Origin of the sequence: Micromonospora sp. NPDC005298, from assembly GCF_040607375.1 — a bacterium.
GTDB lineage: Bacteria > Actinomycetota > Actinomycetes > Mycobacteriales > Micromonosporaceae > Micromonospora.
Window position 1 is genome coordinate 57,354 of the sequence record NZ_JBEXGP010000011.1, and the last position, 57,671, is coordinate 115,024.

The following is a 57,671-nucleotide window of genomic DNA, read 5'->3' on the forward strand; positions in this document are numbered from 1 at the left end:
CACCTGATGCCGGCCCCGCTGCGCGAACGGGTGGTGGCCGCCGCCCACGCCGCCGGAACCGACCTCATCGTCGACGAGTCCTTCGTCGACCTGCCGCTCGACGGCACCGAAATGCCACCGCCGATGGCCACCTTCGACCGGCACTCCCGGGTCGTCAGCATCGGCGGGATGAGCAAGGTGCACTGGGGTGGCCTGCGAATCGGCTGGGTCCGCGCCTCCGCGCCGCAGGTGCAGCGGCTGGCCGCCGTCCGGGTCGGCGTGGACATGGCCAGCCCGGTGCTGGACCAACTGGTCGCGGTGCGCCTGCTCGCCGACGCGCCAGCCATCGTCGCCGACCGGCGGATCCAACTCGCCGGGCAGCGCGACGCCCTGCTCGGCGCGCTGGCGCACCGGCTGCCGGACTGGCGCGTCACCGTGCCACGCGGCGGTGTGACGCTCTGGGCCGAGTTGGACGGCCCGGTCTCCAGCGCGCTGGCCCGCGCCGCCGAGGAGGTCGGCGTCCGGCTCGCCCCCGGCCCCCGGTTCGGCCTCGACGGCACCCTGGAGCGGTTCCTGCGGCTGCCGTTCACCCTGCCCGCCGCCGACCTGGTGGAGGCGGTCGAGCGGATCGCAGGCGTCCGCTACGACCTGGACCGGACCGGCCGGCAGCGGTGGCGGGAGCCGGCCGTCATCGCCTGAGCCCGCAGCGGCGGCGTGGTCGGGCACCGTCGACCCGTCTGCTCGGAACGCGCCTCCGCCCCGCTCACGACTGCCACAATCCCCTGGTGGGCGAGGACGTGGGGGCGCGCGGGGTGCAGCGGAGCGCTCCGGGCTCCAGGGCGACCCGCCTCGAGCTCTTCTACGACCTGATCTTCGTCTTCGCCTTCCTGAACGTCACCACCGCCACCGCCGCCGACCGGACCGCCCGCGGCCTGGTCCAGTGCCTGGTGGTGCTGGCGCTGCTCTGGTGGTGCTGGTCGGGTTTCGCCCTGCTGGGCAACCTGATCCGCACCGACCAGGGCATCGTCCCGCTTGTCGGATTCGTCACCATGGCCGCCGCCTTCGTACTGGCGTTGAGCCTGCCCAAGGCGTTCATCGACCGTCCCGGCGGGCTGCCCGGCCCGCTGGTCTTCGCGGCCGGATACTTCCTGGTCCGGGTCGCCGAGTCGTCGATCTTCGTGTGGCTGGGCCGCCGGGAGCGGGACGTGCGTCGGCGTCTCCGGATCCTCGCCGTGCCGGTGCTGCTGGCCACGTCACTCATCGTGGTGGCCGCCGTGGTGCCGCAGCGACTCTTCGACGGTACCGCCGAGGGGGTGCTCCGGCTGGCGCTCTGGGTCGCGGCCCTGGCCGTCGAGTACGGGGCCGGGTTGGCGCTGCGCGGCACCGGGTGGACGTTGCTCTCCGCCGGGCACTGGGCCGAGCGGCACGGCCAGATCGTCCTGGTCGCCCTCGGTGAGGCCATCATCGCGCTCGGGCTCGCCCCCGGCGGCAACGCCGTCCTGCCGCTGACCTGGCCGGTGCTGATCGCCGCGGTGCTCGGCGTCACGGTGGCCGCGTCGCTGTGGTGGGCGTACTTCGACACGTTGGCACTCGGCATGGAACAGGCGCTGCACCGCACCCGCGACCCGGACGCGCGCGCCGCCCTGGCCCGGGACGCCTACACCTACCTGCACCTGCCGGTCATCATCGGCGTCATCCTGTTCGCGCTCGGCCTCAAGGGGCTCATCCACGAGGGCGCCGACCCCAACACGCCGAGCTGGGGTGTGCCGCTGCCGGGGTTCGACCTGCTGTCGCTCTACGGCGGGGTCGCGCTCTATCTGTTCGCGCTCATCGTGCTCGGCCGGTGGCTGCTGGCCGCACCCCGCTGGCCCACGATCGGCGGGATCGTGCTGCTGCTCGCACTGGTGCCGCTGGTCAGTGCGCTGCCCGAGATGTTCGCGTTGACGCTGCTGGCCCTCGCCACGGCACTGGCCGTGGGCGCGCAGACGATCGTGGACACCCGACGCCGGCGGGGGGTCCGGCAGACGGCGCTGGAGGAGCAGCTCGCCGTGGAGGAGGAACAGACCCGGTGGCGGGGTCACCACCTGTGAGGGCCCCGTGCCGGCGGGGGCGCCGGACACGGGACCCTCGGCGGGTCACAGCTCGGCGAGGGTGCCGGAGTACATGTTGTCGATCTCGGAGGCGAAGTTGCTCTCCACCCCGCGCCGCTTGATCTTCAGCGAGGGGGTGATCTCGCCGTGCTCGATGGTCAGGTCGCGCGGCAGGATGGCCACCTTCTTGATCGTCTCCCACCGGTTGAGCTTGGCGTTGAGCTGGGCGACGTACTCCTCGACCATCGTCTGGGCCTCCGGCGACGCGACGATCTCGGCGTAGCCGCGCCCCTCCAACGGGCCGCCGGCCACCCAACCCTTGATCGCGTCCGGGTCGAGCGTGACGAGCATCGTGCAGTAGTTGCGGGCCTGACCGATGACGATCGCCTGCGAGGTGTACGGGCAGAGCGCCTTGAACATCCCCTCGATGTGCGACGGCGCGATGTACTTGCCGCCCGAGGTCTTGACCAGGTCCTTCTTGCGGTCGGTGATCCGCAGGTAGCCCTGGTCGTCGAGGGTGCCGATGTCACCGGTGCGGAAGAAGCCGTCCTCGGTGAACGCGGCGGCGGTGTCCTGCGGCAGGTTGTGGTAGCCGCGCATCACCGGCCGCCCACGGACCAGGATCTCCCCGTCGGTGTCGATGCGGCACTCCAGGTCGCCCATCGCCCGGCCCACCGTGCCGATCCGCAGCCCGGACGGCGGGTTGACGAAGTTGCCGGCGCTGGTCTCGGTGAGGCCGTAGCCCTCGGAGATCGGCAGGTTCGCGGCGGCGAAGAAGGTGGCGATCTCCGGGCTGAGCGGGGCGGCACCGGACACCAGCACCCGCATCCGGCCGCCCAGTCGGGCCTGGAGCTTGCTGAACACCAGCTTCTCGGCCAGCGCGTAGCGCAGCTTCAGCCCCGCCGGCACCGGCTTGCCGGCCTGCTCCAGCGCCACCTTCTCCTTGCCGACCCCGACGGCCCAGGCGAAGATCTTCGCCTTCGCGCCACCGGCGTCCTGCGCGGTGGTCACCGCCCGGTTGTAGACCTTCTCGAACACGCGGGGAGCGCCGCACATCAGCGTCGGCCGGATCACCGAGAGCAGGTCGACAAGCTTGTCCACCCGGCCGTCGACGTAGGTGGGCAGGCCGACGTGGGTGGCGCCGCAGAGCAGGGTCTTGCCGAACGAGTGCGACAGCGGCAGCCACAGGTACTGGAGGTCGTCGTTGCGCAGCAGCCCCACCTCGGCCTGTGCCACGGCCTCCCAGCACCAACCGCCGTGCAGCAGCTCGACGCCCTTCGGGCGGCCGGTGGTGCCGGAGGTGTAGATCAGGGTGGCCAGGTGGTCCGGACCGATCCCGGCCACGATCATGTCGATCAGGTCGGGCTCGGCGGCCAGCGCGCGGGCGCCGCGTTCCTCCAGCTCGGCGAGGGTGAGCTGGGGTACGGCGGCGGACGCGTCGGCGGCGCCGTCGATGAGCACGACGTGGGTGAGCGCGGGCAGGTCGGCTCCGGCGATCTTGGCGGCCTGGGCCTGGTTCTCCGCGAACAGGACCCGGGAGGCGGAGTCGGCGATGATGTACGTCGCGTCCGCCGGTTCGGTCGTCGGGTAGACGGTGGTGGTCGCCCCGCCCGCGCACATGATGCCGAAGTCGGCGATCACCCAGTCCAGGCGGGTGTTGGCGATGATCGCGACCGGATCCTCCAGGCCGATGCCCAGGCTGTGCAGGCCGGCGGCGACAGCCTTGGCGCGCTGGCCGACCTGCGCCCAGGTGAGCCAGACGGGACCCGAGTCGTCGGAGTTCGGGGACGCGAACGCGTGCTGGTCGGGGCTTGCCGCCACACGCTTGAGGAACATGTCCGGGATGGAACGGTACGGTACATCGAGAGCCATCGCTGTAGCCGCCTTCGGGGGTGGTGGCGTGACGGGGGTCACGTCGTAGGTGGTTACCGAAGAGTATTGCCTGTCACCGGGCATCGGCTAGCCCTGGTGATCGTTTGGACGTCCGCCGCCGCCGACCGGTGCGGCCGGATCAGGCGTACCGGTCGGCCGCGACTGACCAGTCGTAGGTGGCGCGGACCCAGTTACGGCGGGTCGCCACGGCCGGACCGAGCCCGTCGTCGCTGCCGGCCAGCAGCGCCTCCTCCACCGTCAGGTACGTCGCGAGCCCCTGGTTGAACCGGTCCGCCGCCGCCTGCAACGCATCCGCCTCGCCCGTGCCGCTCTCCTGCGCGAGCACCGTCACCAGGTTCTGCGCGTCCGGGTCCGCCTGGCTCTCCTTGCCGTACGAGAACAGGTCGTTGCACCAGCAGACGAGGTCCACCGCCAGCAGGTCCAGGGTGAGCAGCGAGGGGTCGACGCGTTGGGTCGGCCCGGGTGGCCGCGGCGACGCCAGGTCGGTCAGGGTGAGGCAGGGGTGCACGCCGCCGATGTGCCGGCGCAGTTGGACGTACTCCGACACCTCCGGCACGCGCCGGCGCTCCCGGTTGGTCGCCTCCCAGAGCAGCGCCAACAGGTACTCCCGGACCTGGCTGACGAACCGCAGCAGCAGTGCCGCGTGGCCGTGGAGCCGGATTCGCCGGCACAGATCGTGCAACGCGTCACCGAGCGGACCGACGGCGGGTGGTACGACGTCCGGGTCGCCACACCGGTCCAGCACGTCGAGCAGGGTGCTGATCGCCGGGCCGAGCCGGACCGGGTCGGCGCCCAGACCATCCTCGTCGCAGGCGTCGTCCATCACGAAGAGCCAACTGATCAGGTCAGTGAGCAGGCGTAAGCCGTCCACCGACCCGTCCGGGCAGGCGCGACCGGCCAGTCCGGCGGCGTCGGCCTGTTGCAGCCGGTGCACACGATGGCCGGAATCGACCAGCCCGAAAGCGCGTGCCCACTCGACGCTCTCGCTCGCCACCTGCTCCGTCGCTCCGTGGCGCCCCGTGGCGAACGGGGGCTCCCGCAGCGCTGAAATCGCGAAACTTCGCACAGTGCGCCCCCCACTTCGTGCCGCCCGGCGCGGAGCGGCGCGGTGAAGCGTACGGGAGCAGGCATCAGCGTACTTCGCTGGGTGTGCTGAATCCACACTGGACGTGTGACCGTTTAGGCTCAGAGGGTCACATGCCCAGGCTGGCGGCTCGCAGTCGGCTGGCGGCCTCGGTCGGGCCGTCGATCTGGACCCTCGCCACCCGCTGTCGGCCGGAGAGGAACAGCGCCAGCTCGGCCGGCGCGCCGACCAGCCGCAGCCGCTCGCCGCCACGGCCGACGGAGATCTCGCCGTGCCCGGGCGCCTGCACGTACAGGTCCGCGGGGAAGCGGCGCAGCGCGAGCCGGGCCATCGGCGCGGCACGCTTCCACAGGGCCGCCTGGAGGCCGGGCGCCAGGTCGCGGGGCTGCCAGCCGGGGCCGGCCCGCCGTACGTCCTCGTGGTGGATGAAGAACTCCATGGTGTTGGCCAGCTCGTCGGTCAGCGGGTTGCTGACCGGGCTCCACACCGGTGGACGGCGCACCTGCGCCACCAGTTCGTCGAACGGGCGGGCGGCGAGCTGGCGACGCACCCGTTCGGCGTACCCGCGCAGGGGCGGCAGCAGGATCCCGCCGGCCGCGTCCGGTCGGCGCTCGCGCAGCACCAGGTGCGCGGCGAGATCACGGGTGGCCCACCCCTCGTTGATCGTCGGCGCGTCGGGCCCGAGGGCCAGGAAGAGATCGGCGAGCGCCTGGCGTTCGGATCGGGCATACCGCGACATGGCCCGATCGTAGGCCCGCCCGCCCGCCGCCGCTCGCCGGCAGGGCGCGGCTCACCTCGCCGACCGCCCCCGCCGGCACGTGACTGTCGACATATCCACGCCGGCTCGGCGGTGCTGACCCGCAGCGGTAAGGATGAGGGAGATAATTGCGGCTTACGGCGGGGGAGAGCGTGGCGAGCAGGACAAGTCGGGACGTGCTGGTCCGAGGGCTACGGGTTCTCGGGCGGGCGGTCCGGGAACAGCCACGGATCTTCGCGGTGGCGGTGGTCGGCAGTGTGCTGTTCGGCGGAATGGTCATCGCCAGCGCGTACGTCGTCGGCGGTGTCGTCGGCGAGGTGGTGGTGCCGTCCATCGCCCGCGGCCAGGTGGGCGTCGGCACCCTGGCGCTGGCCGCGGCCGCGCTGTTCGGGATCAGCGTGCTGCGCGTGGTGGGCATCTTCGGTCGCCGGCTCGGCGCCGGCTACATGCAGTACCGCCTCCAGGCGGCCTACCGCCGCCGGGTCACCCGCCGCTACCTGGACCTGCCGGTGGCCTGGCACCAGCGCAACTCCACCGGCACGTTGCTGTCGAACGCCAACTCCGACGTGGAGGCGGCCTGGCAACCGATCGCGACGCTGCCGTTCGCCGTCGGCACCCTGGTCATGCTCGTCGGCGCGATCGTCTCGCTGTTCGCCACCGACTGGGCCCTCGCCATGGTCGGCCTCGCGGTGTTCCCGGCCCTGTTCGCGCTCAACGTGGTCTACTCCCGCCGGATGGCGCCCCGGCAGGCCCGGGCGCAGCGGCTGCGCGGCGAGGTCAGCGGCATCGCCCACGAGAGCTTCGACGGCGCCCTGGTGGTCAAGACGATGGGCCGCGAGGCGCAGGAGACGGCCCGGTTCGCCAGCCGGGCCGGCGAGCTGCGCGACTCACTGATCGCGGTCGGCCGGTTGCGCGGTGTCTTCGACCCGCTGCTGGAGGCGCTGCCCAGCCTCGGCACCCTCGCCGTGCTCGTGGTCGGGGCGTTCCGGCTGCGCCAGGGCGCGATCAGCGTCGCCGAGCTGGTGAGCGTGGCCTTCCTCTTCACCGTGCTGGCCTTCCCGGTGCGGGCCATCGGCTGGGTCCTGGCCGAGCTGCCGCGCAGCGTCGCCGGCTGGGACCGGGTGCGCCGCGTGCTCGACGCCACCGGCGAGATGCCGTACGGGCAGCGGGTGCTCGACCCGGCCGCCTCCGGCCCGGCCACCCTCACCTTCACCGACGTGCACTTCTCGTACCCGCCGGCCGAGGCGCACCAACCCGGCGCGCAGGTGCTCGGCGAGGTCGGCTTCACCGTGCCGGCCGGGCGGACGGTGGCCCTGGTCGGCCCGACCGGCGCCGGTAAGTCCACCATCGCCTCGCTGGCGGTACGCCTCGTCGACCCGGACTCCGGCACCGTCGAGCTGGACGGGGTGGACGTGCGGGAGCTGACCGCCGCGTCGCTGACCGGCACGGCGGCCCTCGTCGCGCAGGTGCCGTTCGTCTTCGACGACACGGTGCGCGCCAACATCGCCCTGGACCGGCCGGGCGTCGGCGACGAGGACGTCTGGGCGGCGCTGCGGCTGGCCGAGGCGGACGGGTTCGTCGCGGCCCTGCCCGACGGGCTGGACACCATGGTCGGCGAACGGGGCACCTCGCTCTCCGGCGGGCAGCGCCAGCGGCTCACCCTGGCCCGCGCGCTGGCCGGCCGACCGCGACTGCTGGTGCTGGACGACGCGACGAGCGCGGTCGACCCCCGGGTGGAGGCGGCCATCCTGGCCGGGCTGCGCTCGTCGGCTGGCGAACCGGGGGTGCCGGCCGCGTCGATCCTGGTCGTCGCGTACCGCCGGGCCACAATCGCGCTGGCTGACGAGGTCATCTACGTCGAGCACGGGCGGGTGGTGGCCCGGGGGACGCACACCGAGCTGCTGGCCACCGTGCCCGGCTACGCCGACCTGGTCACCGCGTACGAGCAGGCCGAGGTGGACCGCACGCAGGAACGCCCGTACGACGACGAGGTCGCGCCACTGCCGTCCGGCCTGGAACTCGAGGTGGACCGGTGAGCGCGAGGAGCGCGGCGGCGCGGAACCCCCGCAGCCGCGAACGAGAGGCCGGACCGGTGAGCACGAGCGTCAGGAACGACGAGCGGGACGAGCGCGAAGAGACGACCTGGCAGACCCTGCGCCGAGGCCTGGCGCTCTCGCCGGAGCTGCGGACCGGGCTGGCCGCCACGCTCGCCCTCGCGCTCGTCTACATGGTCGGCCGGGTGGCCGTACCGGTCGCCGTGCAGCAGGGCATCGACCGCGGCATCGTCGGCGGGCTGAACCTGGACGTGGTGTGGTCGGTGGTGGCGATCACCGCGGTGATCCTCACGGTCACCACGATCTGCGGCTACCTGATGATGCGCCGGCTGTTCACGGTCAGCGAGACGGCGCTGGCGAACGTGCGCACCCGGGCGTTCCGGCACGTGCACGACCTGTCGATGCTGCACCAGCAGTCGGAGCGGCGCGGATCGCTGGTCTCCCGGGTCACCAGCGACGTCGACCAGATCACCCAGTTCCTCCAGTGGGGCGGGGTGATCCTGGTGGTCAACATCGGTCAGCTGGTGGTCACCACCGCCGTCATGCTGGCGTACTCCTGGCAGTTGACTCTCGTGGTGCTGGCCGCGTTCCTGCCCGCGGTGCTCATCATCCGGCGGTTGCAACGCCGCCTCGGCGCGGCGTACGCGACGGTGCGTCAGCGCACCGGCACGCTGCTCGGCGCGATCGGTGAGAGTGTGGTCGCCGCGCCGGTCATCCGGGCGTACGGCATCGCGGGGCGCACCGCGCGGCGGTTGGACGACGCCATCGACAGTCAGCGGCTGGCGCAGCAGCGGGCGATCCGGGTCAGCATCCTGGGCAGTTCGGTCGGTGAGCTGGCCGCCGGGTTGGCGCTGGCCGGCGTGGTGGTGCTCGGTGTGACGCTCGGCGCGGACGGCACGTTGTCGATCGGCCAGCTGACCGCGTTCCTCTTCCTGGTGACGCTCTTCATCCAGCCGGTGCAGATCGCCACCGAGGTGCTCAACGAGGCGCAGAACGCGATCGCGGGCTGGCGTCGGGTGCTTGACGTGCTCGACGTCGCCCCGGACGTGGCCGACCCGGGGGAGCAGGGACGGGACCTGCCGGGCGGACCGCTCGACATCCGCTTCGCGGGGGTGCGGTTCGCGTACCCCGGTGGCCCGCCGGTGCTGCACGACATCGACCTGGAGATCCCGGCGAAGAGCCGGGTGGCGGTGGTCGGCGAGACCGGCAGCGGCAAGACCACGTTCGCCAAGCTGCTCACCCGACTGATGGACCCGTCGGCCGGGGCGGTGCTGCTGTCCGGGGTGCCGCTGTCGGAGGTCCGCTTCGACTCGCTGCGCTCCCGGGTGGTGATGGTGCCGCAGGACGGCTTCCTCTTCGACGCGACGGTGGGGGACAATGTCCGTTTCGCCCGGCCGGAGCTGACCGACGAGCAGCTCGCCGCCGCCTTCACCGAGCTGGGTCTGTCGGACTGGCTGGAGAGTCTCCCGGCGGGTCTGGACACGCCGGTCGGCGAGCGGGGTGAGGCGCTCAGCGTCGGGGAGCGGCAGCTCGTCGCGTTGGCGCGGGCGTACGTCGCCGACCCGGACCTGCTGGTCCTGGACGAGGCGACGAGCGCGGTGGACCCGGCGACGGAGGTGCGTCTGCAACGCACCCTGGACGCGGTCACCCGGGGCCGGACGACGCTCGCCATCGCGCACCGGCTCTCCACGGCGCAGGCCGCCGACGAGGTGATCGTGGTGGACCGGGGGCGGGTGGTGCAGCGCGGGCCGCACGACGAGCTGGTCCGTGAGGCGGACTCGGTCTACGGCCTGCTCTACGCCTCCTGGCTGGAGCAGACCCGGTAAACGATCGTCTCGATGTGGTGGACGTCTCCGGTCAGGTGCTCTAGGCTCCGGATTAGGTAAGCCTAACCTCAGAAGGAGTCGCGCCATGCGGCCCAACCCCGCCGAGATCGTTCGTACCCTCGTCGCCGGCCGCCTGCCCGGTCTCGTCCACCTCGCCCACCGGCCCGGCCCGCACCACGCCCGACACGTGACCGACCCGGACGGGCGGGTGCTGCTGCTGGTGCCGGTCGCCAGCCACCTGGCCGCCGCGCTGCAACCGCCGGCCGGCGGCAGCGACATCGCGGTGGTCCTCGACGTGCTCGACCTGCCGCCCGCCGCCGGAGCGCCCGCCCTGGGCCGGGCCTGGGTCTCCGGCTGGGCCGCCGAGCTGCGCGGCGACGAGGCCCGACGCGCGGCTGTCGACTTCGCCGCCGTCGACCCGACCGGTGACCTGCTCGACCTGGGCACCCGGTTCCGGCTGTACCGCTTCGAGGTGGTCGAGGTCCGCTGGGAACGCGCCGGCGCCGTGCGGCGGATCGACCCCGGGGAGTACGCCGAGGCGGAACCCGACCCGGTGCACCCGGTCGAGGCGCGCCTGCTGGCCGACCTCGCCGAACGCGACGCCCCCGAGATGACCGACTACCTGCGTCGGCAGCTCGGCCTGACCGGGCAGACGCCGGACGGGCCACCCCGGGTGGTGCGCATCGACAGGTACGGGCTGGTGGTGGCACTCGGCCGCGCCGGCGCCCGGCGTCGGGTCCGGCTCGCCTTCCCGTGCCCCGTGACCGATCCCGACGAGCTGGCCGGCCTGCTGCCGCCGCTGCGCCGCCTGACCGGGGCGCGACCGCCCTCCTGAGCCCTCACCGGCACCGGGCGGCCCGCCGTACGCGCCGTCAGCGGGACCGGTCGCGGGTCGCGCTCAGCGCCCACGCGACGAGCGCCGGCTGACCGAGCAGGCGCAGCGCCCGCTTGCGGTCGGTGTCCAGCCCGAAGCCGTCGCGGCGCTCGACGTACTGGGCGATGTTGCCGGGAAAGACCCCGACGAAGAAGCCGGCGACCGCCGTGCCGAGCAGCCGGCGGGCGGGCTGGCGCCACGTCGCCAGCAGCGCCGACCCCAGCACGATCTCGGCGACACCGGACACGACGACGACCTTGTCGACGTCGACCGGCAGCCAGGAGGGCACCTGTGCCCGGAACTCGCGCCGCTTCGTCGTCAGGTGACCTACGCCGGTGCTCAGCAGCACCGCGCCGAGGGACGCCTGCCCGATGGCCCGCAGCACGGGTTTCGGCGATTGGCTCATGGTGATGCTCCTGGGCTGTGTCGAGGACGGACCCCCCTACGATCTCCAACTCGGCGGCGTTCAACCCCGCGAACCGGCGAGCCGGCCCGTCCCGGGGCCGCCGCGCCTGCGGGCTAGGTCGACAGGGGGCCGGTGAGGTAGCGCTGCACGGTCGGGCCGACGGCCGCGACGAGCGTCTCCGCGTCCGCGGAGGCGACCGGCTCCAGCCGTACCACGTGCCGCATTATGGCAAGCCCGATCATCTGGGTGGCCACCAGCGAGCCGCGCAGCGGCAGCTGGGCCGGCTCGACGTCCAGCTGTTCGAGCACCCGGCGCAGCACCTGCGTCGTGACGAACTCGCGCAGCAGCCGCGCGGTCCACTCGTTGCTCACCGCCGAGCGCAGCAGCGCCACCCCGGCGCTGCCGGCCGGGGAGTCCCACACGCCGAGGAAGATGCGCACCATGCGCTCGCCGACGCCGTCCCGGTCGCCGGCGAGCACCTTCGGCACCAGCTGACCGGGGTCGGCCGGGAAGTTCATCGCGGCCAGGAAGAGCTGGTCCTTGCTGCCGAAGTAGTGGTGCACCAGCGCCGGATCGACCCCGGCCGTGCCGGCGATGGCGCGGATCGACGCGGCGTCGAAGCCACGCTCGGCGAACGTCGTCCGCGCCGCGTCGAGGATCGACTCCCGGGTGTCCGGGTTGCCGGGTCTCCGGCCCGTCCGCCGCGTCATCGCCGCCCTTCGTTCGTCCCGCCGAGGTCGCCGGTCAGCCGCTGCGCCGACGCAGGGTGGCCGCCGCGAGCACGAGCGCCAGCACCGCGGCGCCGAACACCACAGTCACGTCCCGCCACATCCGGCCGGTCGGCTCGGCGTTGGCGCCGACCTCCTGCAACGCCTCGACGGCGTACGACAGGGGGAAGGCGTCACTGAGCGCCTGGAGCCAGCCGGCCATCTGGTCGCGGGCCACGAACAGCCCGCACAGCAGCAGTTGGGGGATCACCACGACCGGCAGGAACTGTACTGCCTGGAACTCGGTGCGGGCGAAGGCGCTGCAGAACAACCCGAGGGCCACACCGAGCACCGCGTCGAGGACCGCGATCCCGATCACCAGAGCGCTGCTGCCGGCGGTGTCCAGGTCGAAGACCCAGTACGCGACCGCTGCGGCGACCGCCGCCTGCACCGCGGCGGCCAGCCCGAACGCGATGCCGTAGCCGAACAGCAGGTCCAGCTTGCCCAGCGGGGTCGTGAGCAGCCGCTCCAGGGTGCCGGAGGTGCGCTCCCGGAGCATGGCGATGCTGGTCACCAGGAACATGATCACGAAGGGGAAGATGCCGAGCATCACCAACGCGACCCGGTCGAACGTCGACGGCGCGCCCGGTGGGGTCGGCTGGTCGGCGTACATGAAGTAGACCAGGGTGAGCAGGACGGCGGGCACCGCCACGAGCAGCGCGATGGTGCGCCGGTCGTGCCGGAGCTGGCGCAGGATGCGCGAGGTGGTGGCGGCCAGGATGCGGGCGTTCACGAGGCACCTCCGGCGCGTGCCGCCCCGGCCCGGATCAGCCGCAGGAACGCCTCGTCGAGGTCGTCCACACCGGCGGCGGCGCGGATCGCGGCCGGGCTGTCGTCGGCGATCAGCCGGCCCTCCCGGATCAGCAGCAGGCGGTCGCAGCGGGCCGCCTCGTCCATCACGTGGCTGGACACCAGCAGGGTGGTGCCGGCCGCCGCCATGGCGTGGAACCGGGCCCACAGGTCGGCCCGCAGCACCGGGTCCTGACCGACGGTCGGCTCGTCGAGGATGACCAGCTCCGGGTCGCCGACCAGCGCGCAGGCCAGGGAGGCCCGGCTGCGCTGGCCGCCGGACAGGGTGGCGACCAGTTGGCCGGCCGCTCCGGCCAGCCCCACGTCGCTGACCGCCCGGTCGGCCTCGGCGCGCCCGCGCCCGTGCAGGGCCGCGAAGTAGCGGGCGTTCTCCCGCACGGTCAGGTCGGCGTAGACGCTCGGCGCCTGGGTCAGGTAACCCACCCGGTGCCGCAGGGCGGGGGCGCCGGCCGGCTGGTCCAGGACGGTGATCGTGCCGCCGGTGACCACCTGCACCCCGACGACCGCCCGCAGGAAGGTCGTCTTACCGCTGCCGCTGGGGCCGAGCAGCCCGGTGACGGCGCCCCGGGTGACCGTGCAGGTGATGCCGTCCAGCACCCGCCGCCCGCCCCGGTCGACGACCAGGTCACGGACGGCTATCGCGTCGCCCATCACGCACCTCCGGAAACTCAACGACTGATGAACTCAACGCTAGATGAGATTCCGCCTCCGGCGCAACTGTCGATGACCCGGAGACCTGGACGTCCCGTGGCGGTGAGTGCTACAACGGGCAACAGCCTCCGGACCGGACAGCAGGTCCGGCATCGGGCATTGCGCGCCGATCGGGCGTACGGCACGATGGCGCGGTGGGTCACGCTCCGTTACCGAACAGCGGTTTTCTCGAAGACTGGGCCGCGCGGCTGCGGCAGGCCGCCGAGCGCCCGGTCGTCGGCATCCTCCTGCGCGGCAGTCACGCCCGCCGGACAGCCACCGCACACAGCGATGTCGACCTCGACGTGCTGGTCGGCGGCGCCCCGTACGCCGCCCGACGCGCGTACCTGGCCGAATCCGCCGGCCGGCTGACCCACGTGTCGGTGGCCGCCCGGGACGTCCGCTCCTGGGTGCACCGGCTCGGCGAGCCCGCGGACTGGGCGTTCGGGCTGCCGGTCACCGCGCCGGCGCGGCTGCTCTGGGCCGACCCGCACTGGCGGCCCCGGATCGACCTGCCGGTGCTCTGCCAGCCGGCCGAACCGCCCCGGCTGGAGGAGATGATCGCCGCGCTGGGCAAGGCCGCCGCCGCGCGGGCCGCCGACGACCGGCTCGGCGTCCGACTCGCCGTCGCCGACCTGGCCCGGCTCTGCCCGTCGGTGCTGCGCCCGGCCAACCCGTCGGTGCGGGTGTTCTCCCGCCGGGCGGCCTTCGCGGCCGCCCTGGAACTGCCGGTCGCCCCGCCCGGCTACCGCGAGGACATGCTGCTCTGCCTCGGGCTGCGCCCCGGCTCGACCGGGCAGCTCTGGGCCGCCGCCGTGCGGCTGGTCACCGGCACGCTGCCGCTGGTCCGCCCGTACGCCGAGGAGATCGCCGAGACCGCCGGCACCGACCTGGCCGACGCCCTGGTCGACGGGCGGCTGGAGCGCTACGTCGCCCAACTGGCCCGGCCCGCCGGCCCCCGGCGGGAGCGGTCGCCGGTCCCCGCCCCGCGTGCGGGACAATGGGTCACTGTGCCCGTACCTGACTCGCCGGTAACCGGCGTCCCCAGCGATCCGAGCGGCCCGGACGCGTCCTCGCCGGCCCGTCCCTCCCGGCTCGACCCGGCCATCGCGGCCCGGCTGCGTCGCACCGCCGACGGCCTGGTCGCCGCCGTGGTCCGCGCGCACGACTCCGGTGAGGTGCTGATGGTCGCCTGGATGGACGACGAGGCGCTGCACCGCACCCTCACCACCGGCCGGGCCACCTACTGGTCGCGCAGCCGCCGCGAGTACTGGGTCAAGGGCGCCACCTCCGGGCACCACCAGTACGTCCGCTCGGTCGCCCTGGACTGCGACGGCGACGCGCTGCTGGTCAGCGTGGACCAGGTCGGCGCCGCCTGCCACACCGGGCACCGGACGTGCTTCTTCACCGAGCTGCCGGTGACGGGGACGGGGGCCGACACATGACGGACGGCGCGGTGAGCCCCGACCTGGCCACCTTCACCGAGCTGGCCGCCCGCTGGCGGGTGGTGCCGGTCACCCGGCGGTTGCTGGCCGACGCGGAGACCCCGGTGGGGGTGTACCGCAAGCTGGCCGGCGGGCCCGGCACGTTCCTGCTGGAGTCGGCCGAACAGGGCGTCGGCTCGGCCGGCATGGCCTGGTCGCGGTACTCGTTCATCGGCGTGCGCAGCAGCGCCACGCTCGTCGAGCGCGGCGGTGTGGCGTCGTGGCTCGGTCAGCCGCCGGCGGGGCTGCCCACCGAAGGCGACCCGGTGCGGATGCTCCGGGAGACCGTCGCGGCGCTCGCCGGCCCGGTCGCCGACCCCGCCGACGGGCTGCCGCCGCTGACCGGGGGCATGGTCGGCTACCTCGGCTACGACCTGGTGCGCCGCTTCGAGCGGCTGCCCGAGCTGGTCGAGGACGACCTGGGTGTACCGGAGCTGGGCATGATGCTCGCCACCGACCTGGTGGTGCTCGACCACTACGACGGCTCGGCGATCCTGGTCGCCAACGCGCTGCTGCCGCCGCTGGACGCCCCGGACCGCGAGGCGCAGGTCACCGCCGCGTACCACCACGCGGTGGGCCGGCTCGACGCGATGACCACCGCGCTGTCCCGGCCCATCCCGCCGATGATCTCCACGGTCGAGCGTCCGCCGGCCGGCGAGGTGTCCTGCCGTACGCCCGACGGTGGCTACCCGAAGGCGGTGGAGGCGGCCAAGGAGGCGATCCGGGCCGGCGAGTGCTTCCAGATCGTGCTGTCGCAGCGTTTCGAACGGTCCACCCACGCCGATCCGCTCGACGTCTACCGGGTGCTGCGCACCAGCAACCCCAGCCCGTACATGTACCTGCTGCGCTTCGACGGCTTCGACATCGTCGGCTCGTCGCCGGAGGCGCACCTCAAGGTCACCGCGGGCGCGGACGGTCAGCGCCGGGCCCTGCTGCACCCGATCGCCGGCACCCGGCCCCGCGGCGGCACCCCGGCCGCCGACGCGGCGCTCGCCGCCGAGCTGCTCGCCGACCCGAAGGAACGGGCCGAGCACGTGATGCTCGTCGACCTGGGCCGTAACGACCTGGGCCGGGTGTGCCGGCCGGGCAGCGTCGAGGTGCCCGAGTTCGCGACCATCGAGCGGTACAGCCACGTGATGCACATCGTCTCCACGGTGACCGGCACGCTGCGTGACGACCAGAACGCGTTCGACGCGCTCGCCGCGACCTTCCCGGCCGGCACCCTCTCCGGTGCCCCGAAGGTGCGGGCGATGGAGATCATCGAGGAGTTGGAGCCGGTACGCCGTGGTGTGTACGGCGGCACCGTCGGCTACGTCGGCTTCGGTGGTGACCTGGACATGGCGATCGCCATCCGGACCGCGCTGATCCGCGACGGCCGCGCCTACGTACAGGCCGGCGCGGGCGTGGTCGCCGACTCGGACCCGGCCGCCGAGGACCAGGAGACCCGGAACAAGGCAGCCGCCGTGCTGGCGGCGATCGCCGCCGCGGAGACGTTGCGGCCGGCCCGATGAGCGCGGACGGTGGCGGGCGGTCCGGGGCAGGGCGGCGCGAGCTGACGTACGCCGTGCTGCTCTGTCTGGCCGGCGCGGGTCTGGCGCTGTGGGCGGCGACCCGGAGCTGGTCGCTGGAGCTGACCGAGCGTGCGGCGCCGCTGCCGCCCGTGCGGGAAGCCCGCAGCGGCGCGGCCCTGCTGCCCTGGCTTCCGGCGCTGGCCCTGGTGACGCTGGCCGGCGGCGGCGCGTTGCTGGCGACCCGGGGCCGGGTGCGGCGTCTGCTCGGCGGGCTGCTCGGTGTGCTCGGGTTGGCCGTGGCGGCCGGAGGCGGGTACGGCCTGGTCGCCGACCTCGACGCGGAGGTGAGCCGGCAGTGGCCCGCTCTCTGCCTGCTCGGCGGCCTGCTCGCGGCCGCCGGCGGGGGGTGGACGGCGCTGCGCGGCGGTGGCTGGCCGGCGATGGGCGCGCGGTACGAACGGCCGTCACGGACGGTAGCGGACAGCGCGCCGGCCGGGCCGGCGGCCTCGTCCGCGCCGATGGCCGGTCGTCGGACCACCGAGGCGTGGGACGCGCTGGACCGGGGCGAGGACCCGACAGCCGGCTGAGGCCGCCGCCGCCCGTCGCCGGACGGGGTCAGCCGACCGGCTGACGCTCCCGCTGCGCCCGGCGGGCGGCGGCTCGCGCGGCGGTCAGCTCGGCCACCAGGCGGTCCAGTTCGGCGCGCTTGTCGGCGCGGGCCCGGTCCGCGCAGACCGCCTCCCAGGCGTTTCCGCGAGCGGTGCGCATCCGGCCCTCGCCGACGACGGCCCGTTCCAGCGTGTGCACGACGCCGACCGCGAGCGACGCCACGGTCCGCGAGATGGTGGTCAGCCCGATGCTCGGGGTCGGCTCGGCAATGTTCACGGTCACCTCGCACGAGGAGTTGACGACGGTCGGGGCAGGCGCGTCATCGAGTCTGCCCGAGGACGATGCTGACCGGCTGACGTTTCGCCGGGGTGACCGCCCGGTCAACTGTCCCGTCCCGGCCCCGACCAGGGATGGGCCGTTAGGCCTTGAGCTTGCTCACAGAATCGACTGAGGTCGTTGCCGCCGAGCGGCGGACCGGGGTCGGTGGCATGATCGGTGGATCGGCCCGGCCCGGACGCGAGCGCCGAGCGCCGCCGTGTGACGACGATCGATGGCGGAGGTGGCGCTGCGTGACATCCCGTTCACGGCAGGTCGGCCATTATGCCGCAGGCCTTTTCGTGAGCAGCGCCATACCCCCGGCGTCCGGCGTCGGTCCTCTGCCCCTAGCATCGGCCCATGACACCCGGAGAGGGGAGTCCGTTGGTGACTGCTGAGCATGCGCACGCGGAGGGGGACGACGCCGGTCAGGCAGCGTCCGTAAGCGTGCTCGACGAGATCCTGGCCGGCGTCCGCGAGGACGTCGCCCGACGCCAGGAGCAGGTTCCGCTGGAGCGGATCCGTGAGCTGGCCGCGGCGGCACCGCCGCCGCTGGACGCGTACGCCGCCCTGCGCAAGCCGGGCGTCGCGGTGATCGCCGAGGTGAAGCGCTCGTCGCCGTCCAAGGGCCGGCTGGCCGAGATCGCCGACCCGGCCGACCTCGCCGTCGACTACGCGGCCGGTGGCGCCCGTGCGATCAGCGTGCTGACCGAGGGGCGCTGGTTCGGCGGTTCGCTCGACGACCTGGCGGCCGTCCGGGCGGCGGTCACCGTGCCGGTGCTGCGCAAGGACTTCGTGGTCTCCAGTTACCAGATCCACGAGGCCCGCGCGCACGGCGCCGACCTGGTCCTGCTGATCGTCGCCGCCCTCGAGCAGAACGTGCTGATGGGCCTGCTGGAGCGGATCGAGTCGCTGGGCATGACCGCCCTCGTCGAGGTCCACGACGAGGAGGAGGCCGACCGGGCCCTGGAGGCCGGCGCGCGGGTGATCGGGGTCAACGCCCGTGACCTGCGTACCCTTGAGGTCGACCGGTCGGTGTTCGAGCGGATCGCGCCCGGCCTGCCCAGCAGCGTCGTCAAGATCGCGGAGTCGGGCGTCCGTGGCCCGCACGACCTGATCCGGTACGCCTCGGCGGGCGCCGACGCGGTCCTGGTCGGCGAGGGCCTGGTCACCCAGAAGAGCCCCCGCGAGGCGGTCGCCGAACTGGTGAACGCCGGCAACCACCCGGCGACGCCCCGGCCGGTGCGCTGACCCCGCGCCGGTGTGACGCCCCACCGAGAGGATTTCCGATGAGCGCCGACGCGCTGGCCCCGGTGGCCGGCCCGCAGCCCGACTCCGCCGGCCACTTCGGCCGCTTCGGCGGTCGGTTCGTTCCCGAGGCCCTGGTGGCCGCGCTGGACGAGCTCGACGGGGCGTGGCGTACGGCGATCGCGGACGAGTCCTTCCAGGCCGAGTTCGCCGCGTTGCTGCGTGACTACGCGGGTACGCCGTCGCTGCTCTACGAGGCCCGTCGGTTCTCCGCGAAGGTCGGCGCCCGGGTGCTGCTCAAGCGGGAGGATCTCAACCACACCGGCGCGCACAAGGTGCGCAACGTCCTCGGCCAGGCGCTGCTCACCAAGCGGATGGGCAAGACCCGGGTGATCGCCGAGACCGGCGCCGGCCAGCACGGTGTGGCCACCGCGACCGCAGCCGCCCTGTTCGACCTCGAGTGCGTGGTCTACATGGGCCAGGTCGACACCGAGCGGCAGGCCCTCAACGTGGCCCGGATGCGGATGCTCGGCGCCACGGTCGTACCGGTCACCAACGGCTCGCGCACCCTCAAGGACGCGATGAACGAGGCGATGCGCGACTGGGTGGCGAACGTCGACGAGACGCACTACCTGATCGGCACCGCCGCGGGGCCGCACCCGTTCCCGGCGATGGTGCGGGACTTCGTGCGGGGCATCGGTGACGAGGCCCGCCAGCAGTGCCTCGACCTGACCGGCGGGCTGCCGGACGCGGTCACCGCCTGCGTCGGTGGCGGCTCCAACGCGCTCGGCATCTTCCACGCGTTCGTTCCCGACGAGTCCGTGCGGCTGTACGGCTTCGAGGCCGGCGGCGACGGCGTGACCACCACCCGGCACGCGGCCAGCATCACCGGTGGGTCGGCCGGCGTGCTGCACGGTGCTCGCACCTACGTGCTCCAGGACGCCGACGGGCAGACGCTGGAGTCGCACTCGATCTCCGCCGGCCTGGACTACCCGGGCGTCGGGCCGGAGCACGCCTGGCTGCACGACAGCGGCCGGGCCACCTACCTGCCGGTCACCGACGACGAGGCGATGGCCGCGTTCGAGCTGCTCTGCCGCACCGAGGGGATCATCCCGGCGATCGAGAGCGCGCACGCGCTCGCCGGCACCCTCACGTTGGCCCCGAAGCTCGCCGCCGAGCTGGGCCGGGAGCCCACCATCGTGGTCAACCTCTCCGGGCGGGGCGACAAGGACGTGCACACCGCCGGGGACTACTTCGGCATCCTCGACAAGGAGCGGTGAGATGAGCCGGATCGGGGTGGCCTTCGACAAGGCCCGGGCCGACGGACGCGCGTTGCTGGTCGGCTGCATGCCTGCCGGGTTCCCCACTGTCGAGGGCAGCATCGCGGCGATGACCGCGATGGTCGAGGCCGGCGTGGACGTCATCGAGGTCGAGATCCCGTACTCGGACCCGGTGATGGACGGCCCGGTCATCCAGAAGGCCAGTGACATCGCGCTGGCCGGGGGCGTACGCACCGCGGACACGATGCGCGTCATCGAGGCGGTGGCGGCCACCGGCGCCCCGGTGGTCACCATGACCTACTGGAACCCGGTCGAGCGGTACGGCGTGGACGTGTTCGCCCGTGACCTCGCGTCCGCCGGCGGCACCGGTCTGATCACCCCCGACCTCATCCCGGACGAGGCCGACGAGTGGCTGGCCGCCTCGGACGCGCACGGGCTGGACCGCACGTTCCTGGTCTCCCCGTCGTCCACCGACGCCCGCCTGGCGATGACGGTGCGGCACTGCCGTGGCTTCGTGTACGCGACCGCGGTGATGGGGGTGACCGGTGCGCGGACGAACACCTCCGACGCCGCCCCGACGCTCGTCTCCCGGACCCGCGCGGTCACCGACCTGCCGGTCGGCGTCGGCCTGGGTGTGGGCACCGGGGCGCAGGCCGGCACCGTGGCCGGGTACGCCGACGGCGTGATCGTGGGCAGCGCCCTGGTCCGCTGTGTGCTCGACGCGTCGTCCGAGGCCGAGGGGCTGGCGGCGTTGCGCACGCTCAGCGCCGAGCTGGCCGAGGGCGTCCGCAACCCGGTCCGCTGAGCCGTTCTCCGCTCAGCTCGGCCCTTCAACGGGAGTCGCTCTGGTGAGCGGTATACCTGTGAGTCATATTTATGACCCACAGGTATACCGCTGAACTGGATGCGGCCTGGCGGTGCGGCGCGCCGCTACCGACGGCGGGATCGTCGGGTGGGCGCGGTGCCGTCAGGGGCGCAGGGACGGATCCACCACCTCGCCGCGTTGCTCCGGTGGCTGCCCGACTCCGGACCACCCCTCGCCGGCGGCGCGGGCCGCTGGCGGCGGCGCGACGTCGACGGGGCCGGGTGCCCAGGGGACATCGCGCAGGACACCGGAGCGGCCGGCCGACGCGTCGTCGACGGCGGCCCGGGTGAGCGGGGTGACCGCCTCGGGCAGCGCGGTGGGCGGATGCCAGGAGAGCCGGCAACCAGGTGGCGGGTCGGCGGCGGGTCGGACACCCGCCACCCGCGCCCGGAACACGTGCACCAGGACGTCCGGCAGCGGCCCGGCCCGACCCGCCGGCGTGGTCGCCGTGCCCGGCGCGGCAAGGTGGTAGACCCCGACCAGGTCGTCCAGCTCGATCTCCCAGCCGGTCTCGGCGCGGATGTCGCGCAGCGCCGCCCGTACCGGGCTCTCCGCCGGCCGCAGGCGCCCACCGGGCAACGCGTACCGTCGCTCGCCCCGGCCCTGGCGGCAGAGCAGCACCCGTCCGGTGTCGTCGGTGACGACCGCGGCGACCGCCCAGGTGAGCGCGCTCATGGACAAAGAGCCTACGGCGGCGCAAACCAGAAGTCATCGGGAACTCGGCAGGGCGGCCCGGGGTGCCGCTTCGGGGGTGCGCAGCGGTAGCGTGTGCACCCGTGACCTACGCCTCGCTGTCCCCCCAGGCGGCCCTGCCCAGTCCCAGCACCGCTGTCTGGCAGCTCGGGCCGGTCCCGATCCGGGCGTACGCGCTGTGCATCATCGCCGGCATCGTGCTGGCCTGCTGGGTGACCGAGCGGCGGCTGCGTCAGCGCGGCGTCGCACCCGGCGCGGTGCTCGACATCGCCGTCTGGGCGGTGCCCGCCGGCATCATCGGCGCCCGGATCTACCACGTGATCACCTCGCCGGAGAAGTACTTCGGCGCGGGCGGCGACCCGATGAAGGCGTTCGCCATCTGGGAGGGTGGTCTCGGCATCTGGGGCGCGGTCGCCGGTGGCGCGGTCGGCGCCTTCATCGCGGCGCGGCAGCTCGGTATCCCGTTCGGTGTGGTGGCGGACGCGCTGGCCCCGGGGTTGCCGCTGGCGCAGGCGGTCGGCCGGATCGGCAACTGGTTCAACAACGAGCTGTTCGGCGGCCGGACCACCCTGCCGTGGGGTCTGGAGATCCACCGGATGGACCCGGACAATCCCGGGCACGCCCTGCGTGACGACGCCGGTCAGCCGATCCTCGAACCGGGCCTCTACCAACCGACCTTCCTGTACGAGGCGCTGTGGAACCTCGGCGTGGTCGCGCTGGTCCTCGTCCTCGACCGCCGGCTGAAGCTCGGCCGTGGCCGGGCGTTCGCCCTGTACGTGATGGGCTACACCGTCGGCCGGTTCTGGATCGAGCTGATGCGCACCGACGAGGCGAACCAGATCCTCGGCGTACGCCTCAACGTCTGGACCGCGTCCCTGGTCTTCCTCGGCGCGTTGATCTACTTCGTCCGGGTGCGCGGCCCCCAGGAGTTCCTGATCCCGCTCGGCGCGGCGGCGACGCCGACGCCGACGAGCACCTCCGACCTGTCCCAGGTCGACCTCTCCGCGCGGGAGGCGTCGGCGCGGACCGCCGCCCCGGAGGGCTACCGGGTGGTCAGCGAGGAGCAGTACGACGCCTGGCGGGACACCGGCGTCCCGCCGGCCGAACCCGCCGGTGACGACGACCGACCGGCCGACGACCGACCGGCCGGCGACGGATCGGTCGACGCGGCCGACGACGCCCCGACCGGCGACCGGCCGGCGGACGGCACGCCGCAGACCCGCGACGACCGGGCCGACGCCACAGGCGTGCGTCCCGTCGACCGGGACAGCTGAGCGGGGGCGGCACCGATGCGAAGCGCGGTGGTGGTCGGCGCCGGAGTCGGTGGCCTCGCGGTCACCAGCGCACTGGCACGCTCCGGCTGGCAGGTCACGCTGCTGGAGCGGGCCGAGCGGGTACGCCCCGAGCCGACCGCCGTGGTGCTGTGGCCCAACGGCGTACGCGCCCTGCAGGCACTCGGCCTCGGTGCCGGCCTGGCCGCCATCGCCACCCCGCTGCCCGACGGCGGGGTCCGCCGGCCGGACGGGCACTGGCTGGTGCAGCCCCGCCCCGTCCCCGCCGACCGGATGCCGGTGGTGGTGCACCGCGAGGATCTGCACGACACGCTGATCGCCGGGCTCGGCGACCGGGTGGAGCTGCGCACCGGGGTGACCGTGCGACACGTCCGGGTCGAGCCAGGCCAGCGACCGGCGGTCAGCGACGGCCGGCACACCATCGAGGCCGACCTGGTGGTCGCCGCCGACGGCACGGACAGCGGCATCCGCCGCCAGCTCGCCCCCGAGTCCGGGGTGGTCAGCTCCGGCTGCGCCGCCTGGCGGGCCGTCATCCCCTGGTACCGGGCACCCCGGCTGCCCGCCGACCAGCCGGTCGCCGGTGAGGTCCTCGGCGCGGGCTACCGGTTCGTGGCCGCCTCGCTGGGCGAACGCGGCTCGTCCGGGGGATCCAGCCGGGGCGGCATCTACTGGGTGGCCACCGCCGCCGGAGCGCCCCGCCCGGAACCACCCGAGACGCAGTTGGCGCTGCTGCGCCGCTGGTACGCGGGCTGGCCGGAGCCGATCGGCGCGCTGCTCGACGCCACCGACCCCAGCGACCTGGTGCAGCAGGAGGTCCGCGAGCTGCGCCCGCTGCCCCGCGCGTACGGCTTCGGTGTCGGGCCGGGTGGTGTGGTGCTGCTCGGTGACGCGGCGCACGCCATGCCGCCGCACCTCGGGCAGGGCGCCTGCCTCGCCTTCGAGGACGCCGCCACGCTCGCCTCCCTGCTGCGCGAGGCCCGGCTGCCCGACGCCGTGCAGGCGTACGACCGGGTGCGCCGACCGCGGGCGGCGAACGTGGTCCGGCAGACGCGACGCATGTCGGCGGTGCTCCAGACCCGCGGCCGGCTGGCGTTGCGTGCCCGCGACGCCGCCCTCGGCACGATCAACTCGCGGCTGCTCTCCAGCGCGGCGGCCTCGGCCGCCGGGTGGCGTCCGCCGGCGTGACCCGCGCTCCGGGTCAGCCGATCAGGGCGGCGGGCTCGGCGATGCAGGCGGTGCCGACGCGGCGGAAGCCGACCCGCAGGTAGACGCGGGCGATCTCGTCGCTGCCTGCGGAGAGGAAGACCAGGTCGGTGCCGGCGGTGAGCAGTTCCCGGGCGAGGGTGGCGGTGAGCGCGGCACCCAGGCCCCGCCGTCGGGCGGCCGGGAGGGTCGCCACGCCGGCGATCTCCGCGACGTCGTCGACCCGCATGGCCATCCCGCTGGCCAGGGCGCCCTCGGTGACCGTGCAGGCCAGCGCCGAGATCCGTCGGCCGTCGGCGATGCGGACCCGTTCCTCCTCCAGCGCGGCCAGCTCCAACCCGGTGACGGCGGCGTCTCGTTCGGCCGGGCCGGCCTCGCCGCGCGCGGTGCCGGCGGCGGCGAACGCCACGGCCGCGACTGCCCGGCGGGCGGCCACGTCGGCGGCGAAGTCGGGCGAGTCCGCCGCCACCACCCGCACCGGTACGTCGGAGAGCGTCGCCGGGTCGGGCAGCGCGGCCGGGTCGAGCACCATCAGTGGCGCCTCCAGCACGTTCAGCCCCGCCGAGCGGGCCACCGCGAGGAGTTGCGGCGTGGTCTCGTGCACCCATTCGAAGGCCTCGGGCAGGCCCAGTTCCCGTTGCCGTTCGCGTACGGCTGTCACGTCGGCGAGCGACGGCGGTTCGGTGGCGTCGAGGCGGGGCCGGGCGTAGAACGGCCAACCGGCGCCTTCGCGGACGAACAGCACCAGAGCGCCATGTTCCTCGGCAGCGGCGACGTCGCGGGGCACCGCGTCGTAGAAGCGTTCCAACCGGTCGAAGACGTCCTGATGCAGCGGATCCACCGCGCGAGACTACACGTCCCAGACTCTGGAAGGTGTGATCAATCTTGAGTGGCCTTGCGTCCCCCTCCCTAACGTAGACTCAATAGACCCACGGGCCGACGTCGTCCCCACCATGATCCAACCTGAGTGACGACAGGAGGCCCGGTGGCTCAGCCGTACCCGCACAAGTCACAGCCGTACCCGCTCAGCCCGCAGGCGTCCCCGACGCCCGACCCCCGCCCGTCCGCCCAGGGCCTGTACGACCCGGCGCAGGAGCACGACGCCTGCGGTGTGGCCTTCGTGGCGGACCTGCACGGTCGGCGTTCGCACGCGGTCGTCGCCAACGGGCTCGGCGCGCTCTGCCGGCTGGACCACCGGGGCGCCCGAGGCGCGGAGCCCAACACCGGCGACGGCGCGGGCATCATGATCCAGGTCCCGGACGCGTTCCTACGCGCGGTGGCCGGTGTCACGCTGCCCCCGGCCGGTGAGTACGCGACCGGTCTGGTGTTCCTCCCCGACGACGACGCCGCCGAGGCCCGTGCCCGCCGCGTCGTCGAGAAGTACGCCCTCGTCGAGGGCGCCGACCTCCTCGGCTGGCGGGACGTGCCGATCGACCCGGAGGGGCTCGGCGAGACGGCCCTGGCGGCGATGCCCCGGGTCCGGCAGGTCTTCGTGGCCGCCCGTCGGCTCACCGACTCGCCCGCCGGTCGGGCCGGCTCCGCGCTGAGCGGCATCGACCTGGACCGGGTGGCGTTCTGCCTGCGCAAACAGGCCGAACGGGAGTCCGCCGAGCGGGGCGTGCCGGCGTACTTCCCGTCGCTGTCCAGCCGCACGATGGTGTACAAGGGGATGCTCACCCCCGACCAGCTTCCGGCGTTCTACCCGGATCTGCGCGACGAGCGGGTGGACAGCGCCATCGCGCTGGTGCACTCCCGCTTCTCCACGAACACGTTCCCGTCGTGGCCGTTGGCGCACCCGTACCGGTTCATCGCCCACAACGGCGAGATCAACACGATCCGGGGCAATCGCAACTGGATGCAGGCGCGTGAGGCGCTGCTGCGTTCGCCGAACGTCCCGGGCAACATCCGCCGGGTCTTCCCGGTCTGCACCCCCGCCGCCTCCGACTCGGCGAACTTCGACGAGGTGCTGGAGCTGCTGCACCTCGCGGGGCGGAGCCTGCCGCACGCGGTGCTCATGATGATCCCCGAGGCGTGGGAGAACGACCCCGGCATGCGGCCGGACAAGCGGGCGTTCTACCGCTTCCACGCCAGCCTCATGGAGCCGTGGGACGGGCCGGCGTCGGTGGCGTTCACCGACGGCGAGATCGTCGGCGCGGTGCTGGACCGCAACGGGCTGCGCCCGGGGCGCTGGTGGCAGACCGACGACGGCCTGGTCGTGCTGGGTTCCGAGGCGGGCGTTCTCGACCTCGACCCGGCTCACGTGGTCGCCAAGGGGCGGCTCCAGCCGGGCCGGATGTTCCTGGTCGACACCGTCGCCGGGCGGATCGTGCACGACGAGGAGATCAAGTCCGAGTTGGCCGCCGCGCAGCCGTACGGTGAGTGGCTGCACGCCGGGCTCATCGAGCTGGACGACCTGCCGGCGCGCGAGCACACCGTCTACACCCACGATTCGGTGCGCCGCCGCCAGCAGACCTTCGGCTACACGCAGGAGGAGCTGAAGATCCTGCTCGCGCCGATGGCGCGGACCGGCGCGGAGCCGCTGGGTTCGATGGGCACGGACACCCCGATCGCGCCGCTGTCGACCCGCCCGCGGCTGCTGTACGACTACTTCCACCAGCTCTTCGCCCAGGTCACCAACCCTCCGCTGGACGCCATCCGCGAGGAACTGGTGACCAGCCTGGCGTCGACCATCGGGCCGGAGGGCAACCTGCTCGACCCGGGGGCGGCGAGCTGCCGGCAGATCGTGCTGCCGCACCCGATCATCGACAACGACGAGCTGGCGAAGATCCTCTCCATCGACGACGACGGTGACCTGCCCGGCTTCAAGGCGGTCCGGGTCTCCGGGTTGTACCGCATCCGCGAGGGCGCCGCCGGCATCAAGGCCCGGTTGACCGAGATCTGCCGACACGTCTCCGAGGCCATCGAGGACGGCGTGCGCATCCTGGTGCTCTCCGACCGGGACTCCAACGCCGATTTGGCGCCGATCCCGTCGCTGCTGCTCACCGCAGCCGTGCACCAGCACCTGGTGCGGGAGCAGACCCGCACCCAGGCGGCGCTCGTCGTGGAGTCCGGCGACTGCCGGGAGGTGCACCACGCGGCGGTCCTGATCGGGTACGGCGCGGCGGCGGTCAACCCGTACCTGGCGTTCGAGTCGGTGGAGGACATGATCTCCACCGGCGCGCTGACCGGCGTCGAGCCGGCCGCCGCGGTGCGCAACTACGCCAAGGCGCTCGGCAAGGGCGTCCTGAAGATCATGTCGAAGATGGGCATCTCGACGGTCTCGTCGTACTGCGGCGCTCAGGTCTTCGAGGCGGTCGGCCTGGACGGCCGGCTCGTCGACCGCTACTTCCGGGGTACGCCCAGCCGGATCGGCGGCGTGGGGCTGGCCGGTGTGCACGCCGAGGTGGCCGCCCGGCACGCGCTGGCCTGGCCGCCGGCGGGCGCGGAAGCCTCCGACCGGCTGGAGGTCGGCGGCGAGTACCAGTGGCGCCGCGAGGGTGAGCTGCACCTGTTCAACCCGGAGACGGTCTTCCTGCTCCAGCACGCGACCCGCAGCCGGCAGTACGACGTGTTCCGCGAGTACACGGCGAAGGTCGACGCGCTCGCCGCGCAGGCCGGCTCGCTGCGCGGGCTGTTCACCCTGCGCACCGGGGTCCGCCCGGCGGTGCCCCTGGACGAGGTCGAGCCCGCCTCCGAGATCGTCAAGCGGTTCGCCACCGGTGCCATGTCGTACGGGTCGATCTCCGCCGAGGCGCACGAGACGCTCGCCGTCGCCATGAACCGCCTCGGTGGCAAGTCCAACACCGGCGAGGGTGGCGAGGACGTCGAGCGGCTGCACGACCCGGTACGCCGTTCGGCGGTCAAGCAGATCGCCAGCGGCCGGTTCGGTGTGACCAGCGAATACCTGGTCAACGCCGACGACCTCCAGATCAAGATGGCGCAGGGCGCCAAGCCCGGCGAGGGTGGCCAACTGCCCGGCAACAAGGTGTGGCCGTGGATCGCGCGGACCCGGCACGCCACGCCGGGCGTCGGCCTGATCTCCCCGCCGCCGCACCACGACATCTACTCGATCGAGGACCTGGCGCAGCTCGTCCACGACCTGAAGTGCGTCAACCCGGCCGCCCGGGTGCACGTCAAGCTGGTCAGTGAGGTGGGTGTCGGCACGGTCGCGGCCGGTGTGGCCAAGTTGAAGGCCGACGTCATCCTCATCTCCGGGCATGACGGCGGCACCGGTGCGTCCCCGCTGAACTCGCTCAAGCACGCCGGCACCCCGTGGGAGTTGGGGTTGGCCGAGGCCCAACAGACGCTGCTGCTCAACAAGCTGCGGGACCGGGTCACCGTGCAGGTCGACGGTCAGCTCAAGACCGGCCGGGACGTGCTGATCGCGGCGCTGCTCGGCGCGGAGGAGTTCGGCTTCGCGACCGCCCCGCTGATCGTGGCGGGCTGCGTGATGATGCGGGTGTGCCACCTGGACACCTGCCCGGTCGGCATCGCCACCCAGAATCCGGTGCTGCGCGAGCGGTTCACCGGCACCCCGGAGTTCGTGGAGAACTTCTTCCTGTTCCTCGCCGAGGAGGTCCGGGGGTACCTGGCCGAGCTGGGCTTCCGGTCCATCGAGGAGGCGATCGGGCAGTCCGAGCTGCTCGACGTCGCCCCGGCGGTGACGCACTGGAAGGCACACGGGCTGGACCTGGCACCCGTCCTGCACCTGCCCGAGCTGCCGGCCGGCGCGGTCCGGCGCGGGGTACGGGCGCAGGACCACGGCCTGGAGCACGCCCTGGACAACGAGCTGATCGCGCTGGCCCGTCCGGCGCTGTCCGACGGTGCGCCGGTGCGGGTCGAGGTGGCGGTGCGCAACGAGCACCGCAGTGTCGGCGCGATGCTGGGCGGGGAGGTGACCCGCCGGTTCGGGGGCGCCGGCCTGCCCGAGGACACCATCGAGTTCGTGCTGCACGGCACGGCCGGGCAGTCGTTCGGCGCGTTCCTGCCGCACGGGGTGACCCTGCGGCTGCACGGCGACGCCAACGACTACGTGGCCAAGGGCCTCTCCGGTGGGCGGATCATCGTCCGTCCGGACGCCGCCGCGCCGTTCCTCGACCCGGACGCCGCGCCCGGCCAGCGCGCGGAGGACCAGATCATCGCCGGCAACACCATCCTGTACGGGGCCACCGCGGGTGAGGTCTTCCTGCGCGGCCGGGTGGGGGAACGGTTCGCGGTGCGCAATTCCGGCGCGGTCGCGGTCGTCGAGGGTGTGGGCGACCACGGCTGCGAGTACATGACCGGCGGCACGGTGGTGGTGCTCGGCGCGACCGGGCGCAACTTCGCCGCAGGCATGTCCGGCGGGATGGCGTTCGTGCACCACCTGGACCGCTCCCGGGTCAACACCGAACTGGTCGACCTGGCGCCGCTCGGCGAGCAGGAGCAGACGCTGCTGCACGAGCTGGTCCAGCGGCACGTCGCCGAGACCGGCTCGGCGGTCGCCGAGGAGCTGCTCAAGCGTTGGCCGGAGGCGGTGGCCGAGTTCACCGCCGTGGTGCCCCGCGACTACCGCCGGGTGCTGGAGATCATGAGGGCCGCCGAAGCCGCCGGCCGCGACGTCGACGACGCGGTCATGAAAGCACTGACCGCACCGGCTGTGCCGGCGATGCCCGTGCCGCCCGCCTCGCGGGTGGCGGCCCAGGAGGTGGCACGTGCCTGACCCGAACGGTTTCCTGCGCTACGACCGGCGGTTGCCGGCCCGCCGCCCGGTGCCGGTGCGGATCAGCGACTGGCGCGAGGTGTACCCGCCGGCCGGCGAGGACCTCGTCCGCGAGCAGGCGACCCGCTGCATGGACTGCGGCATCCCGTTCTGCCACGACGGCTGCCCGCTGGGCAACCGCATCCCGGACTGGAACGACCTGGTCCGTACCGGCAACTGGGACGCGGCGGTGGAGTCGCTGCACGCCACGAACAACTTCCCGGAGTTCACCGGCCGGCTCTGCCCGGCGCCCTGCGAGGCGGCCTGCGTGCTGGGCATCGCCGGCGGCCAACCGGTGACGATCAAGCAGGTCGAGGTGGAGATCGCCGACGCGGCGGCGGCGCGCGGGTTCACCCCGCGTCCCGTACCGGCGCCGTCGGGCCGGTCGGTCGCCGTCGTCGGTTCCGGGCCCGCCGGTCTCGCCGCCGCCCAGCAGCTGGCCCGCGCCGGTCACGCCGTGACGGTGTACGAGCGCGACGACGCGATCGGTGGCCTGCTGCGGTACGGCATCCCCGACTTCAAGTTGGAGAAGCGGCACATCGACGCCCGGCTGGCCCAGCTCGCCGCCGAGGGGGTGCGCTTCCGCACCGGCGTGAACGTCGGGGTGGACGTCACCGCCGAGCAGCTGCGCGCCGAGCACGACGCGGTGCTGCTGGCCTGCGGGGCGTTGCAGGGCCGGGACACTCCGGAGACCCCGGGGCGGGCGCTCCGGGGCGTACACCAGGCCATGGCGCACCTGGTCGCGGCCAATCGCGCGGTCGCCACGGCGGCCACCGGCGAGCCGGGCGTCGCCGAGACCGGCGAGGGTCGGCCGGGCCGGGCGGCGCTGCCAGACGGCACACCTATCGACGCGGCCGGCAAGCACGTGGTGATCATCGGTGGTGGGGACACGGCGGCGGACTGCCTCGGCGTCGCGCACCGGCAGGGCGCGGCCGGCGTGCACCAGCTCGACCTGTACCCGCAGCCGCCGACCGAGCGCGACGAGGCACGGGACCCGTGGCCGACCTGGCCGTGGATCCTGCGCAGCTATCCGGCGCACGAGGAGGGCGGCGAGCGGGTCTTCGCCGCCGCGGTGCAGGAGTTCGTGGACGACGGCACCGGCCAGGTGCGGGCGGTACGGATCGCCGAGGTGACCGTCGAGAAGCGCGACGGCCGGCGCATCGTCACCGTCGTGCCCGGCTCGGAGCGGGAGCTTCCGGCGGATCTGGTGCTGCTGGCGATCGGTTTCGAGGGCACCGAGCGGCAGCCGCTGCTGGCGCAGTTCGGGGTGACCCGCAATCCTCGGGGTGCGGTCGACGCCCGCGACGACTGGCAGACCGACGTCGACGGGGTGTTCGTCGCCGGTGACATGCACCGGGGCGCCTCCCTGATCGTGTGGGCCATCGCCGAGGGGCGTGCGGCTGCCGCCGCGATCCACGGCTTCCTCGGGGGCGTCGGGGTGCTGCCGGCGCCGGTCGGCCCGGCGGCGCAGCCGCTCGCCGTCCGCTGAGGATTCCCGACCCCGTTCGGCCGGCGTGGCGGGTATCCGCCACGCCGGTCGGAGGGGCACCGCGTCGCTGAGACAGCGGTCACCGGTTTGCGGACCAATCGACGCGAAGATCATCGTTACGCTGCGGTCATGGACATCGAGGAGCGCCTACGGCGTACCCGTCGCTGGCTGTGGGTCGTGCTGATCGGCCTCTTTCTGAGCGGGGCCACGGCGTTCCCGCTGGAGGTCGAGGTGCGGTGGCTGCTGCGGGCGCTCGACCCGCTCGCCGGTCACCTGCCGGCGCTCGTCGACTGGATCGAGCGGGTCCACACCGGACTGGTGACGGCGAACGCGGACTACCCGTTCCTGCTCTACGGCACCGACTGGCTGGCCTTCGCCCACCTGGTGCTGGCCGTGGCGTTCTGGGGGCCGCTGCGTGATCCGGTGCGCAACGTGTGGGTGGTGCAGGTCGGCATGATCGCCTGCGCGGGGATCGTCCCGCTGGCGGTGATCTGCGGCCCGATCCGCGACATCCCCTGGTTCTGGACGCTCATCGACCTGTCGTTCGCCGTCGGGGCGTTCCCGCCACTCTGGTTCGCCTACCGGCACATCCGTACCGTTGAGGCGCAGCTGGCCGAGCCGGCGGGCGCGGTGGCGACGGTGGACCGCCCGGCGGCGCCGACGTCCTGAGCCGGGCGGCCGGCCGGGGGGCGGTCCGGCGCGACCACGCCGAGGGGCCCGCCGCGTGACGCGACGGGCCCCGCGGGCAGTGGACCCCTACCGCTGCGACAGCAGCTCGTGGGACTCGCGGATCTTCGCCCAGGACTTCGGCTCGGCCGGCGCAGTGGCCGTGCGCGCGGCGCCTGCCACGTCGGGCCGGCCGGCGGTGAACAGCCAGGTGGTGAACAGCTCGTCCAGGTCCAGGCCGGAGATGTCCTCGGCGAGGGCCTGGAACTGCGCGGTGGTGCCGTTGCCGTACCGGTTCGCGGTGGTCCAGGCGGGCAGGATCGCGAAGAACGCGTCGTCGCCGACGGCCAGGCGCAACTGGTGCAGGGCCATCGCCCCCCGGTCGTAGACGGCGTCGTCGAACATCCGAGCCGCGCCCGGGTCACCGGGCAGCACCTGCCAGAACTCGTCGTCGGCCGGGTAGTTGCCGTAGGTGAAGTCGAACAGCTCCTGGGCGGTGCCCTCACCCTGCTCCTCGGACCAGAGCCACTCGGCGTACGAGGCGAAGCCCTCGTTGAGCCAGATGTGCCGCCAGTCGGCGACCGAGACGGAGTCACCGAACCACTGGTGGGCGTTCTCGTGGGCCACCACGTACGTGTTGGCGCCGCGCCGCCAGAAGCTCGGGGAATACACCGGCCGGGTCTGCGTCTCCAACGCGAAGCCGATGCCGTCCACGGGACCGGCCACGCCACCCTGCGCCTCGAACGGGTACGGGCCGAAGATCCCGCTCTCCCAGTCGATGATCTCGGCGGTCCGCTCGATGCTGGCCCGCGCCGCCGGCCCGAGCGCGCCGAGGGAGGTGCTGTACGCGTTGATCACCGGCTGGCCGCCGGGCGTGGTGTCGGTGACGATGTCGTACTGGCCGATGGCCAGGAAGGCCAGGGAGGTGATGGTGGGGGAGGTGGTCCGCCAGCCCCACCGGGTGCGGTTGCCGGCCTCGGCCAGCGGCGGCCGGGGCTGCACGCCGTTGCTGATCACCTCGACGCCGTTCGGCACCGACACGGAGATGTCGAAGGTGGCCTTGTCCAGTGGGTGGTCGTTGCTCGGGAACCACCACCACGCCGACTCGGGCTCGTTGACGGCGAGCGCGCCGTCGGCAGTGCGCGTCCAGCCGGTGTAGCCGCCGACCAGGGTCTCCGACGGGACGCCGGCGTAGCGCACCACGATGGTGAGCTGCTGGCCCCGGGTGATGGTGCGGGCCGGCGTGACGACCAGCTCGTGCACCCCGGCGGTGCTGGTGCCCGCCTCCCAGCCGTTGACCCGCACCGATTCGACGTCGAGCAGGAAGTCCAGATTGAACGACGAGAGGTCCTGGGTGGCGGTGGCGAGGATGGTGGTGGTGCCGGTGAGCCGGTCGGTGGCCGGCTCGTAGCGCAGTCGGACGTCGTAGTGCCCGACGTCGTAGCCGCCGTTGCCGTAGTCGGGGAAGTAGCTGTCGCCCAGGCCGGGCGCGCCGGGTTGCGGCGCGGCGGTGACGGTGGGCCGCCCCCAGGCCGTGGGGGCGGCGTGGGCGGGGGCGCCGGCGATCATGGTGCCGGCGGTGGTGAGGGTCAGGGCGGCGGTGGCCGCCGTGAGGACTCGTCGCACGAGGTGGACTCCCTCCATCGGGGTTGTACGCCGTCAACCTAATCGACAACTGTGAGCGTCGCTGCCTCGCCCGACGTCGTGTCGAGCTATTCCCTTGATCTACGTGTTTCGATAGCATTACCGACTAGTAACAAACCTGGCCACGCGCGCGGTCGCAGGATCCCACCACCCCCTGTCCTGTGGAGGTCCGTCATGCCCCACCGCCCGCTGGCCCGCGCCCTGGCCGCGCTGGTCGCCGCGTTCACCGCCGCCCTCGGCGCCGTGCTCGTCCCCGGCACCGCCCAGGCCGCCGCCGTCAACTACGTCGCGCTCGGCGACTCGTACTCCTCAGGTGTCGGCGCCGGCCCGTACGACACGTCCGGGTGCCTGCGCAGCCAGAAGTCGTACGCCCCGCTCTGGGCGGCAGCCCACGGCGTCACCAGCTTCACCTTCCGGGCCTGCGGCGGCGCGGTCACCGCCGACGTCCTGGCCGACCAGGTCAGCGCGCTCAGCACCAGCACCACCCTGGTCACCATCACCATCGGCGGCAACGACGCCGGCTTCGTCAACGTCATCACCAGTTGCCGTTTCGGCAGCACCTCGTCCTGCACCAACGCCGTCAACACCGCCAAGTCGTTCGCCACCTCGACGCTGCCCGGCCGGCTCGACGCCACGTACGCCGCCATCCGTAACCGGGCGCCAAACGCCCGCCTGATCGTGCTCGGCTACCCGCGGCTGTTCGAGACGTCCTCCTGCGGCCTGCTGGCCATGAGCACCTACAAGCGCACCATCCTCAACGAGGCCGCCGACGCGCTCGCCTCGGTCACCGCCAGCCGGGCCGCCGCGGCCGGCGCCACCTTCGCCGACACCCGCTCCACCTTCGCCGGGCACGGCGTCTGCGCCGGCGACCCCTGGATCAACGACATCTCCGGGATCATCGAGGCGTACCACCCGGACGCCGACGGCTACCGCTACGGCTACCTGCCGGCGCTCAACGCCGTCACCGGCTGACCCGTCCACCCCGCGCGCGGCGGCCGACGGTCCACCCCGGACCGTCGGCCCCGCCGCGGGCGCGACGCGCGGGTCGCTACTGTGCCGGTGTCACCGCTGTCCGTTAGGGTTTCCGCGAACCGGACAGCCGTGGCGTGGGAGGCACAGCGTGGGCAGGCTCGCGTCGGCGTACGGGCAGGCGGTCACCGCCCACCGGGCGGCCCGCGCACACCTGGACACCGCCCGGGGCGCCCTCGGCGCCGCCCCGGCACCCGCCGCGCCGGTCGCCGCCGGCGACCTGGTCGACCGGCTGGCCCGCCTCGGTGGCGCGCTCGCCACCCCCACCCCGGGCGCCACCACGCTCACCGACGCTCCGGCGGCGGTGCGGCTCGGCGAGGCGTCCACCGCGGACGGTGGCTTCCCCGTGCTGGTGCCGCTGGGCGGCGGCCACCACCTCGCCCTGGACACCGACGCCCGCGACGCGCGGGTCGCCGGCCTGCTGCGGGCGCTCGTGCTGCGGCTCGTCGCCACCGCACCGGCCGGGCAGGTCCGCGTCGCCGGCATCGACACCGCCGCGCTGGGCGCCACGTTCGGGCCACTGCGCCCGCTGCTCGACGCCGGGGTGCTCGACCCGCCGGCCACCGGCGAGGCCGAGGTGACCGCGCTGCTGGACGCCGCCGAGCGGCACGCCCGCGCCGCGCAGCACGCCGAGCCCGCCGCCCGGCACCTGCTGGTGGTCGTCGCCACCGCCGCACCGGCACCGCGCGAGCTGGCCCGCCTCGCGGCCCTCACCCACGCCGGCCCGGCCGCCGCCGTCTGTGTGCTGCTCGCCGGCCACCCGTCCCGGCTGCCCGGCCAGACCCCGCCGCCGCTGGGCGCTACCACCGCCGTGCGGATCGTCGAGGGGTACGCGCACGTCGGCGACCCGCCCGGCACACCGTTCAGCGCCGACGGCAGCGGCCTCGCCGCACCCGTGCTGCTCGACGGCGACCCGCCGCCCGCGTCCGTACGCGCCCTCGCCGAGCACCTGGCCGCCGCCGCCCGCCGCACCGACGCGCTGCCCTTCGCTGAGCTGCTGCCCGAGCGGCGCTGGGCCGAGTCGGCCGGCAACGGCCTGCGCACTGTCGTCGGCCGTGCCGGCCGCGTCCCGCTGACCGTGGCCTTCGACGACGCCACACCGCACTGGCTGGTCGGCGGGCGCACCGGCGCCGGCAAGACCGTCTTCCTCCTCGACGTCCTCTACGGGCTGGCCGCACGGTATCCGCCGGCCGAACTCCAGCTCTACCTGCTCGACTTCAAGGAGGGCGTGAGCTTCACCGAGTTCGTGCCCACCACACGCGACCCGTCCTGGCTGCCGCACGCCCGTGCCGTCGGCATCGAATCCGACCGCGAGTACGGCCTCGCCGTGCTGCGCGAGCTGCGCCGCGAGGCGCAGCGCCGGGCCACCGCCCTCAAGCGGCACGGCGTCACCAAGCTCGCCGACCTGCCCCGGGACAATCCGCTGCCGCGCATCGTGGCGGTCATCGACGAGTTCCACGTGCTGCTCGCCGGCAACGACGCGCTGGCCCGCGAGTCGGTCGACCTGCTGGAGGAGCTGGCCCGCAAGGGTCGCTCCTACGGCGTACACCTGGTGCTGGCCAGCCAGAGCATGACCGGCATCGAGGCGCTCTACGGCCGCGCCGAGGCGATCTTCGGGCAGTTCGCGCTGCGGGTGGCGCTGCCCGGCGGCGGAGGGGTGCTCGACCAGCTCAACGATTCCGCCGCGGCCCTGCCGATCGGCTCCGCCGTCGTCAACACCGCCGCCGGCGCCGTCGGCGCGGACACCGTGCTGCGCTTCCCCGACGCGCACGCCGCCGCGGCCGACCTGGCCGCGCTGCGCCACGAGCTGTGGCAGGCCCGCCCGCCGGGCTCGCGCGCCCCGGCGGTCTTCAAGGGGTACGAGGCCGCGCGGGTCGAGGACGATCCCACCTTCACCGGTCTGCGCCCCGGTGGCCGCCGGCCGATGGCTCTGGTCGGCCGGACCGTCGACGTGCACGGCACCACCGCGCTGTTCCTGATGGACGCCACCCCCGGCCGGCACCTCGCCGTGGTGGGCACCGCCGCCGCCGGCGCGGACGTCCTGCGCGCCGCGACACTGAGCCTGGCCCGCCAGCACACCCCCGGCGACGCCCGGTTCCTGCTGGCCTCGCTGGTCAGCGCCGCCGACCCGGTCGCCGCCGACACCGACGCCGCGCTGCGGGCCGCCGGCCACCCGGTCCGCCGCGTCGACGCGGCCGGGCTGCGCGACCGGATCGCCGAACTGGCCGCCGAGCCCGCCGGCCGCGAGTACCTGGTGGTGTTCGGGATGGACGCCGCCGCGCCGGTGCTCGGGGCCACCGACCCGGTCAGCTTCCGCTCCGGCCTGGACGACCTGCACACCCTGCTCCGTCAGGGCCCCGCCCACGGGGTGCACCTGCTCGGCTGGTGGCGTGGTCTGCGCCGGCTCGCCGACGACCTCGGCGGCACCCAGAACCGCGACGACGTCGCCTGCCTCGTCGCGCTCAACGTGCCCGGCCCCGAACTGGCCCTGCACCTCGGGGTCCACGACCTCGCGTACACGCCGCGCGCCGACCGGGCGCTGCTGGTCGACCGGCACGACCAGCGCACCAGGCTGATCGTGCCGTTCGCCGGTGACGGGCACGAACCGGACGGGGAGCGCTGACGGTGTCCTTCGAGGAGTACGCGGCGCTGGCCCGACAGCTCGCCGAACAGCGCCGGGCCGGCGAACAGCACGCCGCCGCCGAGTCCGAACGCCGCCGCGACCTGCACGCCGCCGTCGACTCGCTGCACCAGCGGCTGACCGCTCAGGGGCACCGCCTCGACCAGCTCGGCCGCGCCATCGGCGTCGACCAGCCGCCGTCCAGCCCGCCCGCGGCCCCGGGTACCCCGTGGAGCCCCGCCGGTGCCGCCACCGCACCAGGTCCGCCGCACGCACCCGGACCAGGGGACGGCGGACCCGACGGCGCAGCCGGCGCTCCGGGGCGGGCGGGTGTCGAGGCGTACCCCCAGCTGCCGGCGGGGGAGGCGCGGCTGGCGCTGCCGACGGCGGTGAGCCCGGCGGGCGCCGGGGTGCCGGCGCAGCGCGCGGCGGCGGTCGACCCGGCCACCGAGTTGGAGCTGGCCCGCCGGATGGCCGACGAGGCGGACAGGCACGGGCACCAGGCGGAGCTGCTGGCCCAGCGGCCCGCGCTGCTGCCGACGTGGTCGCCGCTGGCCCGGGCGGTCGCCGTCTACGCCGGCTGCGGGGTGGCGGCCGGGGTGCTCATGTTGACGCTGGTGCTCGCCTCCGGGATCGGGCTGGTCGACGGGTTCACGCTCGGCGCGTGGGTCTGCGCGGGGTTGCCGGCGCTGGCGTTCTTCGGCGGCTACCTGGTGCTGGGTCGGTGGGGGAGGCCCGCCATGGTCGCCGGCACCCCGCCGCGCTACCTGCCGCTGGGATTCCTGATCTGTTTCCTGCTGGTGCCGCTGGGCTACTGCGCCTACCTGCTGCTGTTCCGCACCCTGCGCTGATCAGTCCAGGTGGTAGGTGATGCTGCCGGCGTCGCTGAACCTCTGCTCGCCGCCGCTCGAGGGGCTGAAGACGCGGCAGTCGCACTCACCGGTGGGCTGCTTGGCCGACGCTGCGGCGTAGTACCAGACCTGACCCACCTGGGCCGTGAACGTGCGACTGGTCCGCGGCGGCACCTCCAACGCCCGGTGCGCCGTGCAGTCGGCGTCGAAGAGCCAGAGCACGTGCGGCTCACTTGTCGTCGAGGCGGTGCCGCGGACCCGATCTCCCCAGCGGCCGGCGGGGATGTCGCGTTGGAAGTACACCACCGCCTCCTGGCCCTTGGTCCGCTCGATGCAGGCCCGGGCGAGCTGCGCCGCTGACGCGGAGGTGGGGCTGGGGGCGGGCGCCGCCGAGGACGACCGCTGGCCCGATCTGCCGGTCGCGACGACGACGAGGAGGGCGACCACGACGGCGAGTCCGGCGGACAGCCCGATGACCGCACGCCGGCTGAACGTCTTCGCAGGTGCCACGTCGCGTCACTCCCTCAGCTGCCGGCTGGGCCGTCGGCGGGGCCGGAACTAGTCCCGAGCGCCGAGGGCAGAGTCTACGGCGCTCGCCGCCACGGCATCGGCCCCGAACTCCGGATCAACGCGCACCGGTACCGGTCGATCGTTCGATGATGACGACGGGGATCTCGCGGTCGGTGTCCTTCTGGTAGCGGGCGTACGTGGGGAAGACCGTAGTCATCACCGGCCACAGCCGGGCCCGCTCCTTGGCCGTGGCGGTGCGCGCCCGCCCGGCGAACCGTTCGCCACCGACCTGGATCTCGACGGTCGGGTCGGCGCTCAGGTTCAGGTACCGGGCCGGATGCTGGGCCGAACCCCCGTTGGAGGCCACCAGCAGGTGGTTGTCACCGTCGCGGCCGTAGATCAGCGCGGTCCGGCGCAGCGTGCCGGACCGGCGGCCCCTGGTGGTCAGTAGCAGCGCGGGATAGCCGTGGTAGCTGCCGCCATCCGCGCCGTCGGTGGCCACGTACCGCCGAATGTGCTTGGCGACCCAGCCGACCGGGCTGTCCTCGACCGTCTCGTGCTGCTCCTGCGCGGTCACGCCATCGCCTCCGTCGCCGAACTCGATCGGGTGTCGCGGACGCGTCGATCATAAGTGGAATCCCGTCGGCTCCGGCTGCCGTCGAAGCACGGGCCGACCGAACACGGTGGAGAGCGATATACCTGTGGGTCATATCTATGACGCACAGGTATCGCTCTCGGGGAACCGCGCCACCATTCGGCGGCACGAGCCGGTCCATTCGCAGGGGTGGTCAGCCGCGCGAGCGGGGCAGGCAGCACTTCTTGTACTTGGCGCCGGAGCCGCACCAGCAGGCGTCGTTGCGCCCGGGTGGCCAGGCGGTCACGCCGGTCTCGTCGAGGCTGTCGGCGTACCCGTCGAGGGTTTCCTCGTCGATGGGGTCGTCGCCGGCGAAGGCGGCCAGGCCCGCGACGGTGCCGGCGGCAACACCCAGGTCCGCGCCGCCCAGGCTGGAGGCCTCGGTGAGGGCGCGTTCGATCTGGGCGCGGTGTTCGTCCCAGGTGGGCGGGAAGCTGTCGACGAGCGCCGGCCAGCGCGCCAGCAGGGCGTCGAACTCGGCCCGCGGCCAGTACAGCAGTGTCGCCGGGCCGTCGTCGATCGCGTCGAGGGCGTGGCTGCTCGCGGCGCGCAGCCGGTCGGCGAGGGTGTCGTGTTCGTCGTGGGGGAGGCCCAGCTCTTCGCGCAGGTCGTGCCGCCGCTGGACCAACCCGTAGATCATGGCGGCGGTGGTGTCCTGGGCGTCCTCCGACTCGTGCTGGTGGGTTCGGCTGCGGTCGAGCATCACGTCGAGCGCCTCGGTGAGCCAGGCGACCGCCGTCTCGGTGTGGCCGGACTCGGCCAGCCTCTCGACCAGGTGGACGGCGTCGGGGTCGGTCTCCAACAGCGGACGTAGCTCGGCCAGCTCCGCCAGGCCCTCGTCGACGCGGCCGAGGCGCAGCAGCAGGCCGCCACGCACCGCGCGGACGTAGGTGTTGTCGTCGGGTTGTTCGGCGATGGCGCGGGTGGCCAGGGCGAGCGCGTCGGCCAGGTCGCCCGCCTGCTCCATGATGTCCGCGGCCACCAGCAGGGCGTACCCGGTGTCAGCGGGATCGGCGACCCGGCCCTCGTCGACGGCACCGACCAGCTCGGCGACCAGCGCGGCCGGGTCCGGGCTCTCGGATCCCATCGAGCCGATCGCCTCGATCCGCTGGGTGGTCAACATCTCGGGCATGGGCACATCCTGAGCGACGGCGGGCGGGCGGTCAGCGTACTCCGGATCGTGTCGCGGCCCGGGCGGCGAACCGCCCGGGCCGCGACACGGACCCTCAGCGGGTCGCCGGAATGGTGGCGAACTCGCCGGCTAGCTCGGACTCGACGATCGTCGAGGTGGTCGGCCGGCGACCGGCCGACGCCCGCCGGGCGGACGGGACGGCGAGCGCCGCGAGGGCGGCCGCCAGGGCGATCGCGGTGAGGACGAGAAAGCCCGTCGTGAAGCCGGCCTCCCGGGGCAGGCCGCTGGCCTGCGGGTGGGCGGTGACCACGCCGCTGACCACGGCCGCGCCGATCGCGCCGCCGATGGTGCGGATGTTGGCGTTCATGCCGGTCGCCACGCCGGTCTGGCTGGCGGGCACACTGCCGACGATCAGGTTGGCCATCGACGCGAAGGCCAGGCCGATGCCGAGACCGACCAGCCCACCGGCGATGGCGACCTCCAAGCGGGTGTCGTGCGCGGCGGCGAGCATCGCGGAGGCGGCCACGTTGAACGCGGCGCCGGTGGCGAGCTGCGCCTTGGCGCTGAAGACGGACTGGAGTCGCCCGGCGACCAGACCGGCGACGAACATCGCGACGAGCATCGGCAGCATGAGCAGGCCGGCCTGGCTGATGCTGGCGCCGAACCCGTAGCCGGCCGACGTGGGGGTCTGCACGAACTGCGGGAGGAACGCGTACACGGAGAACATCGACGCGCCGTAGAGCAGGGCGACCAGGTTGGTGGTCCAGACGCCGGGCAGGCGCATCATCCGCATGTCGATGAGCGGGTTGGGCGAGCGCACCTCGGCGACGAGCCAGCCGACGAGCAGCACCACGGCAAGCGCCAGCAGACCGAGCACCCGGGTGGAGGTCCAGCCCCAGGCCGCGCCCTGGCTGATCGGCAGGAGCAGCGCGACAAGCCAACCGGACAGCAGCACTGTGGCGCGCCAGTCGATCCGGCCGGGCGTCCGGACCGGGGACTCCGGAACGAACAGGTGCGCGGCGACGGCGGTCAGCCCGACCACGACCATCGGGATCCAGAACAGCCACCGGTAGTCCAGCGCGGTGACGATCGGGCCGGCGAGCACGACGCCCAGCCCACCGCCGGCGGCGACGATCGCCGAGATGGCGGCGACGGCGGAGCCGACCCGGGCGGCGGGGAACTCGTCGCGGATGATGCCGAACGACAGCGGGAACACCGCGCCGCCGATGCCCTGCACGATCCGGGCGACGATGAGCACGCCGATGTTCGGCGCGATGGCGGCCAGCAGGCAGCCGAGGGCGAGCGCGGCGAGCGACACGACGAGCATCCGCTCCTTGCCGACCATGTCGCCGACGCGGCCGAGGATCGGCGTGAAGATCGACGCGGAGAGCAGGTAGGCGGTGAGCACCCAGGTGACGGTGTTCTGGGAGGTGTGCAGGTCCTGCTGGATGGTGGGCAGCACCGGGGTGATCAACGACTGGAGCATCGCGAAGAACCCGGCACCGGCCGCGAGCACGGTGAAGGTGAGCCGACGCGAGCTGCGTCGGGGGGTCACTGACACGAGAGAGAACTCCTGATGACGGTACGGAAGGAGATGTGTCACCCGTCGTCTGTGGCGGGCGGGGTGTCGGGTCCGGGCGATCGGGTGGCCAGGCGGATCGGGCGGGTCCCGAGGTAAGCTAACCGGAGGGTGCCCTCCGGCATTTCCGGAGGGGCGCCTCCACTAAGTTAGCGGAGGGGTGCCTCCGGATGCAACCGAGGTGAGGTGACGCACGTCATGACCAGCGCGGGGCAGATGCCCGAGGTCTTCGCGCGCCGGCCCAAGCGGGCCGACGCACGGCGCAACTACGACGCGCTGGTCGTCGCGGCGCGGGACGCCTTCGCCGAGAACGGCGCCGCCGCCTCCCTGGAGGACGTGGCCCGGCGGGCGGGAGTCGGCATCGGCACGCTCTACCGCAACTTCCCGACCCGACGGCACCTCTTCGAGGCCGTGTACGTCGAGGAGGTCCGGGCGCTGAGCAGCTCCGCCGCCGACCTGGCCGAGCTGCCCCCGTGGGACGCCCTGGTCGCGTGGCTGCACCGCTTCGTCGCGTACGTCGCCACGAAGCGGGCGCTCGCCGAGCAGCTCCTGCACGACTCGGAGATCTTCCGGACCTGCCGGGCGGAGATCTACGCCGCCGGGGAGCCGTTGATGCGCCGTGCGCAGGCCGCTGGCGTGGTGCGCGACGACATCGGGTTCGACGACGTGGTGCGGCTGATCAGTGGCCTCACCATGGCCCAGTTCCCCTCGCCCGAGCAGCGCGACCGGGTGCTCGGCGTGGCCCTCGACGGGCTGCGCCCGGTGGCCGCCGCCCGCTGACCGCTCACCCGTCGACGAGCAGCAGCCACTCGTCGTCGAGCCGTTTCACGGTGGTGCCCGCCGGCCAACGGTGACCGAGGTCGACCACCGCCCGCGCCTGCTCGACCTGCGGCGGCCGGCTGAAGTGGACGTCGCGGAAGCTGGCCATGCTGTGGAAACGGGCCCGACCGAAGTTCGCGGCGTCGGTGAAGCGGGCACCGTCGAACAGCGCCTCCGCGCCGAACGTCGTCCAGCGGAACAGCGCCATGTTCGCGAATCGGACCGAGCGGAAACTCGCCGACCCACCGAACTCGGTGTGCTCCATCGACAGGGCACCGAGGAACTCGGCCTCCCGGAACGAGACCGCGTCCTCGAAGCGGGTCGCGTCGAAGCTGGTCGGCTGGCCGAAGGTCGCCCGACGAAACGAGGTCGGGCCGGCGAAGCTGGACCGCCGGCAGGACAGGCCGTCGAACGCAGCGCCCTCGAAACTGGCCGACCCGCCGAACCGCGCCCCGTCCAGCACGACCTCCCCCTCGGCGCTGAAGCCGTCGAAGACCACGTCACCGAGGACCGCCGCCCCGAACAGCAACGGCCCCCGCGCGGTCGCGCCCGCGAAGCTGGTCGCGCCGGTGAACACCGCACGCCTGAAGTCCGCGTCGACAAGCGTGCACCCGTCGGCGTCGAAGTCGACGAGGGCGGCGCCGGTCAGGTCCAGCACGATGCCCGGCCAGTGGACCGCGTCGTCCGCGCGCAGGTGCCGGGTCAGGACGCCCTGCGCGGTGCGCCGGACCTCCGTCTCGCGCGGCTCGTCGTGCGGCGGCGGCATCCGCAGGTACGCGCAGAGCACCGCCACGATCGTCGCCCGCTGCGCCGGATTGTCCTGCCCGAGGCGTTCCAGGGCGTGCAGCCCGCCGAGGCGTACGGCCGCGCTGTCGTTGCCGAGCAGCTCGACCGCGCGGGTGTACAGCTCGGTGAGCCGGCGTTCGGCCGCGTCGTGTTCGGCCGCCCGGGACTGCCGGTCCTGGTGGTGCTGCGCGGCCTCGGCCACCGACTCGGCGTGCGCCTGGACCCGGTCGCGGTGGGCCTGGTCGCGGACGGCGACACCCTCCTGGTGCCGCTGCGCGAGTTCGGCGATCCACTGACGGCGGGCGGCAAGCAGCAGGGCCAGGCCGCCGCCGGTGCCGGCGACCACGGTCAGCCCGGTGCGGATCGCGTCGATGCGCAGCGTGGCGCGGGTGTCCGGCTGGCCGGCCCGGTCGGCCTCGGTGAGCAGCAGGTCCAGGACCAGCCAGCCCAGGGCGAGGGCTGCCAGCAGGCCGATCAGGACCAGCCACCACGGCATCACCCGCAGTTGGCGTTCGGGAGGTTCGTCCGCGGCCACGCCCACAGCATGCCAGCCAACCGGTTCCGTCCGATATGGAGCGCGGCGGTATGCCGGTTTGCACCCTCGGTGGAACAACGGGTTACCGGCGCGTAACAAGTCATTGACGGCTCCGAATTGTTGCGGGCATCATCGGCGCACGGTCGACCGGACACCCCACCCCACCTGCCCGGTCCGCCGGGCGCCCTCCCCCCGGAGGTGCAGCCATGCTGCTCCGAAAGACCGCCCTCGCCCTCACTTTCGCCACCGCCGCCGTCCTCGCGACCACCACCCCCGCGGCAGCCGCCCCCGCACCCGCCGCCCCCGCTCCCGCCCTCGCGGCGACAGCCGCCGCCAACCCCGTCATCGTGGTCGGCGGGCTCAGCGGCGTCGCCGTCGCGTACGAGCCGATCGCCGCCCGACTGCGCGGCGACGGCTACCGGACGTTCATCTACCAACTGCCCGGCCTCGGCCTCGGCGACATACCGACCTCCGCCCGCGCGTTCGCCGGCTTCGTCGAGCAGGTACGGGCCAGCACCGGCGCGTCCACCGTGGATGTCGTCGCCCACTCCGAGGGCGGCCTGGTCAGCCGCTACTACCTCAAACGGCTCGGCGGCACCGCCACCATCGGCAGGTACGTCAGCCTCGGCACACCGCAGTACGGCACGTACGTGGCGAACATCGTGGCGTTCCTGGGCCTCGGCAGCTGCGCCGGTGTCGTGGCCTGCCAGCAGATGACCATCGGTTCGGCGTTCCTCGCCGACCTCAACGCCGGTGACGACACACCGGGCGCGGTGCGGTACACCACCATCCGCACCCTGCAGGACGAACTGGTCCGACCCACCGGGAACGCCGCCGTGAACGACGGGGCGACGAACGTGCTGATCCAGGCGTACTGCCCGCTGCGGGTCGTCGGGCACCTCGGTCTGGTGCTCGACGGCACCTCGTACACCATCGTGCGCGGCGCCCTGGCCGACGGCCCGGTGCGACCCAACTGCGTCGCGCTCTGACCCGGTCCCGCGCGGGCGGTCCCGGGAGGGGAGCCGCCCGCGCGGGCGCGACAGCGAGTGTCGGGTGGGCGACGTTCCGGCGAAACGGTGTGGCAGGCATCAGATCTGCTCGATAGCCTGCTCCGGCTGTCCATTCGGGACGGACGACCGGCCTTTCACGAGGAGCAGCACGCATGACCGACCCGCACGCCGCACCGCCGGAGAGCACACCACCGACCGTGCCGCAGCTCGACGTGCGGGCCGCCGAACCGCCGGCGGCCGACACGCCGCCGCCCACCGGTGGGTTCGCCGACCGGCCACCCGGCTACCCCAACGCGCTGGTCTGGCTGCGCGCCGGGATCCTGCGGGACTGGCGGGGCGTGCTCGGCGCCTTCCTGGCCACCTGGTTCTACCTGCCGATCGCGCTCCTGCTGGCCTTCTGGGGCGGGCTCAGCCTCGCCGTCGTCGGCCTCTTCGCCGGCGGCTTCGGCGCCGATGACCAGCTGCCGGAGGCGCTGCGCGACGTCCCGCTGATCGGCTCACTGCTGGAGACGTTCCTCAGCCGCTCCGGCGGGGTCCTCGGTGGCTTCGTCGGCTTCGTCGTCGGCTTCCTGATCGGCTTCCTCAGCGTGCTGGTGCTGCCCTGGCTGGGCGCCGCCGACGAGCCCTTCGCGCTGATCACCGGGCTCGTCGGCACCGTCGGCGCGGCGGCGCTGATCGGGTCTGCTACACGCTCTACCGGGTGCTGCTGGAGCCGCGCCTGCTGGTGGTCTCCGGCGCCCGCACGCCCAGCCGACGCGAGGCCGCACCTGGCTGCTGGTCGGTGCCCTCACGCTGGCGGCCTGCGTCGGCACCGGCGGGCTCAGCGCGGTGCAGTGGGCGTTCTTCCGCCCCCAGGCGGCGGTCGACGGCTACTTCTCCGCGCTCGCCGACCGGGACAGCGACGCCGCGCTCGGCTACCTGAACGATCAGGGCGAGGCCGCCGACCGCGCGCTGCTCGCCAAACTGCTGCGCCACGAGGGCTACCGGCCGCCGACCGACGTCAAGATCAGGGAGCTGAAGCGCGAGGACGACACCGCCACCGCCACCGTGTCGTACCGGCTTGGCGACGCGGCGCAGACCGCCACCATGCGCCTGCGCCGCGACGACGAGGCCAGCGGCGGCGGGCTGTTCCACGGCTGGCGGCTCAACGGTGGACTGATCCCGCTCACCGTTGACGTCGCCGGCCCTGGGGTGCGGCTCAACGGGGTGGAACTGTCGGGCGACACCGAGGGACGGTCGCTGGCGCTGCTGCCCGGCCGGTACACCGCGACCGGCCCGTCCAACGCGCTCAGCGAGACGCCCGTCGAGACCGTGTTCGTCGACCCCGCGCAGGGCGCGGCGACCCTGCAACTGACTCCGCGGCTCAAGCCGACGACGGTCGAGGCCGTCGAGGCCCAGGTGCGCGCCTGGTTGGACGAGTGCGCCAAGCAGACAGTCGTCGCTCCGCCCGGCTGCCCGTTCCGCTACTACGGCGGCTCGGCGCAGAAGGTCACCTGGAAGATCCTGGAGTACCCGAAGGTCGTCGTCGAGCTGACCGGCCCGTCCAGCGCCCGGGTCGGCACCCCCGACGCCACCCGGGGCAAGGCCCAGGCCAGCGGCACCACCACGTACTTCGGCTCCACCGAACCGTTCACCGACGAGGACGCGTTCACCGTCGAGGGCGTCGCCACCGCCGACGGGGACACCATCGCCTTCCGCCCCTTCGCCGACTGACCGGGAGAGCCCGTGACCGACAGTGACGCCGCGGCCCGGTCGCCCCTGCGGCTGACCATCAACCCCCGGCAGCGCCACCAACCGCCCGTCGCCCTGCTGGACTGGATCCACCGCGACCCCCGGTACCGGCCCGTGGTCCGCCAGGGCGGTGGCGGCGGGGGACGACCGGGCTTCAGCGACGCGGTGATCATCGCGGTGCTTGCCCAGGGGCTGCTCCCGGGCCTGTTCAACCTGTTGCAGTCGTGGGTCGACCAGCAGCGCACCGAGGCCAGCATCCGGATCCAGGCCGGCGACACCGAGGTCGAACTCCAGGTGAACGGGCGCACCGACACGACCCGCCTGCTGGCCCAGGCCACCGAGGCGCTGCGGGCCGCCCGCGAGTCCGGGTCGGACACCACCGGCTGAACCGGCGGCGTCCGACCCGGTCGGTCAGCTCGCCTTGGCGAGCGCCTCGAACTCGTCGTCGGTGAGCCGTACGTCGGCGGCGGCCACGTTCTCCTCCAGGTGCGCCACCGAGGACGTACCCGGGATCGGCAGCATCACCGGCGAGCGGCGCAGCAGCCAGGCCAGCGCGAGCTGCGCGGGCGTGGCGCCGTGGCCCGTGGAGATCGCGTCCAGCGGGCCGCCCGGTCGGGCCAGCTCACCCGTCGCGATCGGGAACCACGGGATGAACGCGAGGTCGTTGCGCTCGCAGTACTCCAGCACGTCCTCGGCGCTGCGGTTGGCGAGGTTGTACAGGTTCTGGACCGAGACGATCTCGGTGATCGCCCGCGCCTGCTCAATCTGCTCCACACTCACCTCGGACAGCCCGATGTGCCGGATCTTGCCCTCCTCGCGCAGCAACGCCAGCTCGCCGAGCTGGTCGGCGAGCGGCACCTGCGTGTCGATCCGGTGCAACTGGTAGAGCGGGATGCTGTCCAGGCCGAGGTGGCGAAGGCTCAGCTCACACTGCTGGCGCAGATACTCCGGCCGGCCCACGGGCCGCCAGTCGCCGGGCCCGGAGCGGGTCAGCCCGGCCTTCGTCGCGATGACCAGGTCATCGGCGTACGGGTGCAGAGCCTCGCGGATGAGCAGCTCGGAGACGAACGGCCCGTACGAGTCGGCGGTGTCGATGAACGTCACGCCCATCTCGACCGCCCGGCGCAGCACCCGCACCGCCTCGGCCGGGTCCTTCGGGTCACCCCACACACCCGGGCCGGTGAGCTGCATCGCGCCGTAGCCGAGCCGGTTGACCGGGACGTCGCCGCCGATCGAGTACGTGCCGGACGCCTTCGCGGGCTGCTTGCTGATGTCGGTCGCCATACGCGGATCCCCAATCGTGTCGTCGCGGCGGGAGGCCAGCCCCCGCCACCCCGGTGATGATCCCCCGGATCGGGCCGCCGAATCCGCACGGACCGTGTGGGAGGGGACACCACCGCTGCCCGGAATTTGCGTCTTCCTCCCCCTGGCGTCCCACCTGTCCGATCTGCTACCCCTGAACCCAGGCCGGTCGGGGGAGGCGCGATGTGGCGACGGTTCAGGTCCGACCCGGTACGCCGGCTGCGGGAGCGGCTGGACCGCTTCGCGGCCACCCTGGATCCCCGCGAGGTGCTCGACTCCGGCGCGGTCCACGACGCCGAGGTGGTCGTCGAGCTGGTCGCCGGCACACCGACGGACGGTCCGCTACCGGATCAGGTCGCCGAGGGCATGGTCCTGCTGGCCTGCCTGCACTCGTACCGCCACCAGCTCCTGCCCCCGGGTGAGGCCGCCGACGACCTCGCGCGGGCCGTCCGGCTCACCGAGTTCCTCCTGCGTGTCGCCCCGCACCGGGTGCCGCCGTCGTTGCCCGCCGTCCTGGGCATCGGGCACCAGGGCGGTTCCCGCGTCCCGAGCCCTCGGTCGGCGGACGACACGGCCGGCGCCCGGTACGTCGAGGCCGTCCTGCTGATGGGCGCGGCGGAGGCCAACCACGACTACCGGGCCGCCGACCGGGCCGAGACACTGCTACGGCAGGCGGTCGCCGGCACCCCTGACGACGCGCCGGAGCGGCTGCACTACCTGTCCGCCCTCGGCCGGGTGCACCGCGACCAGTTCCAGCACCTCGGCCGCCGGCGCGCCCTGCCCGCCGCGATCGACGCGCACCGGGAGAGCCTGGAGGCCACCCCGGCCGGTGACCGGGAACGGCCGGTGCGGCTGTTCAACCTGGGCAACGTCCTCGGCGACCGGTACGACACCGACCGCGACCCGGCCGACCTGGACGAGGCGGTCACCCTGCTGCGCGAGGCAGCCCGGACAGCGGGCGCGGGCGCCCCGGTGGGGGTGCTGGCACGCGCCAACCTGGGGCAGCGGCTGCGCGACCGCTGGCGGCTGCGCCGGCACCCCGGCGACCTGGACGAGGCGGTCGACTCCCTCGGGGTGGCCCGTGACGGTGGCGATCCCCGGGTGGCGGCGCTGCACGGCACGGCCCTCGCCGAACGATTCCTGCGCGACCGCGCCAGCCCCGACCGGGACGCCGCCATCGACGCGTACCGGTCGGCGTTGAGCGGGTTCGGCGGTCTCGCCCCGGATCTGGCCGGCACCGCGCAGGCCGGGCTGGCCGCCCTGCTCGCCGAGCGGCACCAGGCCGACGGCGCCCCGGGGGACCTGGACGCCGCCATCGAGGCGTACCGGATGGTGGGCGCCGTCGGGGCGGCCCACGGCGGACCGGACCGCGCGGACGCCCGGCAGGCCCTGGCCGGGCTGCTGGTCACCCGGTACGAGCAGCGGCGGCGCGTCGACGACATCACCGAGGCGGTGCGGTTGCTGCGCGACGCCGTCGCCGCCTCGCGTGATCCGGTCGCGCGGGGCCGCCGGCTCGGCGACCTCGGCTACACGCTCGTTAGGGGACAGGCCGACCTGGGCGGGGTGCAGGCGCTGCGGGCCGCCCGCGACGCGCTCACCGAGGCCGGGTCGCTGCTGTCCGGCGCCGACCCGGTGCGCCACCAGGTGCTCAACAACCTCGGCAACACGCTGCGGGAACTCGCCGACCTGGCCGGGGAGCCGGCGCTGCTGGAGCCGGCCGCCGTGGCGCTGCGCGACGCGGTGGCCGCCGCCGAGCCGGACGCCGACCTGCTGCCCCGCTACCTGTCGAACCTGGGCCTGGTGTTGCAGTCCCTGTTCGCCTCCACGCAGGACCTGGCGACCCTCACCGAGGCCGTCGGGGTGCTGGCCCGGGCGACCGAGGCCGCGCCGCCGGGGCACCCGGACCGGATGCTGGCGCTGACCAACCACGGCTCGGCGCTGAACCGCCTGGTCGAACTCGCCGTCGAGGGTGCGCTGCCCGCCGGCGGGGAGCCGGCGGACCAGGTCGCGGCCCGCGTCGCCCGGGACTCCGACGCCGCGATCACCGCCCTGCGCGAGGCGGCCGACCTGGCCGAGCGGGAAGCCGAACCCGTCGAGTACGCCCAGACGCTGGCCACCCTCGCCCTGGCCCACCTGCTGCGGCACCGACTGCGCGACGACCCGGTGGCGCTGGACGAGGCGATCGCCCTGCTCCAACGGTTGGACGGCCTGCCGTCGGCCGACGTGGACCGGCACCGGATCCGCACCAACCTCGGCAACGCCCTGCTCCTGCGCTTCCGGGCGCAACGTACCGACGGCGACGAGGCGCACGCCGACGCCGAGGCCATGCTGGCCGCGTACCGGGGGGCGGTCGACGCGCTGGCCACCGACCATCCCGCCCGCGCCATGTGCCTGAGCAACCTCGCCACCGCACTGGAGGCGGTCGCCGGGTCCGCCGGGTCGACCGAGGCGACCGAGGCGACCGAGGCGCTGCGCGCCGCCGTGCGGGTGGAGGCCGCGCCGTCGCTGCTGCGCGCCAGGGCGGCCAGCCGGTACGCCGCACACGCCGAGGCGGGTGGCGACCTGCCGGCGGCGCTCGACGGGTACGCCACCGCGATCGAGTTGATCGACCTGGTGGCCTGGCACGGCATGGACCCCGACGACCAGGCCCGCCTGCTCGGGCTCTTCTCCGGGCTGGCCAGCGACGCGGCGGCCGTCGCCGTCGACCTGGGCCGGCCGGAGCGCGCGGTCGAGCTGCTGGAGTACGGCCGGGGCGTCCTGCTCACCCGGGCCCACGACGCCGGCGCCGACCTGGCCGCGCTCCGCGCTCAGGCACCCCGGCTGGCCGCCCGGCTCGCCGAACTCCAGGCCACCCTCGACGACTTCGCCGTGCCACCGGCCGTGTCGATGTCACCGCTGGGTCAGCCGGGCACGGCGCCGGAGCGGCGCCACGAACTCGCCGTACGCCGGCGTGAGGTGCTGGCCGAGATCCGTGAACGGCCCGGGTTCGCCGACTTCCTGCGCCCACCGCCGTTCGCCGCGCTGGCCGAGGCCGCCACCGGCGGTCCCGTGGTGCTGGTCAACGTGGCCGCCCGCCGCTGCGACGCGCTGGTCGTCGCCGACGGCCGGGTCGAGCTGGTGCCGCTGCCCGAGCTGACCCTGACCGAGCTGGTCAACCGGACGGCCGGTTTCCTCACCGCGATCGCGGTACTCACCGGCCCGGCGGAGCCGGACGCCCCGGCGCCGCAGACGCAGCGTCGGCGCACGGCGGCGCGGACCGAGATCACCGGCACGCTGGCCTGGCTGTGGCGCACCGTCGCCGCCCCGGTGCTCGACGCGGCCCTGCCCGCTCCCGCGCCGTCCGAGGGGGACTGGCCACGGCTGTGGTGGTGCCCCACCGGGCTGCTCACGCTGCTGCCGCTGCACGCCGCCGGTCCGCCCGACGGCGCGGGAGTCCTGGACCGGGTGGTGTCGTCGTACACGGCCTCGCTGCGCGCGCTGGCGCACGCCCGCGGTGGCGTACCGGCCGCACCCGGACCTGTCGACTCGGCGCTGGTGGTCGGCATGCCCCGGACCCCGGGCCTGGCCGACCTGCCCGGCGTCGGTCGGGAGGAGGAGATCGTCCGCCGGCACCTGCCCCGGGTCCGGTCGCTGCTCGGCCCGGCGGCCACCCCGGCGGCGGTGCTGGCCGCGCTCCCCGGCCAACCGGTCGCCCACCTGTCCTGTCACGGCACCCAGGACCTGCGCGCCCCCGCCTGGGGGCGCCTCGCGCTGGCCGGCGGCGCGCTGCACGTACGGGACCTGTGGCGACCCGCCGCGAACCCGGCCGCGCTTGCCGTGCTGTCCGCCTGCGAGACGGTACGCGGCGGCGCGGCCCTGCCCGACGAGGCGCTCACCCTCGGCACCGCGTTCCAGCTCGCCGGGTTCCGGCACGTCATCGGCGCCCTCTGGTCCATCTCGGACGCGTTGACGGCCCAGCTCTGCGCCGACGTGTACGACGGGCTGGCGGTGCCCGGCGGGATCGCGCCCGACCGGGCGGCGACGGCCCTGCACCTGGCGGTCCGCCGACTCCGCGCCGCCCTGCCGGGGCTGCCCGACACGTGGGCCGGCTACGCGCACCTCGGCCCCTGAGAGGTCCCGCTCAGGCGCCGGGCGCGTACCAGGTCACGCCGACGGCGGCGACCAGCAGCGCGGTGCAGAGCAGCACCAGCCACACCCCGGCCCGGAGGAACCGCACCGCCGTCAGGGCCTCCAGGTGGTCGCCGAGCGGTGCCGGCGGGAGGTCCTCCACCGCGATCACCGTCAACCGGCCGTGCGCCGCGCGCAGCAGCGCCAACGCCCCGCCCACACCGGCGGTCAACGCGGCGAGCAGCAGGACACCGACCAGCGCACCCCACCCCGACGCGAGCGTGCTGACATCGGTGCGACCCCGGATCAGGCTGAACCCGACAAGCGCCACCAGCAGCCCGCCCAGGCCGTTGCGCCAGGCCACCGCCGCCGCGCGGACCCGCTCCAGTTCACCCCGCAGCAGGCCGGCCAGCTGCTGGGCGCGGTGCAGGTCGGCGACCGTCGCGGGCGGCCCCGGACGCAACCGGATCATGCCTCGACCTCCAGCCGCACCGTCCAGTACGCGCCGCACCCGCGCGAACCGGCCGGCCGGGCCGGATGCTCGGCCTCACACTCGCAGAGCACCGTCCGGTAGTCGGCATCCGGGACCGTCGCCGCCGGGACGTTCCGCCGGTACAACGCGTCCACCAGCGTGCTCGTGGTCGGGTGGTCGCAGCGGGGGCACCGCCCGCCGAGCTGCACCGCGAACGCGAACTGCCGCACCGTGAAGTCGGCCGCGGCCCGTACCGCGTACGCCTCGTCGGTCACCTCGGCGTACGGCAGCGCGCCCGCCACCGGCTCGTCGTCGCGCATCACGACCTCCCTGAGCGCCGCCCGGATCGTCCACCGTAGTCGGTCCCGGCACCGGGTCGGCGGCGTCGAACCCGGCACCGTGGGAAGCGCGGCCCCGACCGGGGCCAGTTGCGCCGAGCGACAGGTACGGCCGGCACCGCCGTGCGACGCTTGGCTGGTGCCTGGCGACACCGGCCGGTACGTGCCGACGCGACGGCGGAGGGAGCACCCATGACGGGAGTGCCGCAACTCAACTTCGCGCTCGACACCTACGAGTGCATCGTGATCTACCCCGGCGCGGCCGGACGGGCGTTGCCGGCGGAGACCGTGCAGCGGTTGCAGGCCGAACACACCGAGCACATGCAGGCCCTGCAGCGGCGCGGCATCATCCTGGTCTCCGGGTCGGTGGACGGGCCGGCCCGCAACCCGGACCCGCCGATCGGCTTCGGGCTGGCCCGCACCGGCAGCGTCGACGACGTGCGCAGCGTCCTGGAAGCCGATCCGGCCGTGCAGGCCGGGCTCTACCGGGTGGACGTGCTGACGTTCCTCTGCCCGGCCGGTTCGCTGGAGTTCCCGCTGGTCAAGACCGAGAGCTGACCTGGCGATCCAGCGGTGGCTGTCGTGATGGTGACGGCGTCCGGCCGCCCGCCGGTGCTACGGTCGCGCCCTGCGCGGGCCGCCGGGGCGTACCCGGCGCCACCGGACGGCCCCGGTCGAGGAGTCGCCGTGATCTCCGCCGCCCGCCCCGATGTCGCGTCGGCCACCGCCCGACTGCGCGCCCTGCTCGGTGACCGGCTGCACGAGCCGGCCGACCCCGCGTTCGCCGCCACCACCCGCCTGTGGAACGGCGCCGTGGACCGCTCTCCCGCACTCGTCGCCCGGTGCCTGGACGCCGACGAGGTCGCCGACGTCCTCCGCGTCGCAGCCCGGTGTCACCTGCCGGTGTCGGTCCGCTCCGGCGGCCACGACTGGGCCGGCCGGGCGCTGCGCGACGGCGGCGTGGTGCTCGACGTGACAGGTCTGCGCGCGATCCGCGTCGACCCGGACGCGGCCACCGTGACCGTCGGCGGCGGGGTCACGGCCGCCGGGCTGCTCGCCGCCGCCCGCCCGTACGACCTGGTGGTGCCCACCGGCACGGTCGGGGGCGTGGGCATGGCCGGGTTGACCCTCGCCGGTGGGTACGGCCCGCTGTGCGGCCGGTTCGGGCTGTCCCTGGACAACCTGCTCGGCGCGCAGGTCGTCCTCGCCGACGGCCGCCGGGTCACCGCCGACCCCCACCACGACGCCGAGCTGTACTGGGCGCTGCGCGGTGGCGGCGGCAACCTCGGCGTGGTCACCGAGCTGCGCTTCCGCGCCCACCGGCTGCCCGCCGTGCTGGCCGGCATGATCATGTTCCCGTTGGCCGAGGCGCCCGCCGTGCTGCGCGGCTACGGCGCGCTGCTCGCCGAGGTACCGGACGAGCTGACCGTGATGGCCGGTTTCCTGCCCGGCCCGGCAGGCGAGCCGGTGATCTTCGTCTGCCCGTTCTACAGCGGCACCGACCTGGCCGCCGGGCAGCCGTGGATGGATCGGCTGCGGGCGTTGGGCACGCCGCTGGTCGACCAGATCACCCCCATGCCGTACGCGGACGCGCTGCGGATGTTCGACGGTGGGATGGTCGACGGCAACCACTACCTGCTGCGTACCCGCTGGCTGCCGGCGCTCACCGACGGCGCCGTCGACACGCTCGTCGACGCGGCCCGGCAGGTCAGCTCGCCGTACTCCGCGGTGGCCCTGCACCACTTCCACGGCGCGGCCACCCGGGTCGGGCTCGCCGACACCGCGTTCGGCCTGCGCGACGAGCACATCCTGACCGAGATCATCGCCGTCTGGGCGCCGGGGGAGAGGGCCGACCCGCACCGGGCGTGGGCCGAGCGCACCTCCGCGGCCCTGGCCCCGCTCGCGCTGCCCGGCGGCTACCCGAACCTGCTCGGCCCGGTCGAGACCGACCGGGTCCGGCTGGCGTACGGCCCGAACTGGGCGCGGCTGCGCCACGCCAAGCGGCGGTACGACAGCCGTGACCTGCTCACCGCCGTCCCCACCCTGCCCCCGCCGGTGCCCGAAACGTGACCCGCCCTCGGAGCACCCCGACAGCGCGGGCCGGCAAAGGCGTACGATTCCCGGCGCGCGGTCGCCGTTGCCCGTCGCCACAACGTTCCCGGTGCGGTTCCACCCGCCGGCCCGACGCGCACCGCGCGTCGTTGGACACCTGTTCCGCTGCCTGCAAGGGGTCGGCCACGAGTTCGACCCGAAGGAGAGACTAGCCTGATGGGCGTGACACGCCGCGCGAAGATCGTCTGCACTCTTGGTCCCGCCACCTCGTCCCCGGAGCGCATCCGGGGCCTCGTCGAGGCCGGCATGAACGTGGCGAGGCTCAACTTCAGCCACGGCAGCCACGCCGACCACGAGGCGGTCTACCGACTGGTCCGGGAGGCGTCAGAGGCGGCCGGCAAGCCGGTGGCCGTCCTCGCCGACCTCCAGGGTCCCAAGATCCGGCTGGGCCGGTTCGCCGACGGCCCCCACGAGTGGCGTACCGGCGACTCGGTCGTGATCACCGGCGACGACATCGTCGGCACCAAGGAGCGGGTCTCCTGCACGTACCGCAAGCTGCCGCAGGAGGTGAAGCCCGGTGACCGGCTGCTGATCGACGACGGCCGCGTCGCCGTCGAGGTCACCGACGTCACCGGCAACGACATCCGCTGCCTCGTCACCGAGGGCGGCCCGGTCTCCAACAACAAGGGCGTCTCGCTGCCCAACGTGGCCGTCAGCGTGCCCGCCATGTCGGACAAGGACGCCGAGGACCTGCGCTTCTCGCTCGGGCTCGGGGTCGACCTGGTCGCCCTGTCCTTCGTCCGCTCGGCCGAGGACATCAAGCTCGTGCACGGGATCATGGCCGAGGAGGGCATGTTCCGTCCCGTGCTGGCCAAGGTCGAGAAGCCCGAGGCGGTGGAGCACCTCGAGGCCATCGTGCTGGCCTTCGACGGCGTCATGGTCGCCCGCGGTGACCTCGGTGTCGAGATGCCGCTGGACCAGGTCCCGCTGGTGCAGAAGCGCGCCGTGCAGCTGTGCCGGGAGAACGCCAAGCCCGTCATCGTCGCCACCCAGATGCTCGACTCCATGATCGAGAATTCCCGCCCCACCCGCGCGGAGGCCTCCGACGTGGCCAACGCGGTCCTCGACGGCGCGGACGCCGTGATGCTCTCCGGCGAGACCAGCGTCGGCAAGTATCCGGTGCTGACCGTCAGCACCATGGCCCGGATCATCACGACGACCGAATCCGGCTCGATCGGCGTGCCCCGGTTGCAGCACGACCCGCGTACCCACGGTGGCGCGCTCACCGTGGCCGCCTCGTCGATCGCCCGCGCCATCAACGCCAAGGCACTCGTCGCCTTCTCGCAGACCGGCGACACCGTCCGGCGGCTCTCCCGGCTGCACTGCGACCTGCCGCTGCTGGCCTTCACCCCGGTCCCCGAGGTGCGTGACCAGCTCGCCCTGACCTGGGGCGTGGAGACGTTCCTGATGCCGTTCGTGCAGCACACCGACGACATGTTCCGGCAGGTCGACCAGGCGCTGCTCGGCCTCAACCGGGCCAACCCGGGCGACTACGTGGTGATCGTGGCCGGCAGCCCGCCCGGCACCCCCGGCTCGACCAACACGCTGCGCGTACACCAGCTCGGCTCTCTTGTCGACGCGGCGTCGGCGCGGGCGCTGCAGTGAGCGACGGCCGGGTCGCGGTCGGCCAGGCGGCGGTGGACCAGCTGCTGGAGGTACTGGACCTCGACTCGACCGGGGAGATGACGTTCCGGGGGATGAGCCCCCGGGTCGGCCCGCAGCGGGTGTTCGGCGGGCAGGTGGCCGGTCAGGCCCTGGTCGCCGCCGGCCGCACCGTCGACCCGGAGCGGTTCGTGCACTCCCTGCACGGCTACTTCGTCCGCCCCGGCGACCCGGCCGAACCCATCGCGTACGAGGTCGAGAACATCCGCGACGGCCGCTCCTTCTCGGTGCGCCGCGCGGTCGCCCTCCAGCACGACAAGCCGATCTTCTTCATGTCGGCGTCCTTCCAGCGGGCCGAGGAGGGGCTGGACCACCAGGCGCCGGCGCCGCTGGACGTGCCCGCCCCGCAGGACGTGCCGACGATGAGCGACCGGCTGGCCCGCTACCCCGAGCGGCTCGGCATCTGGGGCCAGATCCCCCGCCCGATCGACGTGCGCTACGTCGGTGAGCCCGGCTGGGTCCGCCCCGGCGACCGGCCAGCCGACCCGCACCAGCGGGTGTGGATGCGCATCGACGGCAAACTGCCCGACGATCCGCTGCTGCACGCCTGCGCCCTCACCTACGCGTCGGACCTCACCCTGCTCGACTCGGTGCTCTCCGTGCACGGCGAGGTGTGGGGGCCGGGCGGCGTGGTCGGCGCGAGCCTCGACCACGCGCTGTGGTTCCACCGTCCGTTCCGTGCCGACGAGTGGTTCCTCTACGACTGCTGGAGCCCGTCCGCGTCCGGGGCGCGAGGGCTCGCCACCGGCCGGATGTTCACCACCGACGGCCGGCAGATCGCCAGCGCCGTGCAGGAGGGTCTGCTGCGCCGCGTCGGCTCCTGACCACCGTCGACATCCCCGCCAGGCGCACACCTGCGCTCCTGGCGGGGATGTCGACGTCTCACGACTGGTGGATGGCCTCGCCGGCGATCTCGATCTGCACGGTCCTGCCGACCAGCACCCCACCGCTCTCGAGGGCCACATTCCAGAGCAGGCCGTAGTCCTCACGGTTGATTTCCGCGGTCGCGCTGAATCCGAAGATGTTCTGCCCGTACGGATCCTGGCGGGCGCCACCGAAATTCACCTCAAGGTCGACCGGCCGCGTGATTCCTTTCACGGTCAGCTCGCCGGTGAGGACGAATCGTCCGGACGGTGAGTCGGGCTGCGGCGGGGAAATGTGACTTCTGCCTCGTCC

At 73.8% G+C, this 57,671-nt stretch carries 48 protein-coding genes and 1 pseudogene (2 of these 49 cut by a window edge); 29 read left to right on the forward strand and 20 right to left on the reverse strand.

The features are described 5' to 3' along the window. On the forward strand, positions 1-678 hold the 3' end of the coding sequence (locus ABZS77_RS17620; RefSeq protein WP_354823713.1) for a PLP-dependent aminotransferase family protein. It extends 780 nt beyond the left edge of the window; only the last 678 of its 1,458 coding nucleotides appear in the window; its start codon lies beyond the left edge, outside the window; the stop codon is at positions 676-678. An 86-nt stretch (positions 679-764) separates the two neighbouring features. Further along, complete coding sequence (locus tag ABZS77_RS17625) at positions 765-2,069, forward strand: low temperature requirement protein A (protein ID WP_354823715.1); 1,305 nt, start codon at positions 765-767, stop codon at positions 2,067-2,069. A 45-nt stretch (positions 2,070-2,114) separates the two neighbouring features. Here ABZS77_RS17625 and ABZS77_RS17630 read toward each other — a convergent pair whose 3' ends face one another. From ABZS77_RS17630 to ABZS77_RS17640, 3 genes are all read right to left on the reverse strand, one after another. Further along, positions 2,115-3,941: a long-chain fatty acid--CoA ligase gene (locus ABZS77_RS17630; RefSeq protein ID WP_354823717.1), complete on the reverse strand. Its 1,827-nt coding sequence runs from the start codon at positions 3,939-3,941 to the stop codon at positions 2,115-2,117. Positions 3,942-4,080: 139 nt separating this feature from the next. Then, positions 4,081-4,956: a terpene synthase gene (locus tag ABZS77_RS17635; protein ID WP_354823719.1), complete on the reverse strand. Its 876-nt coding sequence runs from the start codon at positions 4,954-4,956 to the stop codon at positions 4,081-4,083. 199 nt (positions 4,957-5,155) lie between these two features. Next, complete coding sequence (locus ABZS77_RS17640) at positions 5,156-5,785, reverse strand: TIGR03085 family metal-binding protein (RefSeq protein ID WP_354823721.1); 630 nt, start codon at positions 5,783-5,785, stop codon at positions 5,156-5,158. A 170-nt stretch (positions 5,786-5,955) separates the two neighbouring features. Between ABZS77_RS17640 and ABZS77_RS17645 the strand changes: the two genes are divergently transcribed. From ABZS77_RS17645 to ABZS77_RS17655, 3 genes are all read left to right on the forward strand, one after another. Continuing rightward, positions 5,956-7,839: an ABC transporter ATP-binding protein gene (locus ABZS77_RS17645; protein WP_354823723.1), complete on the forward strand. Its 1,884-nt coding sequence runs from the start codon at positions 5,956-5,958 to the stop codon at positions 7,837-7,839. 56 nt (positions 7,840-7,895) lie between these two features. After that, positions 7,896-9,683 carry an ABC transporter ATP-binding protein gene (locus ABZS77_RS17650; protein WP_354823725.1) on the forward strand — a complete coding sequence of 596 codons (1,788 nt, stop codon included), beginning with the start codon at positions 7,896-7,898 and terminating at the stop codon, positions 9,681-9,683. A gap of 85 nt (positions 9,684-9,768) precedes the next feature. Further along, a complete protein-coding gene (locus ABZS77_RS17655) occupies positions 9,769-10,518 on the forward strand; it encodes a DUF2470 domain-containing protein (protein ID WP_354823727.1) in 750 nt (249 codons plus the stop codon). A 37-nt stretch (positions 10,519-10,555) separates the two neighbouring features. Here ABZS77_RS17655 and ABZS77_RS17660 read toward each other — a convergent pair whose 3' ends face one another. From ABZS77_RS17660 to ABZS77_RS17675, 4 genes are all read right to left on the reverse strand, one after another. Beyond that, positions 10,556-10,963 (reverse strand): hypothetical protein, encoded by a 408-nt coding sequence (locus ABZS77_RS17660; RefSeq protein ID WP_354823729.1) that lies wholly within the window; start codon positions 10,961-10,963, stop codon positions 10,556-10,558. A 113-nt stretch (positions 10,964-11,076) separates the two neighbouring features. After that, positions 11,077-11,673, reverse strand: a complete 597-nt coding sequence (locus ABZS77_RS17665; protein WP_354823731.1) for a TetR family transcriptional regulator — start codon at positions 11,671-11,673, stop codon at positions 11,077-11,079. 34 nt (positions 11,674-11,707) lie between these two features. Beyond that, positions 11,708-12,463, reverse strand: coding sequence for an ABC transporter permease (locus tag ABZS77_RS17670; RefSeq protein ID WP_354823733.1), 756 nt, complete (start codon positions 12,461-12,463; stop codon positions 11,708-11,710). Continuing rightward, entirely contained in the window at positions 12,460-13,191 is a 732-nt protein-coding gene (locus tag ABZS77_RS17675) for an ABC transporter ATP-binding protein (RefSeq protein ID WP_354823735.1), read from the reverse strand. Before ABZS77_RS17675 ends, ABZS77_RS17670 begins: the two co-directional genes overlap by 4 nt. Positions 13,192-13,787: 596 nt before the next feature. Here ABZS77_RS17675 and ABZS77_RS17680 point away from each other — a divergent pair. The 4 genes and pseudogenes from ABZS77_RS17680 to ABZS77_RS17695 all read left to right on the forward strand — a co-directional run. Continuing rightward, positions 13,788-14,072, forward strand: a pseudogene (locus ABZS77_RS17680) (phosphoribosyl-AMP cyclohydrolase); the annotation flags it as partial. Positions 14,073-14,240: 168 nt separating this feature from the next. Then, entirely contained in the window at positions 14,241-14,675 is a 435-nt protein-coding gene (gene hisI, locus ABZS77_RS17685; protein ID WP_354823886.1) for a phosphoribosyl-AMP cyclohydrolase, read from the forward strand. After that, complete coding sequence (locus ABZS77_RS17690; RefSeq protein ID WP_354823737.1) at positions 14,672-16,225, forward strand: anthranilate synthase component I; 1,554 nt, start codon at positions 14,672-14,674, stop codon at positions 16,223-16,225. The genes hisI and ABZS77_RS17690 overlap by 4 nt, the downstream gene beginning before the upstream one ends. Beyond that, positions 16,222-16,812 (forward strand): Trp biosynthesis-associated membrane protein, encoded by a 591-nt coding sequence (locus ABZS77_RS17695; protein ID WP_354823739.1) that lies wholly within the window; start codon positions 16,222-16,224, stop codon positions 16,810-16,812. The genes ABZS77_RS17690 and ABZS77_RS17695 overlap by 4 nt, the downstream gene beginning before the upstream one ends. A 28-nt stretch (positions 16,813-16,840) precedes the next feature. Here ABZS77_RS17695 and ABZS77_RS17700 read toward each other — a convergent pair whose 3' ends face one another. Beyond that, positions 16,841-17,110 carry a hypothetical protein gene (locus ABZS77_RS17700; RefSeq protein WP_354823888.1) on the reverse strand — a complete coding sequence of 90 codons (270 nt, stop codon included), beginning with the start codon at positions 17,108-17,110 and terminating at the stop codon, positions 16,841-16,843. 486 nt (positions 17,111-17,596) lie between these two features. Between ABZS77_RS17700 and trpC the strand changes: the two genes are divergently transcribed. From trpC to trpA, 3 genes are read left to right on the forward strand one after another with little or no spacing between them, the layout of a single operon-like run. Further along, complete coding sequence (gene trpC / locus ABZS77_RS17705; RefSeq protein ID WP_354823890.1) at positions 17,597-18,400, forward strand: indole-3-glycerol phosphate synthase TrpC; 804 nt, start codon at positions 17,597-17,599, stop codon at positions 18,398-18,400. 38 nt (positions 18,401-18,438) lie between these two features. Next, a complete protein-coding gene (gene trpB / locus ABZS77_RS17710; protein ID WP_354823741.1) occupies positions 18,439-19,677 on the forward strand; it encodes a tryptophan synthase subunit beta in 1,239 nt (412 codons plus the stop codon). Position 19,678: 1 nt separating this feature from the next. Further along, on the forward strand, positions 19,679-20,482 hold the full coding sequence (gene trpA / locus ABZS77_RS17715; RefSeq protein ID WP_354823743.1) for a tryptophan synthase subunit alpha: 804 nt from the start codon (positions 19,679-19,681) through the stop codon (positions 20,480-20,482). A gap of 162 nt (positions 20,483-20,644) precedes the next feature. Here the strand turns inward: trpA and ABZS77_RS17720 are convergent, their stop codons facing one another. After that, entirely contained in the window at positions 20,645-21,217 is a 573-nt protein-coding gene (locus ABZS77_RS17720; protein WP_354823745.1) for an NUDIX domain-containing protein, read from the reverse strand. Between the two features lie 101 nt (positions 21,218-21,318). Here ABZS77_RS17720 and lgt point away from each other — a divergent pair, with 101 nt between their 5' ends. Further along, on the forward strand, positions 21,319-22,509 hold the full coding sequence (gene lgt / locus ABZS77_RS17725; protein WP_354823747.1) for a prolipoprotein diacylglyceryl transferase: 1,191 nt from the start codon (positions 21,319-21,321) through the stop codon (positions 22,507-22,509). A 15-nt stretch (positions 22,510-22,524) separates the two neighbouring features. Beyond that, positions 22,525-23,712 carry an NAD(P)/FAD-dependent oxidoreductase gene (locus ABZS77_RS17730; RefSeq protein ID WP_354823749.1) on the forward strand — a complete coding sequence of 396 codons (1,188 nt, stop codon included), beginning with the start codon at positions 22,525-22,527 and terminating at the stop codon, positions 23,710-23,712. A 13-nt stretch (positions 23,713-23,725) separates the two neighbouring features. Here ABZS77_RS17730 and ABZS77_RS17735 read toward each other — a convergent pair whose 3' ends face one another. After that, complete coding sequence (locus tag ABZS77_RS17735; RefSeq protein WP_354823892.1) at positions 23,726-24,562, reverse strand: GNAT family N-acetyltransferase; 837 nt, start codon at positions 24,560-24,562, stop codon at positions 23,726-23,728. Positions 24,563-24,715: 153 nt separating this feature from the next. Between ABZS77_RS17735 and gltB the strand changes: the two genes are divergently transcribed. From gltB to ABZS77_RS17750, 3 genes are all read left to right on the forward strand, one after another. Next, a complete protein-coding gene (gltB, locus tag ABZS77_RS17740; RefSeq protein ID WP_354823751.1) occupies positions 24,716-29,428 on the forward strand; it encodes a glutamate synthase large subunit in 4,713 nt (1,570 codons plus the stop codon). Further along, on the forward strand, positions 29,421-30,956 hold the full coding sequence (locus tag ABZS77_RS17745) for a glutamate synthase subunit beta (RefSeq protein WP_354823753.1): 1,536 nt from the start codon (positions 29,421-29,423) through the stop codon (positions 30,954-30,956). The genes gltB and ABZS77_RS17745 overlap by 8 nt, the downstream gene beginning before the upstream one ends. Before the next feature lie 129 nt (positions 30,957-31,085). Further along, the gene (locus ABZS77_RS17750) at positions 31,086-31,625 is read left to right on the forward strand and encodes a hypothetical protein (protein ID WP_354823755.1); all 540 of its coding nucleotides are present in this window, start codon (positions 31,086-31,088) and stop codon (positions 31,623-31,625) included. Positions 31,626-31,712: 87 nt separating this feature from the next. Here the strand turns inward: ABZS77_RS17750 and ABZS77_RS17755 are convergent, their stop codons facing one another. Further along, positions 31,713-33,248: a M1 family metallopeptidase gene (locus tag ABZS77_RS17755; RefSeq protein ID WP_354823757.1), complete on the reverse strand. Its 1,536-nt coding sequence runs from the start codon at positions 33,246-33,248 to the stop codon at positions 31,713-31,715. 192 nt (positions 33,249-33,440) lie between these two features. On the opposite strand from ABZS77_RS17755, the gene ABZS77_RS17760 reads away from it, so the two are divergent. The 3 genes from ABZS77_RS17760 (at position 33,441) to ABZS77_RS17770 (ending at position 37,766) form a co-directional block, all read left to right on the forward strand. Continuing rightward, positions 33,441-34,238, forward strand: coding sequence for an SGNH/GDSL hydrolase family protein (locus ABZS77_RS17760; RefSeq protein ID WP_354823759.1), 798 nt, complete (start codon positions 33,441-33,443; stop codon positions 34,236-34,238). Between the two features lie 148 nt (positions 34,239-34,386). Next, positions 34,387-36,918 (forward strand): FtsK/SpoIIIE domain-containing protein, encoded by a 2,532-nt coding sequence (locus ABZS77_RS17765; RefSeq protein ID WP_354823761.1) that lies wholly within the window; start codon positions 34,387-34,389, stop codon positions 36,916-36,918. A gap of 2 nt (positions 36,919-36,920) precedes the next feature. Continuing rightward, on the forward strand, positions 36,921-37,766 hold the full coding sequence (locus tag ABZS77_RS17770; RefSeq protein WP_354823763.1) for a hypothetical protein: 846 nt from the start codon (positions 36,921-36,923) through the stop codon (positions 37,764-37,766). Here ABZS77_RS17770 and ABZS77_RS17775 read toward each other — a convergent pair whose 3' ends face one another. The 4 genes from ABZS77_RS17775 to ABZS77_RS17790 form a co-directional block, all read right to left on the reverse strand. Next, entirely contained in the window at positions 37,767-38,276 is a 510-nt protein-coding gene (locus ABZS77_RS17775; RefSeq protein ID WP_354823765.1) for a hypothetical protein, read from the reverse strand. Positions 38,277-38,391: 115 nt separating this feature from the next. Further along, on the reverse strand, positions 38,392-38,853 hold the full coding sequence (locus ABZS77_RS17780; protein ID WP_354823767.1) for a nitroreductase family deazaflavin-dependent oxidoreductase: 462 nt from the start codon (positions 38,851-38,853) through the stop codon (positions 38,392-38,394). 211 nt (positions 38,854-39,064) lie between these two features. After that, a complete protein-coding gene (locus ABZS77_RS17785) occupies positions 39,065-40,042 on the reverse strand; it encodes an SEC-C domain-containing protein (protein WP_354823769.1) in 978 nt (325 codons plus the stop codon). 94 nt (positions 40,043-40,136) lie between these two features. Next, positions 40,137-41,603, reverse strand: a complete 1,467-nt coding sequence (locus ABZS77_RS17790; RefSeq protein WP_354823771.1) for an MFS transporter — start codon at positions 41,601-41,603, stop codon at positions 40,137-40,139. Positions 41,604-41,819: 216 nt separating this feature from the next. Here ABZS77_RS17790 and ABZS77_RS17795 point away from each other — a divergent pair, with 216 nt between their 5' ends. Continuing rightward, the gene (locus ABZS77_RS17795) at positions 41,820-42,401 is read left to right on the forward strand and encodes a helix-turn-helix domain-containing protein (RefSeq protein ID WP_354823773.1); all 582 of its coding nucleotides are present in this window, start codon (positions 41,820-41,822) and stop codon (positions 42,399-42,401) included. A gap of 4 nt (positions 42,402-42,405) precedes the next feature. Here ABZS77_RS17795 and ABZS77_RS17800 read toward each other — a convergent pair whose 3' ends face one another. Beyond that, positions 42,406-43,761, reverse strand: coding sequence for a pentapeptide repeat-containing protein (locus ABZS77_RS17800; protein ID WP_354823775.1), 1,356 nt, complete (start codon positions 43,759-43,761; stop codon positions 42,406-42,408). Between the two features lie 206 nt (positions 43,762-43,967). On the opposite strand from ABZS77_RS17800, the gene ABZS77_RS17805 reads away from it, so the two are divergent. The 3 genes from ABZS77_RS17805 (at position 43,968) to ABZS77_RS17815 (ending at position 46,889) form a co-directional block, all read left to right on the forward strand. Next, positions 43,968-44,750, forward strand: coding sequence for an alpha/beta fold hydrolase (locus tag ABZS77_RS17805; RefSeq protein ID WP_354823777.1), 783 nt, complete (start codon positions 43,968-43,970; stop codon positions 44,748-44,750). An 849-nt stretch (positions 44,751-45,599) separates the two neighbouring features. Beyond that, a complete protein-coding gene (locus ABZS77_RS17810) occupies positions 45,600-46,484 on the forward strand; it encodes a hypothetical protein (RefSeq protein WP_354823779.1) in 885 nt (294 codons plus the stop codon). A 12-nt stretch (positions 46,485-46,496) separates the two neighbouring features. After that, positions 46,497-46,889: a hypothetical protein gene (locus tag ABZS77_RS17815; RefSeq protein WP_354823781.1), complete on the forward strand. Its 393-nt coding sequence runs from the start codon at positions 46,497-46,499 to the stop codon at positions 46,887-46,889. A gap of 24 nt (positions 46,890-46,913) precedes the next feature. Here the strand turns inward: ABZS77_RS17815 and ABZS77_RS17820 are convergent, their stop codons facing one another. Next, positions 46,914-47,786 carry an aldo/keto reductase gene (locus ABZS77_RS17820; RefSeq protein ID WP_354823783.1) on the reverse strand — a complete coding sequence of 291 codons (873 nt, stop codon included), beginning with the start codon at positions 47,784-47,786 and terminating at the stop codon, positions 46,914-46,916. Between the two features lie 201 nt (positions 47,787-47,987). Between ABZS77_RS17820 and ABZS77_RS17825 the strand changes: the two genes are divergently transcribed. Beyond that, the gene (locus ABZS77_RS17825; RefSeq protein ID WP_354823785.1) at positions 47,988-51,914 is read left to right on the forward strand and encodes a CHAT domain-containing protein; all 3,927 of its coding nucleotides are present in this window, start codon (positions 47,988-47,990) and stop codon (positions 51,912-51,914) included. A gap of 10 nt (positions 51,915-51,924) precedes the next feature. Here ABZS77_RS17825 and ABZS77_RS17830 read toward each other — a convergent pair whose 3' ends face one another. After that, positions 51,925-52,383, reverse strand: a complete 459-nt coding sequence (locus tag ABZS77_RS17830) for a hypothetical protein (protein ID WP_354823787.1) — start codon at positions 52,381-52,383, stop codon at positions 51,925-51,927. Continuing rightward, on the reverse strand, positions 52,380-52,703 hold the full coding sequence (locus ABZS77_RS17835; RefSeq protein ID WP_354823789.1) for a hypothetical protein: 324 nt from the start codon (positions 52,701-52,703) through the stop codon (positions 52,380-52,382). Before ABZS77_RS17835 ends, ABZS77_RS17830 begins: the two co-directional genes overlap by 4 nt. A 210-nt stretch (positions 52,704-52,913) precedes the next feature. On the opposite strand from ABZS77_RS17835, the gene ABZS77_RS17840 reads away from it, so the two are divergent. The 4 genes from ABZS77_RS17840 to ABZS77_RS17855 all read left to right on the forward strand — a co-directional run bounded on the left by ABZS77_RS17840 (position 52,914) and on the right by ABZS77_RS17855 (position 57,319). Further along, positions 52,914-53,279 carry a YciI family protein gene (locus ABZS77_RS17840; protein WP_354823791.1) on the forward strand — a complete coding sequence of 122 codons (366 nt, stop codon included), beginning with the start codon at positions 52,914-52,916 and terminating at the stop codon, positions 53,277-53,279. Positions 53,280-53,408: 129 nt separating this feature from the next. Next, positions 53,409-54,791 carry an FAD-binding protein gene (locus tag ABZS77_RS17845; RefSeq protein ID WP_354823793.1) on the forward strand — a complete coding sequence of 461 codons (1,383 nt, stop codon included), beginning with the start codon at positions 53,409-53,411 and terminating at the stop codon, positions 54,789-54,791. 198 nt (positions 54,792-54,989) lie between these two features. Beyond that, positions 54,990-56,438: a pyruvate kinase gene (pyk, locus tag ABZS77_RS17850; protein ID WP_354823795.1), complete on the forward strand. Its 1,449-nt coding sequence runs from the start codon at positions 54,990-54,992 to the stop codon at positions 56,436-56,438. Next, positions 56,435-57,319, forward strand: coding sequence for an acyl-CoA thioesterase II (locus tag ABZS77_RS17855; RefSeq protein ID WP_354823797.1), 885 nt, complete (start codon positions 56,435-56,437; stop codon positions 57,317-57,319). The genes pyk and ABZS77_RS17855 overlap by 4 nt, the downstream gene beginning before the upstream one ends. A gap of 58 nt (positions 57,320-57,377) precedes the next feature. Here ABZS77_RS17855 and ABZS77_RS17860 read toward each other — a convergent pair whose 3' ends face one another. Further along, on the reverse strand, positions 57,378-57,671 hold the 3' end of the coding sequence (locus ABZS77_RS17860) for a YceI family protein (protein WP_354823799.1). 375 nt of this gene lie beyond the right edge of the window; only the last 294 of its 669 coding nucleotides appear in the window; its start codon lies beyond the right edge, outside the window; its stop codon occupies positions 57,378-57,380.

What these genes read in the sequence shown, in the direction of transcription:
- ABZS77_RS17795 (WP_354823773.1), top strand. Translation starts at nt 41,820, where the DNA reads ATGACCAGCGCGGGGCAGATGCCCGAGGTCTTCGCGCGCCGGCCCAAG.
- ABZS77_RS17660 (WP_354823729.1), bottom strand. Translation starts at nt 10,963, where the DNA reads ATGAGCCAATCGCCGAAACCCGTGCTGCGGGCCATCGGGCAGGCGTCC.
- ABZS77_RS17690 (WP_354823737.1), top strand. Translation starts at nt 14,672, where the DNA reads ATGACGGACGGCGCGGTGAGCCCCGACCTGGCCACCTTCACCGAGCTG.
- ABZS77_RS17675 (WP_354823735.1), bottom strand. Translation starts at nt 13,191, where the DNA reads ATGGGCGACGCGATAGCCGTCCGTGACCTGGTCGTCGACCGGGGCGGG.
- trpB (WP_354823741.1), top strand. Translation starts at nt 18,439, where the DNA reads ATGAGCGCCGACGCGCTGGCCCCGGTGGCCGGCCCGCAGCCCGACTCC.
- ABZS77_RS17720 (WP_354823745.1), bottom strand. Translation starts at nt 21,217, where the DNA reads ATGAGCGCGCTCACCTGGGCGGTCGCCGCGGTCGTCACCGACGACACC.
- trpA (WP_354823743.1), top strand. Translation starts at nt 19,679, where the DNA reads ATGAGCCGGATCGGGGTGGCCTTCGACAAGGCCCGGGCCGACGGACGC.
- ABZS77_RS17830 (WP_354823787.1), bottom strand. Translation starts at nt 52,383, where the DNA reads ATGATCCGGTTGCGTCCGGGGCCGCCCGCGACGGTCGCCGACCTGCAC.
- ABZS77_RS17805 (WP_354823777.1), top strand. Translation starts at nt 43,968, where the DNA reads ATGCTGCTCCGAAAGACCGCCCTCGCCCTCACTTTCGCCACCGCCGCC.
- ABZS77_RS17695 (WP_354823739.1), top strand. Translation starts at nt 16,222, where the DNA reads ATGAGCGCGGACGGTGGCGGGCGGTCCGGGGCAGGGCGGCGCGAGCTG.
- ABZS77_RS17820 (WP_354823783.1), bottom strand. Translation starts at nt 47,786, where the DNA reads ATGGCGACCGACATCAGCAAGCAGCCCGCGAAGGCGTCCGGCACGTAC.
- ABZS77_RS17630 (WP_354823717.1), bottom strand. Translation starts at nt 3,941, where the DNA reads ATGGCTCTCGATGTACCGTACCGTTCCATCCCGGACATGTTCCTCAAG.
- ABZS77_RS17835 (WP_354823789.1), bottom strand. Translation starts at nt 52,703, where the DNA reads ATGCGCGACGACGAGCCGGTGGCGGGCGCGCTGCCGTACGCCGAGGTG.
- ABZS77_RS17665 (WP_354823731.1), bottom strand. Translation starts at nt 11,673, where the DNA reads ATGACGCGGCGGACGGGCCGGAGACCCGGCAACCCGGACACCCGGGAG.
- ABZS77_RS17760 (WP_354823759.1), top strand. Translation starts at nt 33,441, where the DNA reads ATGCCCCACCGCCCGCTGGCCCGCGCCCTGGCCGCGCTGGTCGCCGCG.
- ABZS77_RS17640 (WP_354823721.1), bottom strand. Translation starts at nt 5,785, where the DNA reads ATGTCGCGGTATGCCCGATCCGAACGCCAGGCGCTCGCCGATCTCTTC.
- ABZS77_RS17785 (WP_354823769.1), bottom strand. Translation starts at nt 40,042, where the DNA reads ATGCCCGAGATGTTGACCACCCAGCGGATCGAGGCGATCGGCTCGATG.
- ABZS77_RS17655 (WP_354823727.1), top strand. Translation starts at nt 9,769, where the DNA reads ATGCGGCCCAACCCCGCCGAGATCGTTCGTACCCTCGTCGCCGGCCGC.
- ABZS77_RS17840 (WP_354823791.1), top strand. Translation starts at nt 52,914, where the DNA reads ATGACGGGAGTGCCGCAACTCAACTTCGCGCTCGACACCTACGAGTGC.
- pyk (WP_354823795.1), top strand. Translation starts at nt 54,990, where the DNA reads ATGGGCGTGACACGCCGCGCGAAGATCGTCTGCACTCTTGGTCCCGCC.
- ABZS77_RS17730 (WP_354823749.1), top strand. Translation starts at nt 22,525, where the DNA reads ATGCGAAGCGCGGTGGTGGTCGGCGCCGGAGTCGGTGGCCTCGCGGTC.
- ABZS77_RS17825 (WP_354823785.1), top strand. Translation starts at nt 47,988, where the DNA reads ATGTGGCGACGGTTCAGGTCCGACCCGGTACGCCGGCTGCGGGAGCGG.
- ABZS77_RS17750 (WP_354823755.1), top strand. Translation starts at nt 31,086, where the DNA reads ATGGACATCGAGGAGCGCCTACGGCGTACCCGTCGCTGGCTGTGGGTC.